Below are 57,671 nucleotides of genomic sequence, written 5' to 3' on the forward strand. Positions count from 1 at the left end.
GACGTACCGCCTGAACGCTGGCCGGGGTCGGAATCCCCCAATCGGCGAACGCCATCGCCACTGCACGGTCGGCGGCATCGCGGGCGCGCTCGCCCTCCACCGCGGCCCAACTGGTGCCGCCGGCGCCGGCGACATCGATCACCGCCACGCCCGCGTCGACGAGCGCACAGGCCACCGGAGCGGACAGCCCCGACCCCACTTCCTTGGCCACGATCGGCACGCCCACGCCGCGCGCGGCGCGAGCAATCTGCGCCAGGACGCCGCGCCAGTCCCGGTCGCCCTCCGGCTGTACCGCTTCCTGCAGCGGATTGAGATGAACGATGAGTCCATCGGCCTCCAGCGCATCCACCGCCCGGCGCGCCAGGTCCAGGCCGTCGGCCTCGCGCAGTTGCGCGGCGCCGATATTGGCCAGCAAGGGAATGTCTGGGGCCAGGCGGCGCAGCGCGCGCGTCAGTCCCTGGGAGTTGCGGGATTGCAGGCTCACGCGCTGCGAACCGACGCACATGGCGATCCCCAAGGCTTGCGCTGCCTCGCTCAGATGCCGGTTGATGGCCTCGGCGCGTGGCATGCCGCCGGTCATGGAGCTGATCAGCAGCGGCGCGCGCATGGTCTTGCCTAGCAGCGAGGCGCGCAGGTCGATCTCCGTCAGGTCCAACTCGGGCAATGCGCAGTGTTCGAAACGGATGTACTCCCAGCCGGCGGCGACCGTGGCCGGCGCCGTTCGCTGATCCAACACGATGTCCAGATGGTCGTCCTTGCGCCGGCTCAGGGCGGTGTCGCTCATGCTCGCTCTCTCCGTGGCATCGGGCGACGGCGTTGCGTTGGATCGGACCGACGGCAGCGCGCGCACGCCGCCGCCTCCCGCGCGTTCAGGCCGGCGCACGCTGGCCTCCCCCCGCAGCGTCGCTGCGGTAGCGGCTGGTCGAGGTCTGGTAGTACTGCGCGCGGATGGCCGCCATGGCCTCGATCAACGGTCCCCACGGCGCGGGAAAGCGTTCTTCCGCCATCACCCGGTGCAGCATGCGCGTATGGCCGGCCAGCTCGTCGTTGAGGAACTCCACCACAGGCATAGCCGGATAGCGCTGCAGCAGCAGGATGGCCGCGTTGTCGGCCTCGCCGGCCGACCTATCCTTTTCGCGTCCATGCAGATCGTTCTGCAGGCGCCCTATCGCGGAGATGAGCCGCAGGACCTGGCGAAACGCCGGACGCGCGCGCAAGGTCGCCATTTGCAGCCCCCACAGCAACGACAGGCAACAGAACACGTTCGTGTAGGCGATCGAATCGATGCCGTTGTGCAGGTACTCGGCGTAGGACCAGCGTTCCGCCCCTGCCGCCTGCGCGTGTCCGGCGCGCAGCGCCGCGCAGTAGCACCGGGTATCGTCGAGAAGCTGAGCATAGTCGCGACGGTCGTAGGCGAGCGCGGCCAGCGAAGCGCGCAGCACGGCGCAGCCCTCGAATCCGGGGAGCGCGCACGGCACGCCCTCCCCCAGCGCCTGCTCCACCGCGGCGAGCTGCTCCGGCGCGATCAGGCCAAGGTCGTTGCAATCGTCGAGCCAGAACAGCAGCGCCAGTTCGCGATAGAACGCCACGATCAGCGTTTCGTCCTGCGGATCGCGGCCGGTGCGGGCGCTGGTGTCGCGCAGGCTCGGGTGGATGCGCTGTAGGATGTACTGGCCGCCCCTGACCGCTTCCACGGCATGCTCGTCGGCGAACCCGGTCAGGGAACGCCCCCACTCCAGCACCTGCTGCAGCGCGCGTTCGGTCTGGATCATGGCGCCGCTCCTGCTCCCTCGGCCGAGACGCGCCGCCCCCAACGAAGCGCCAGCCACAACCCGGCGAGTTCGGCCACGCGCACCACCCGGGTGGGGCAATACAGTTCCTTGCCGATCCACAGCGGCGTCTGCGGCAATGCATGCGCCGCGTGGCGGGCGAGCATCCACTCCAGCGCACGCGCCACCGCCTGGGCGATGCGCCGGCGCCCTGTCGGCTCTTCGCTCGCGTCCATCACGTGCAACGCGAACAGCGCATAGGCGGTTTCCTCGAATGTGGACGCGCGACCGGCGCCCCAGCCGCCGTCGTCGCGCTGCGCCTGCAGCAGCGCCGCCAGCGCGCGCTCGTCGCGCCACTGGGGCTTGCCTTGCGCCAGCGCAGCGACCGCATGCGCGGTGGGATACAGCCACGAAACGTGCCATTTCTCGTTGTCCCATAGACCATGCGGGTTGCGATTGGCCTCGACGTAGGCGCTGGTGCCGTCGGCGGGCTTTCCCAACATTCGCAACGCATGCAGGGCGTGGATGTTGGTCGACACCGAGGCATTGCGCTCGCCGGGGAAGGTGACGAACAGCTCGCCGATTTCGAAATGGCGCAACGCATCGACCGCCGTGGCGCGGCCTGCGAAGCGCAGGACGCACATCGCAACGGCGGTGTCGTCCGCATCGGCCGCGAAGTGCAAGGCCGGGCCCAGACCGCGCACGCCTAGGCGGGCGTCGAGCTGCGCGACGATCACTTGCACCGCCTCGGCGAGCGCGGGATGCGCGAACAGCCCGGCCAGATGCAGGGTGTACAGCGACCAGCACGGCTCGAACACATTGATCGGCCAGACGTTGGGAACGACACCTTCGATGCCGCTGCGCGTCGCCCGCGATGCCGCCTGCAGATACGCGTCGGCGCGCCCGACCTGCGGCGTGCTCCCCTGTGTCACGGCGTGCGCACGCCACGCGGCGGTGGCCGCCGGACTGATGCCGATGCTGCCGTCGTCATCCGGGCATGCGGTGGTCGGCGATGTCCCCCAGGCTTCCCAGGAGTGCAGCAACGGATGGCCGCTCGGCAATGTCGCCACCGCCCCCAGCTTGACCAGGCACGCTTGCCGCAACGGCAACAGCGCCGGGTGGCGCGGGCCGCCCAGCAAGGGTGCGGCCTCGCCGCACAACTGCGGCAGGAGCAGCTCCGCGCCGAGCGGCGCGTCTTCCGGCACCGCATGCGCGTAGGGATCGGGCTGGCGCTCGAGGAACCGGGTTGCAGCCTGGACTGCGTCGGCAGCGCCGGGAAGAGGATCGGCACGCTGCAATGCCAGCAACGCCGCCCACGTGGGCGCATGGCGGAACAGCGGGAAGTCCGCACTTCCCCATCCGCCATCGGCCTGTTGCTGCGCGATGAGCCACGCGTATGCGTCCTGCCGACCGGTGACGTTGCCGTGGAACTGCAGAGCTCGCGCCGTGTCGTAGACGGACGGACCGACGCTGCCGCCGTCGCTCATCTCGCTCAGCAGGTGGCGCAATTCGGAAAGGATCTGTTCGGACAGCGCGTTCACGCGGGATGTTCCTTCTGCAGACGGTTGACGAGAACCAGGGTCGGCAAACGCCGCGCACATCGCCGCGGACTTGGGCACAGTGCAGCATGCACCGCTGCCGCCGGCCGATCGCACCGGCACAGGGGCGACTCCATGTGGACGGGCGTGCTCATGCGCATGGCGCGTGCTTGAACAGATGCGCGTTGGCCCGCTGCAGTATCTGCGCCAATCGTTCCGCACGCGGCCCCAGCGGGGCGATGGCTTCCCCGGCGTCGCGCAACAAATCCAGCGCGAACTGGCGCGCTGCCTGCAGCCCCATGATCGACGCGCAGGTCGGCTTCTGCGCCGCCGCGTCCTTGCCGGGGGTCTTGCCCAGCGTCGCAGTATCCGCTGTCGCGTCGAGAATGTCGTCGACCACCTGCAACGCCAGGCCGAAACAGGCGGTGTAGCGATCGAGCGCACAGTACAGCGCAGCGTGCGCGGCATCCTCCGCGATGGAGCATAGCGCGCCCATGCGAACGGACGCGCGCACTAACGCTCCGCTCTTCATCCGGTGCATCGCCAGGATCCTGTCCAGCTCGGCGTGCTTTCCGACCAGCGACAGATCCATGGCCTGCCCGCCTGCGGCACCCTCGGCGGACACGGCCTGCGCCAGTTCGCGCACGAGCGCGATACGGTTGTCGCCGGGCGCATCCAGGCTCGCCAGGGTCAGGAAGGCGTGCGCCTGCAGCGCATCGCCGACCAGGATCGCAGTGGCTTCGCCGAACTTGACGTGCACGGTCGGAAGGCCGCGGCGAAGCACGTCGTCGTCCATCGCGGGCAAGTCGTCGTGGACCAGGGTACAGGCGTGCATCATCTCGATGGCGGCGCCGACGTCGTCGAGCATGTGCGCCGGCGTGTCGGCCAGTGCGCCGGCCGCCAGACAGAGCAAGGCGCGGGTGCGCTTCCCGCCATGCAAGGTGGCGTAGCGCATCGCCACCATCAGCTCGGTCTCACCGTCGTCTTCGGCGCAGAGAAGACGCGCCAGCGTCTGTTCGACCCGCTTTGCGCCGTCCTGCATCCAGATCTCAGGCAGCAGCCTGCCGGATGCGCCGCGCGCCTGCGCGCCCAATCCGCCGAGCGCGGAAACGCCAGTTCGGTCGTCGTGTAGCGTGGAACCGGTCTGCATGTTTTTCATGTCCTTGTACCTGACACGAGATGACCACAGCGAGCGCCAAGCCGCAGCGGTGTTGCCGGCGTCGCACCGAGCGCGCGCGCTGAGTGCAGCAATGCCGCGCCTCGCCGGCGCCGCTGCCTCGCCACACGGGGCATGCGATGCCAGCTCATGAGAAGCCTATGCGGATTGCGATGGACGGATGTGCGGTCGGGTAATACCGCCGGCCTTTTTCGACGCCGCTCAGCAACCGCGGCCGCACCCCGGCCTTGTGCATGATCAGCGCCAAGGCGATGCAGAACTGCACCATTTCCAGCCATACCAGGTGGTAGCCGATGCAGACGTGTGGGCCGGTACCGAACTGCAGCATGTCCACCGGCCGGATCGGCTCCGTGCGTTGCAGCCACCGCGCCAGGCGGAACTGATCAGGCGCCTCGTGCAGCAGCGCCGAGGTCGAGAAATGCAGCAGCGGGATGCACAGATGGGTGCCCGCGGGAATGCGCCGTTGGCCGAGTTGCAATTCCTGCAGGGCGCGACGCGGCAGGAGCGTGGTCGCCGGATGCAGGCGCAGCGTCTCGCGGAACAGCGCCTCGGCGACCGGACACTGCGCCAGGTCCGCGTGACGGGTCGGCACCGCGCCCACGCGTTGCGCCTCCTCGACCAGGGCGTCCCACATCACAGGCTGCCGCGCCAGCTCGATCACCATCCAGGCCATCGTCGAGGCAGTGGTGTCGTGACCGGCAAGCAGCAGCAAGCGGATATTGGCGACCAGGACGTCATCGGAAAGCGCATCGTCGCTGCGGTCGAAGGCGCTCACCATGTCGTTGATCAACCCGGTGCGCGCGGCATGCGCGCGCGCGTCGCGGACGAACTGGCGCAACTGCGCGTCGATCCAGTCTCGGGCGGCGCGGCCGCGGCGCAAGGGCAGTCCCGGCAGGTCGACCGGGGGCGCGACGATCAACTGCAGCAGTTGCCGGTACTTGCGATGCCATCCCGGCAGGTCCTGCGCGGGGATTCCCATCAGGCTGAAGATGAGCTTGAGCATCAGGTCGCCGGTTTCGCGCAGGATGGTTACGTCGCCGCGCTCGCGCCACGCCTGCACCCGCGCCCAGATGACGGGCGCGAACAGGTCGCCGATGCCGGCCTGGGTCAGCCCCTTGGGCAGGAACGCCGCCTTGATCGCATCGCGCGCTTGCCGGTGCGCGCGGCCGTCCTGGGCAACCAACGTTCCGCCAAGCAATTCGGGCGCGATCTCTTCGATCAGCGCCGAGGACACGTCCTTGTGCCGGAGCAGTGCGAACGCATCCGGATGCACGCAGGTCATCAGGTGTCCGGCAGGGCCGAAATCCAGCCAGAAGTGGCTGCCCAGCGTCCGTTCCGCGCGCCGCAGCAGGCGCGGCAGGTCGCAGACGATGGCGGGAAGATGCCCGACCAGGGGGAAAGCGCCTGGCATGACCGGGATGTCGTACCGCAGCCTGTGCCGACGGTTGAGCGGGTTGAGCAGCATGTCCATCAGCAGCGCGACGCCGCGGCCGCTTCGGCGGTGTCGCCGGCAGGCCGCGCGGCGCAGCTGTTGCCACCGTCGGCGTACGTCGGCACATGCGCCAGCATGCCGCCGTCGATGCACACGACCTGGCCGGTGATGAACGCAGCATCGTCGGAGAGCAGGAACGCCACGAGCGCGGCCACGTCCTCGGGGCGGCCGACGCGCTGCAGGAGCTGGTGCCGGCGCAGATGCCGTTGCATGCACTCGTCCAGCTTGGCGAGGAGACGCTCGGTCATGACGAGACCCGGCGCAACGGCGTTGCAGCGGATCTGCGCATGGCCGTACTGGGTGGCGAGCGAGGCCGAGAGCATGTTCATCGCCGCCTTCGACGCGGCGTACGACGTCTGCGCGGTGTCACCGCTGAGCCCCTGGCACGACGACATGTTGACGATGGCGCCACCGCCGCGGGCGATCATCCGTGGGATGGCCTGCCGGCAGCAGAGCAGCGTGCCGCGCAGATTGGTCGCCATGGTTTGATCCCAGACCGCCAGGTCCAGCTCGAGGATCGCGCGGTCGCGTGAGGTCAGATGCATGGCGCTCGCATTGTTCACTAGCAGGTCGACCCCACCGAAGTGCCGCTCCGCCGTCTCGAACAGCGCTGCCACCGCCTGCTCATCGGCGATGTCCATGGCCAGGGCCAGCGCGTGGCCCGCTTCAGCCGCGATCTGCGCGGTGCAGGCGATGGCCGCCGAGCCATCAATGTCGGCCACCACCACTCTGCCGCCCCCGCGCGCGATGGCGAGGGCGCATGCCTTGCCGATGCCGGCGCCGGCGCCGGTCACCACGGCCACCTTGCCTTCAAACCGTCCCATCGTGTCTCCTGGATTGCGTTGGTCTTTCGCGGCATGCCGCTTGGCCTGCGCCGGAGAAGGCGCAGGGTCGGCGCTGGCGCGCTCGTCATCGCCAGCGTCGCTTTCGATGACCCGAATGGCGGCGACCGGGCACTGGCTGGCCGCGAGCCGCACGGCGGCGTGCAGCGCCTGCGGGACCGTCGCCACGCACACTTCGGCCACGCCGTCCGGTTCGCGCTGGTGAAAGGTGCCCGGCAGCGTCAGCACGCACTGCCCGGTGGTTCCGCACAGATCCTGATCGACCAGGACGCGCATCTCAGCCCCCGTGCCCATGCAGCCGCACCGGCAGCGCGCGGAACGTCCTAAGGAACGCGGAGGGCTCCCGGGTCGGCTGCTCGGCCAATGCCAGCGTGGGGAAGCGCGCCTGGATCCGCGGCAGGCTCTCGGCCAACTGCACCCGGGCCAGTTGCGCACCGAGGCAGAAGTGGATGCCGTGGCCGAAGCTCAGCATGATCTTCCCGTCGATCGACATGCCAGGACTGGTGCCGTAGAACCGCACGGGATCGAAGCGGTCGGGATCGGCGAAGGCGTCCGGGTCGCGATTGCCGGCCGCGATCAGCACGCGCACGTCCGCGTTCTTCGGGATCACCACGCCGCCCAGTTCGATGTCGCGCTGGGCGATACGCGGAATGGAGCTGAACATGGCGGGCGCGTCGTAGCGCAGGACTTCTTCGACGAATGCCTTCACCCCCACGGCATCTCCCTGCAGCCAGTGCCGCTGTTCGGGATACGCCAGCATCGCCAGGACCGCATGGTCGATGGCCGCAGCAGTGGTGGCGAAGCCGCCCAGCAGCATGCCCCAGAGCATGCTGATCAATTCCGCATCCGACAGCATCTCGGCATCGTCGTCGTGTGCGCCGACCAGCATTGACACGATGTCGTGGCGGGAATCGGTGCGCTTGCGCTGTATGAGGTCGCCGAAGTAGGCCTGCACCCTGGCGCTGGCCGCGTCCGCCGCGGCGAGCTGGGGATCGCTGGCGTGCGGGCTCAGGCCTTCCAGAATGGCGCTGATGCCGGCGACGAGCCCGAACATGTCGTCCTGGGGCATGCCGAACAGTTCGCCGAAAACCAGCATGGGCAAGGCCAGCGCGAATTCCCGATGCAGGTCCACCGCCTCCCCGCGCTCCAGCGCGGGCGCCATGCCGTCCAGGCGCGCTGCGACGATGCGAGCGATGGTCGGCCTCAGGTTGTCGATCTGGCCCATGGTGAAATCGCGCGAGATCAGCCGGCGCAGACGCGTATGAGTCGGTGGTTCCTTCATCGCTAGCGTGGACGCCAGCAGACTGAGTGACAGGCTGGTCGCCGCCCGCGGGAAATAGCGCGCCAGTTCGCCCGGCGCCGGTCCCCGAAAAGCATCGCCCGTGGCCTTGAGCGCCCAGTAGATGTCGGCGTGGCGGCTCAACAGAAAGAGGCCCGACGCCGCGCGATGCACCGGATCGTGCTCGCGCAACCACCGCATGAATGGATACGGGTCGTGGATGCAGGCTGGCGACGCCAGTTCGGCGAAGGCGTCCCGGCATGTTGCCGTGGTTTCTTGCACGTCCATATTGGTTACCTGTTGGCTGGCTGATCTGACCGGCGCGCCAGGCGCGCCGGCAAATTGCGGAGAAGATCGCGATTCCCGGCGGCGTCCGCGCATCACCAGAGCACCGGGAACTCCTCGAAGCCGCCAGTGATGATCTCCTTGCGCAACTTCAGTTCTTCGGGCGCCACGGCCAGGCGCAGCGCGGGAAAGCGCTGGAAGATCGAACCGAACACCACCTTGAGTTCCAGCCTGGCCAGCGCCGCGCCGATGCAGTAGTGCGGCCCGTAGGAGAACGCCAGGTGCGGGTTTTCGTCGCGTCCGATGTCGAAGATTTCCGGGTCGTCGAAATGGCGCGCATCGAACGACGTCGCCGGCAGGCCGACCAGCACCTTGCTCTCCGCGGGAATATGCACGCCCGCGATGGTCACGTCGGTGCTCGGATAGCGCATGATGCCGTCCCAACCCGCGCCCGGCGGGTACATGCGCAGGATTTCCTCCACCGCCTTATCCACCAGAGATGGATCGCCGACCAGGCGTTCGCGCTGTTGCGGATGGCGGAACATGGCCAGCAGGCCGAATTCGATCTGCGCGACGGTGCTCTCGTGCCCCGCCACCAGCATTCCCGCCGCCAAGCCGATCGCCTCTTCCTCGGTCGCCTTGCCCTGGTCGACCGCCGCGAGCAGATCCGTCAGCAGGTTGTCGCCCGGATCCTGGCGCTTGTCCCGCATCTTGCCGCGAATGTAGGCGCGCAGTTCTTCCCAGGCCAGGCGCGACGCGCTGCGCGGGCCGCTTTCATGCTGGTGCGTCATCACCTCGTCGGACAGCCCGGCGAAAAAGGCGTGATCCTCGTAGAGCACGCCCATCAGCGCGCTGATGACCATGGCCGGAAGCGGAAAGGAGAGGTGGCGCCGCAGGTCGGCGGGCTGGGGCTGGGCCGCCAGTGTCTCGAACGACTGCGCGGCGATCGCCTCGACCTGCTGCTCGAGCAGCTTCACCCTGCGGTTGCTGAAGGCCGGCGCCACGATCGTGCGTAACCGGGCATGCTCGCCCCCCTCGTGCGAGACCAGCCACCCCGGCGATCCGAGAATCACCGAATCCGGGGTGAATGCCGCCGGCGGCATTCCCGAGGGCCGGAACGCCGCGTCGGACAACACCGCCTTGGCCTCGTCATAGCCTGTGACCCACCAGCCTTCGTGCCCGGACGGGAAGCGCACGTGGTGGATCGGACCGTTGGCGCGTAGCGCCAACATCTCGGGCGAGGGCTCAATGTGATCGACGCGCCACATCGGCAGCGTCGGCAAAGGTTGTTCGGACATGGTGGCACTTCACTCTATAGCGATGGAAGGGCGGAAGGTGACCGGCGGGCGCTGCGGCAGCGAAGACCTAAGACGGCTGTAGACGACGTCGTCCGAAGGCAGACCGATTATCAAGATCGGCTAACGCGTACCTGTCTAGGCACATCGCGCGGCGAGATGCAGAACGTTATCCTGCACCTTCGAGGTCAGGATAAAGTCGGTGTGGTGGGCCTTTGACTCGCCGCCGGCCAAGATTTCCTGCGCAAGGGTCGACAAGGGCGGCGAGCTGTTGGGTAAGGGCGGTTTCGCCGAGGACCCCCTGTCCATAGACGCTATCCGACGCGGATTTGACATTTTGCTTTTCTTTCTTCGTTCCATCGATCGCGGTGCCATCCACGAAATGAAGGTCGGTCGGCGGCTCCCGGCCCGCAACGAAGGAGCTTCAAAACTCGTGCCAATTTGGCCGGCCCAGCAGAAGAAAAAAATTGTGATTGCTTTTCAGTGGTTAGCCTGAGGCCAGACAAGAGCTCGGCGAAATAGGCCGGCGTCGCGGACCAACAAAGGCGACAGAACAGTGTCGGATAGTACGCGCTGGGCGACCTTTCGGTCGGGCTTGCGGCATTCTGGTCCAGTTTCGAACATAAGGGGCGGCAAACAGACACGATTGGGGAATTCGATCCTCACGGAGTCAGGGCGCTTGCTCGAGAGCGCGCGTTCATGGTTGCTGCGACAGGCGCATGTTCGCGAAAGCCGAGCCTGCGCACGCAAGAACACGTTTGCGGCAAACGCTATGAAATCGCTGCAGTGCCCGCCGGTGTGAGGTAGGGCATCGGCTCGGCTTTCGGTTCGTCTTTGTCCAGCCGGTGCGGAAGCAGCCGCATATCCGCACCATACAGCACCCTTGTCGAGCGTGCTGACGAGGCGGTTATAGGGCGCGCCCGGTCTTGAAGACACGGTCCTTCCAAGAAAAAGGATCGCTCCAAAAGCATCTCTATTTGAAATGGCACGCCGCTTGCTGCTCCTGGTCAGAGCCCATCAAAACACGATGAAAGCGACTTGCGCCATGCCCGACACGCGAAGCTCTAGACCGTGGCCTGAGGAGACGGTGCCTGTTCCCGCTGAACATCGGTACATCATCTCCTCCGGAGGTCCCTCCTCGGCAGCCGCTTTGCGCATGGCTGGTCCGATGCCGGCACGCCAACACATGGCGCTCGCGCAATTGCCGTTTACCGGTTCTGATCAGCATGTGAGTGCCCAAGAGCCCCATCAAAGAGCCACCGAAGCCAAGGTCGGCGGGTCACTGGCAAACTTCGACAATACGCCGAACCAGCTCAGTAACGCGGGTCTCTTGCGTGAAGTCCCATTTGAGGCCTCCACACGCGTTCGATATTGGCTACTTCGGGCCCGCTATCACTTTGTCCCGGGCACGAGCGCAAGCGATGGATGCCGCTTCCGGCGCCATAGCCGTGGAAAGATTGCCCCAGCGGCTCGACAGCCTCCACTTGCTCAGATCGATGGCGTTCGAGTGACGAAGACCAGCAGCCAAGACGTTCCCCTACATCGGGATGGAAAAAGGAGGGTGCGAGCCGCGAGGGCCTCATTTCATGCCCGGCATACGAGCCTTTGCTCGGTATTGCGCCAGCCTCTGCCAGAATCCGGCGCGCCAGTTTTTTCCTGAGGAGCAAGTTGATGACCGTTCAAAAGAAGGTTCCCTTCGTCACCTTTCTCACGCGTGTTCGCGATGAGTCAGTCCAGGGCCCAAATCCATATCGCTGGGAAGAAAAGACATCTGACGACTACTTTGCCGGCAAGCGGGTCATCCTGTTCTCGCTGCCTGGCGCCTTCACGCCGACCTGCTCGACCTACCAATTGCCCCAGTTCGAAGAGCTCTATGATGAGTTTGAGAAGGAGGGAATTGACGCGATTTACTGCCTCTCAGTCAACGACGCCTTTGTCATGAATGCGTGGGGGAAGTCCTTGGGTCTGAAGCAGGTCGAGCTCATCCCCGATGGCTCAGGCGAGTTCACACGCAAAATGGGCATGCTGGTCGCCAAGGACAATCTCGGCTTCGGGATGCGCTCCTGGCGCTACGCCGCCCTGATCAACAATGGCGTGGTGGAGCATTGGTTCGAGGAGGAAGGTTTCTCCGACAACTGCGAGGCCGACCCCTATGGCGTCTCGTCCCCGCAAAACGTTCTCGAAACGCTGAAAGCCGCCGCATGACCTAGAATACGTCTCAGTGGTGCCATTGCCGGCCCCAAGAGGCTCCTCGACAGGATTTTCGCGCTCACCATGCAATCCTCAGCAAGCCTGCTTCAGCGCCAGAAGCAATCCATGGTCGCATCGCCTCAACTCATTGAGTCGATTCGCCTGCTGCAACTGGCGCATACTGAACTGCATCAGTTCGTGGAGCGGGAAATCGAGAAGAACCCGCTTTTGGAATCTGCATCAAGCGATGGCGGGCCTTTTGACGACGTCTCGATTTCGGGAGCGGATCAGCCTGTCGGCCCTGGCGCAAACGCCGTTGAAGGACCGACCGGGGCAGGGTCGGCTGAACGGCTCGGGCAATGGAAATCACTCGGCAACACGACCAACAACCCGCCGGGCAATGGCCCTTCCCTCGACGAGTTTGCCACCCTCGCCGAAACATTGCACGACCATGTCGCTCGTCAGATCGCCCTCACTGCGTTCACACCACAGGAGCGGCTGATCGCTGGCCAGCTTGCCGCCGATCTGGAAGACACTGGCTATCTTCGGGCAAACCTTTTGGAGCTGGCCGAGAGCCTGAATGTCCATGAGGCTGTTGTGGAACGGGTTCTCGGAACCTTGCAGCAATTTGATCCACCGGGAGTTTTTGCGCGAAGTCTCAGAGAATGCCTCGAGATTCAGTTGCGCCAGCGAAATCGGCTCGACCCGGCAATGGCAGCTTTGGTTGCCAATCTTGAAATGCTTGCGCGACGCGATTTTGAGGCACTGAAGCAGCATTGCGGCGTCGATGAAGAAGACCTTCTCGACATGATGCATGAGATTCGGGCGCTCGATCCCAAGCCTGGGAACCGATTCCAATCCGGTGCGTCTGAATCAATCATACCCGACGTCTGGGTCACGCCCTCGCCGCAAGGCGGGTGGCAGATCGAACTTGATCCCGCCACACTGCCAAAGCTGCTGATCAACCAAAGCTACTATGCCGAAGTGTCGCGTCAAACTCCCCAAAATTCGAAAGATAAAGCATTTCTCGACGAATGCTTGCAAAACGCGACCTGGCTGATCCGCAGCCTCGATCAGCGCGCCAAGACCATTGTTAAGGTTGCGGCTGAAATCGTGCGTCAGCAGGATGCCTTTTTGGAACATGGCGTCGCCCACCTGCGGCCTCTCAATCTCAGAACCGTCGCTGACGCGATCGGCGTGCACGAGTCGACGGTAAGCCGGGTGACCTCGAACAAGTACATGCTTACCCCGCGCGGAGTCTTTGAACTGAAGTATTTTTTCACCGTCGCGATCGCGTCCTGCCAAGGCGGCGATGCGCACTCCGCCGAAGCTGTCCGGCATCGGATCAAAGCGATCATTGCCGCAGAATCTCCCGGCGACGTGCTTTCCGATGAGGACATCGCTGTCCGGCTGAAGGAAACCGGCATCGATGTTGCGCGCCGCACCGTCACAAAATATCGCGAAGCAATGAACATCCCCTCCTCCGTGCAACGCCGCCGGGAAATGCGCTTGTGTTTTTAGATTTGGGTCAAGGCAGCCAACATCACGTTGCATTGCATCAAAGTGGAGACTTCGTTCATGACCCAATCCGCAGCAGGCGTCATGGACGCTGTTCTGCACGACCCAGAAAAGCCCGTCCCACCGTCTGGTCCCGCATGGGGTGCGGTCATTTCGCTTTCCTTGGGCACCTTCGGGCTGGTCACGGCAGAGTTTCTGCCTGTCAGCCTGCTCACGCCCCTCGCGCATGATCTCGGTATCAGCGAGGGAGCGGCTGGACAGGCGATGACGGCAACAGCTATCGTCGGGGCGATCTCGGCGCCGACGGTGGCCATCATCACAAAGCGCCTGGACCGCAGGACCGTCATGTGGACCATGACGCTGCTGCTGATCCTGTCGGACGTTCTGGCGGCCGGCGCGTGGTCGCTGGCGGCTCTCCTGACTGCACGCGTCGTGCTCGGCATAGCGCTCGGAGGCTTCTGGTCGATGTCGGCAGCACTGGCGATGCGGCTCGTTCCAAGCCACTTCCTGCCGCGCGCCATGTCGATCATCCTCACCGGCGTTTCCGTAGCTACCGTCTGCGCAGCTCCAATCGGCGCTTATGTCGGCGATATCTGGGGATGGCGAAGCGCCTTCGTGCTCGCCGCAGCCGGCGGCGCCGCTACACTGCTCGTGCAACTCATAACTATTCCGAGACTGCCTCCGATTGGAGTGGCTAGCTTCCGCAGCCTGCTGGATGTGGCCAAGATTCCGATGGTCAAAATTGCGCTTTTGGTCATCCTGCTGGTCGCTTCCGGCCACTTCGCCGGAATCACCTATATCCGCGCCTTCCTCGAGAAGATTCCCGCGCTGGATGTCGAAACGATCTCGCTTGTGTTGCTTGCTTTTGGCATCGGCGGATTCTTCGGCAATTTGGCCGGCGGGCTTCTGGCCGAGTACAGTCTCAAGGCAGTCGCTGCCCTTGCACCGCTGCTCATAGCGATAGCCGCTGTTTCGCTGCTGACGGCGGGAGCATCGGCCTCGGCCTCGGCGATTGCGGTTGCCGCGTGGGGCTTTGCTTTCGGCGCGGTGCCGGTGGGATTGCAGACGTGGATGGTGCGGCGCGCCGCTCCCGAGCAGGCCGAAAGCGCCGGTGTGCTGATGGTCGTAGCGTTCCAAGTGGCAATCGCAGCCGGCGCGATTTTCGGCGGACTATTGGTGGACAATGCCGGGATTACCAGTGCCATTGCCTACAGTGCTGTTGCCACGTTCCTCGCCGCCCTGACAGTGTTCCTGCTCGGCCCGAAGCGGGAAACCTAGACCGCCTGACAGAAGAGGCCTCAGCAGCGCAGCGGGACGAGAGATACAATCGCATGCCCGGCGCGGCGCGATCCTCCGCATGATTACGCATGGACCAGCGCAAGCGCCTCGCCGGCTTCACCTCCGGGCCACGCGACCGACACCGGTTGTCGACAAAGCACCTCGGTGCGCGGCATCTGCCGCACCGTTAAAGCCAACGTACAGCGACCTTAGAGGCTCGCGCATACGCATCTGAGACACTCAAGGGTAGAGATGTCCCAAAATGCAAGACGATAAGAAAGCCTCTCGGTTTGGCGTTGATCGTTGACACAAGTGCTATATCAGCGGTCTGCGTCACTGAGCTCCACGTCAGGAACATACTGTCGGATGCCAGACTATCCGAATCGACGGACGATGCAGTGTTCATCGAACTGCGCAGCAGACTGATTGAATCTACGGCGTGATATACGCTGAATTCGAGCAATCGTACAAAATTGGCCGCACTGAGCTGGCGCAAACATCGATGTCGTACGTAACGCGATACGATCTCAAGCAGGTTCGCGGAGGAAAACGAGTTCGTCACAGCTCTGCGCGCCGGCGAGTAAGGACTGATTGCACGATTGCGAAGCATGAGGGACCATTACTACCGACTTGAGCATCGTTTGGAGGACTGCGATATCCCCACATGAGAGATTGGGTTCGGCACCGAAAGCAGCAATGCCGATCCATCGCGACCCTGAGCTTTAGCCTCCGGACGTTCGGCGCTTGCTTGCCAATCAACCAGTGCCGTCGGGCCAGCGGATCTCGAATCCGCCGGTTCCAATGGGCCAGGCCAGGCCAAAGCCGTTGTCAAACGCCAGACTTAGATCGTTCTTGCTCGTCACCTTCGCACCGACGAGAATTACCTGTCGGCCAGTCCACCGCTGATGCTGGCGGTAGTCGAGCAACTGGCCGATCGCGGCGCGAATCGCGAAGCGCATCGTAGCCGCATCAGCAGGCTTGATCTCGACCATCACTTCCGGCATTGCGTCAACCGCAACCGAAGGTCGTCGCGAAAACAAGCGGGAAAATCAATCCGCGGATATCGCTCGCTGAGAAACGCTACGAACTGTTTGTGCAGACTGTCATGCTGAGGATGGACATTGATCTCGTACTTCCGCACATACCGTTTGTAGACGTCGGACGCTGCCGCTCCAGCCGGTCGGCCACGACCTCCATCATGATCGGGCGAGGCCCCGACGGGAGCGACTGGCTCGCCTTCGATAAATGCCTTTACTCTCTTGACGAATGCTCTGGCGGATCGATCTGTCGTATCGTTCGCATACCACCAATTTGCCTGGCCACTCCACCCTTTGCCACGGTGCCTATCCTCCGGGGGCAGCACGAATGCATTTTCGGCGAGTGTCCTAGCCCTGAACGACCTGATCTTATCCTTGTAGTGCTGGGCGGAAGGGTTACGCCCCTTGAAGTGCTGGCGGTGGCGATACAGTCGCGCACCGCGATACCACCCGACCACCACGCGCGGATCTTTGCCTTCCTCCGGAGCCGTCCAAACGATGTCGATCCCGTCGACAAATTCGTCGTGCTTGCCTGAACCCAGATTCTGGATGCGCACCTGCCGATCCAATTCGCCCTTAATCGTCTCGAAGCGCCGTAAACGTACCCGTCATCGGCTGCAACAAAGTTGCATTCTTCCGCGCAATAACCCTGCTTACTCGGAAATGCCCCGCCACCGAGAGGCGGGTCATCCGCGCTCCGCCCGGCGTAGTCGTTCATCCACGCAACATTGCAGAACAAAATAGGCATTTCTCAACCTCTATGGGACGTCATGACGGATTCGATCGAAAGTTCCTATATCAGACGAGTTGGTTAGTTGAACCGTTTTGAGGCGAATTCTAATCGAGCCTAATCCAGCTGGTGAATGGTAGATTGTGGCACAACAGCCTTGGCGATTTCACATAGGTGCTTGTGGTGCGTGAGATAGATGACCTGACCTGTGTTCGCCATCTCCCCAAACAATCTGAAAACCTCCTCCGAGAATATGGTCAAAGGTTTCCATGATGTCGTCGGCGATGAAGGGAACCGAGGGCCGGAATTGCGCGAACTCGTAATAACCGGCGAGCCTCAGTGCCAGGTAGAGCTGAAAGCGCGCGCCCTTCGAAAGCGCGTCAGCGAGCTTGGATTGCCCGTCGCGCTGCACCGCGATGAGAACCTCCCCGCTTTTCACGGGCTGGGTTGTAAGGCCTGAATACTGCCCACGGGTCATTAGCTTGAATGCGTCTGATGCACGCGCCATCATCCCCGAACGGTGGTTCTCACGGTAGATCCGCAAAGCATTTCCAGCCGACATGATGCCGAGCTTCAGCTCGATGTAACGAACGGCCTTCTCCTCGATTTCCAACAGGGTTGTGCGCCGTTCGGCATCCAGGTGTGCAACCGCGCTGTCGCCGCCGATGGCGTCCAGCTTATCGGCCGCGCGTGTCTGCCGGATCAGCTGTTGCTGGATCATCTCATCGAACTGGCGAAGCCGCTGCTCGCCCTCAGCCTTCTCGACCGTGAGGCTGTCGAAATCGATCGCGTCCAGGATCGAGCGTGCCTCCTCGAATCCGTCGACTGCAAGTTCCGCCACTACCCCTTCCTCAAGGTCAGCGACGGCAGCGCGCAATCCATCCCGCTCGCGCAGCAGCTCATCGCGTTCGACTACTTCGGACAGAGTGGCGACGCCAAAAACGCCCAGCACTTCGTTCTTGCGGCGTTCGTGCGCCGAAATCTCATTGTCGAGGATGTCGCGCGCCTCCTTCAGGCGCTTCAGGTCGTGGCCGAGGCTTGCCTTCGTTTCCCGTGTCCGCTGGGCGCGCTCCAGGCGCTCGGCAAGGCGGATGGCCAACTGCTCCGGCTCGCTATCCTTCGTCGGCTCGTCGGCTTCAACCGCTACGGCGATGACCTCGACCAGAAAATTAGCCCTGTCGGCCGCCATCTTGTCGATACGCAGCTGCAGATCGTCCCGTTCCTGCAGGCTTCTTGACAGTTCGGCCAATTGATCGAGCACAGTGCCGACGCCGGATGCTGAGAGCCCGCTTTCGAGCCAAGTTCCCTTGAGTGCTTCGACAATGCCGGCCAGCCATTCCTCCTCGCGACGCTCCGCCACGCCTACGGCAACCCGTCGGGCCGCTAGATCCTCTTCTTTGGAGCTCACCATTCTGAGCGCCTCGGCATACTCTGCGTCCACCTTGCGCTGCCGATCCAGAAACAGCTCAGCGATGGCCATGATTGCTTCGAGGGTGTCGCCCGGCTCTGATACTATGCCGACGCTTTCCAGCGCTGCTCTCATTTCCAAGCGTATCTGCTCGCCGGCGTCAGCGGCTCGCTCCGCCTTCCTGCGGAGAAGTTCGATCTGCTCCCAGGCAGCGAGCGCATCGCTGCGCGCCTCGATCTGATCCTCGATCCTTTCGATCAGGCGCTCAGACGAAGGTTCCACGGCGTCTCCGAGCAGGTCTCTGGCGACCGCGCGGATTTCCAACAATTGGGTATCCACATCCTTGCCGAGCTGTGTGCGTTGGATGCCGTTGCGTGACAGGTTGGCCGCGACCTCGGCCAGTTCGCGAGTCGTTGCCCGGATCTCGGCAAGATCCGCCGCGCCGGCCAGCCGGCCCGCGCTGGCAATGTCATCGCGCGCCAGTGCCACGGCGAAATCGTCAGCGGTGTCACCGGTCAGCGCTGCGCGGTGCGTTGCCCACGCATCATCGCGGACACGGCGGATCGCGGCAGCCCCATCATCGTCGACAACGTCGACCGAGGCACGAAGGGCATCCAATCCAGCCTTGAGCATGGCATGGTTGCCCTCGTATTCGGCGAGGCGTTCGGCAAGTACGGCGGTGTTTCTTGCCAGTTCTGACGCTACTGTCTTCCAGGCGGCAATGTGCCCGGCGCTCGGAACCGCGACGTTGGCGAGAGCAAGGGCATCTCCTCTCCATGGACGCAAGCGCGCGAGCGACACCTCCCATCGAATTGTTCCCGCATCTTCTGCCTCGCGAGCCGTCCTGATCTCCGCCAGGTGTCCGCTTGCTCGCGCTTTCGACAAAGCCGAGCCCAGCCTTGCCCTGGCAGGTTCGGGCACTGCCCTTTCCTCGCCGACCCGCTGCCTTGCCGCCTGCAGCGCATCGAGTGCTGCCGCCGCCTCGTCGCGGGCGGCGCGCACCCCGGTAGCAATCCCGGACCTCTGCTCGACCATAGCGCGAACGACGCCAACGGTGACGGCAGGCAGAAGCAGCGCGGCAGGATCCGGCTCGGAAGATCGACCCAAGGCGGCTAGGCAGCTTGCCACGGTGTTGTTGAGGATTTGCAGCCCCATCCTGCGAGTGGGCAAGTCAAAGCCAGCCGCGGTATGGCGCACTTTGCTCTCCGCAAGCCCGCGGATTCGTTCGGAAATCGACAGGATCGATTCATCCTCATCGACCGCAGTGACTTTTGCCGCCAAGCGCTGGACCTCGTCGATGTTTGCGGACAGCCGCGTTCTGAGGCTGGCATCGTCATCGATGAGTCCGGTGACACTACCCGTCCACGTGCGAGCTGGGGAGGCGATGTCCGGCAGCTCATTCAGCCGGGCAATCTTGCGCCGGATATCCGCCCGCATCGGCGCAGCACGCACGTAACGAGCAATGGTATCCAGCCTGGCCACCAGCACCGCTCGGTCACTGATGGTCCGGTCGTATTGCTGCGCTGCATCGAGACGTTCGGCCTCCAGGCCCTCGTAGGTTGATGCAAGGGTATCGATCGCATCCCTGCGCGACTTCACGTCAACAAGGCGCTTCTTCAGGAGCGCCAGTTCGGTGCCATGCGCCTGCTTCCGATACAGAGCGTCTGCTTCGGCCTCGAGGGTGTTCAACGTATCACTTGCGTTCCCAAGACCGGCGCTTGCCGTGAAGAGGAGCTTGCCGAGGTCGCCCCGCGACTCCAGAATCGACTTCCCGCCCGCTTCCAGCGTCTCGTCATCGAGTGAGAACATCGTCGTGTAAGCGTCACGCGACAGTCCGGCGAGATGCGCCGTGATCGCCACGTCGCTCACCGGTTGGCCCGTCGCGTTCAATAGCGAATTAGTACGCTGTTTCGTACGCGTGAACGTGTGCTCGGAGCCGGCCAGTTCCAGCACGCCGCCAATGCGCATGGCGCTGTACTCGTGCAGGAAGTTGTAGCGGCTCCGTTCCTCGATGCCGAACAGCAAGTCTAAGTAGGCGGAAAGCGCGGTCGATTTGCCGGCCTCATTCAGGCCGAACACGATATGCAGGTCAGGTCCGGATTCCGGTTTGGGTCCGAAGTCGATCGTACTATTGGTGAACTTTCCATAGCGAATGAGGTCAAGTCGCCGCAACCTCATGACGATCCACCGGACTTAAGGCGGGCAGTGACCAAGTCCGCACCCTTGGAAAGCACCTGATCGAGGAACTGCTCCAGCCCGGCTTCGTCCTTCCCAGCAAAATCCCGTCCGTCGACCGGAAGGTCGGCGACCATCTTTTGGACGAACGCCCTCGCCTCAGCGCGGAAGGCCTCCGAGGTGGCATCGGCACGCATTGATTGCCCGAGTTCGAAAATCGGATCAGCAATATCCTCGGCGGTCTCCGTCCGAGGCGGCGCGAGGTCAAGCTCGAGCTTCTCCACCCACATATGGCCCAGCTGTTCCGCAGCCTGTTCGGCTTCGGCAAGAAGGAGGTCCCTGTCGCGGATCAGCGCCCATAACAATGGTGACGTCCCTCTCAGGCCAACGCGGGCCACAGCATGACGCGATCGGACGGTGGCCCGCATCTCTTCGAGCGCGAAACGAATACGCGCGACGGCCTCGGGCCACTCCACCGCCCCGGTAAGGTCGACGCTCACCCGTTCGAAATGCGCAACGCTGGTCAGCCGTTCCTCGATCTCCACCGAACGGTCGTCGCGCACCGTCACCAGGGTGACTGATTTCTCACCCGCCTCGTTAATATCCCTCCCCTGAGGTATTCCCGGCATCACCACGGTGCTTGCGCCGGAATAGACTTGACGAACATGAATGTGGCCGAGGGCCCAATAGTCGAAACCGTGGGCGTGCAGGTCAGCGATGCTGCAGGGCGCGTAAACGTCGTGACCGGGCGATCCAGCCAGACTGGTATGCATGATGCCTATGTTGACGGCCCCTTCACGAGCAGCCGGATATTTGGTCAGCAGGCTGTCCGGGGCCTTTGGGTTCGCAAAGCTCAAACCGTGGAAAACGATGTCCAGACCGCCGGCTGTCTGCAATACCGACTGAGCACGACCGCCGAAGATGGTAACGGTGTCGGGAAACACCAGCTGTTTGGAAATCCGCGACAAGGCGTCATGATTGCCGCGGATCTTGAAAACCCTGATGCCGGTCTGGTGCAGGCGTGTCATTTGCGATGCCAGAAACCGCGCAGTTTTCATCGAGGTCTGCTCGCCATCGTATAGGTCGCCAGCAATGACCAACGCGTCGACTCGTTCCTCAAGGCAGAGATCCACTATCGAAACGAATGCCTGGCGGCTGGCGTCGCCCACGAGCCCGGCAAGATCGGGATTTCGCATCGCCAGCGAACGAAGCGGCGAGTCGAGATGAATATCGGCCGTGTGTACGAATCGAAATGCCATTCGGCCTTCGCCAGGGAAAGAGGTGTTCTGAGCTCGACTGAAATTGCAGCGAGGTCGCTGCAACGCCCCATTACACTTCGGCTAATTTCTCGCTCGTGGAGTCGCCGACCACCAACAAGCCGTCTTGGGACCGTAACAATCCCTTGGCAACTGAATCGGCGACCGCGGCCGAAATCAGCTGCTTCAATTGTGCGCTTGTGGCTTTGAAGCCCAGCATCCTCGCAACGCCTGTGGCAATTTCTTCCTCTGTCGCACCGAGATTGGATTTCACGACTTCCATAGCGCCTTGGGCGACCTCGTCCTGCGCAATCATTTCGGGCTTGCGCAATCCAGCGGACACGACCCCACTGCGATCCCTGAGACGAACAGGAGCACTTGGCTTGAAGCAGAAGTTGCCTCGACGGGCTACTGCACCACCTCTCTGTGCTATGCTTATCCCCCGCTCGATTGCATCCTGAATCCTGCCACCGGCCCGCTGCAGACCCCAGGCGTCCCGAATACGCGAAACTATTTCGTCGACATGGATTGGCGTTTCTGTAGCCACGACCTGCTCGACCAGTCCGGCCATGATTCCGCTGGGCGTCTCGTGGAGTTCGAACGATCCCGGTCGCTTTAGTTCGGCCTCTTCGTAGGCTCGATTGGGTGTCTCGGATCCGTTTGTGCTTTCGAGACCGATTTCCGTCACGTTGCCTCTGTCAACCGCAACAACCTGCACGGCTACAGCTCGATTTCTCTGGACCCCCAATTCGGCCCGCTCATCGAGTTCCTTTCTGGCAGCCTCAATCGCTATTATGGTTCGCTCCAGCTGCTCACGAGGTCGTTGGAACCAGTCAGCGCTCCAGATCCGATGAATAATCCAACCATGGTCTTCCAGAACAGATTGCCGTAGCCGGTCACGATCTCTGGCAGAGCGAGATGAATGATATTCCGCGCCATCGCATTCGATGCCAAGAATATAGCGGCCTGGCCTCTCTGGATCCGCAACAGCGAGGTCGATGAAGAAGCCGGCAATGCCTACCTGAGCATGAACCTGATAACCCTTTTCGATCAGGGCGTTGGCTACCTGTTCTTCAAAGATTGAATCCATTTCGCGAACCGTGGCTTGGGCAAGCGAAATTCGCCCTGTTCTCGCGTAGTGCAAGAAGAGCTTGAAGGCGAAGATGCCTTTCCCTTTGCCACGCTCCAGGTCGATGTCCTCGTCTGTGATGGACGCGAATACTTCGCAGCTGCGCTTGGCGCGGCTTATGAGGACGTTGAGCCGACGCTCGCCGCCTTCCGCGCCAAGAGGGCCGAAACGCATGGCCATGTATCCCTGCGCATTCTTGGCATACCCCACCGAGATCATGATCACGTCGCGCTCATCGCCTTGAACATTTTCGAGGTTCTTGACGAAGAATGGCTCGCTTGGATGAGCGTGAAAGAATTCCTCGGTGTCGGGATTTAGTCGCCGCAGCGCTTCGAGTTCATCTTGGATCGCGCGGCGTTGGCTAACCGAAAATGTTGCAACGCCTAGAGTCTCTTGCGGGTTCACCTTCGCATGACGGATGATCGCTTCGGCTACAGCTCTCGCCTCTACCGGATTGGTTCCTGTGCCACCGGAATCGAAGACCCCCTCCGGCACATGATGAAACCGCAATCCCATACCTGCCTCTTGGGTATAAGGGCTTGGCACGATGAAAAGCCGGTTCTCGTAGAACTGGCTGTTCGATACTGCGATTAGAGATTGGTGACGGCTACGGTAGTGCCAGCGGAGCATACGCTGCGGCAAGCCGCGGGCCGTGAACAGGCCGAGGATGCTTTCAATGTCGGCGACCTGCGCGCCCTCACCCTCGTCATCGTCAGACTGCGAGCCTGTCATCTTCGCGAAGAAGGTCGTGGGTGGAAGTTGGCGTTCGTCGCCAACAACGACCACCTGATTGGCCCTGGCGATCGAGCCAAGCGCGTCCACGGGTTGTATCTGAGACGCCTCGTCCATCACGAGCAGATCGAAGGACATCCGGCCGGCCGACAGGAATTGCGCCACCGAAAGCGGGCTCATCATGAACACTGGCTTCAGTGCCTGGATGGCAGGGCCTGCCTTCTGCATCAATTGCCGGATGGGCATGTGGCCTCGTCTGCGCGCCATCTCAGAACGAAGCAGTCCGACAGGTCCAGCTCCGCCGTCTCTTGAAGGAATTTTCCGGTGATGAGCCGTTACAACTTCGATGGCGCCGGCCTTGATGCGCCGGCGGTCCAGATCTGCGAAGTCACGTACAGCCCTCGAATGCAGTTCTCCGTCGAACCTTGCCAGCTCCGGCTCATCGGTCGCCATCGCTAGAAACATTCGCTCGTAGTAGGCCATATCAAAAACTGATCGCGCCGATCCTGTTGTGATCTCGCCGTTGGCCAGGCCGTCTATCAACTGTCCCAGTCCGGCCTTGCGCGCTGTTTCAGACCGCTCTTCATAGGCAACCCATTTCGAGAGCTGCTCCTGATGATCGAGCCAACCCTCAAGTCGAGAAACGACCTCGCCTATCGCGACGTCCGGAAAATCGTCTACTCCAAACAACGAGGAAGCATCGGCTTTCAAATTGCTTGAAAGCGCCTTCAATTCCTGCGCTGCCGCTTGGGTCGCTTCACGTGCTGAACGAGCCGAGTTTGCGATCGCGATTCTTTCAGGCAACCGCGCAGCCAGATGTCGGATCGAGCCATTTTCTTTCAGCCAAAGCTCGGCTTGCGTGAGAGCGGCCCAATCGGATCCTCGACCCTGCCACGACGAGCCGAATGCGAACTTGCCAAGGCTTTCCCCGGCATCGATCTCTTGAGCAAGCGCTTGTAGTCTGCCTAGTCGGCGCAGTAGCTCCACCCGCTCAGTGATCAGATCCGGAGCGTCAGTCAGAACCTGTCGTGACGCATCATCGGCTTGAGCTACAGTGCTCGCCTTCGCTTCCATCAGTTGCAGCGAGGCCCGCTCGGCGGAAGCCACGTCGCCTAGCATGGATGACGCGAGGTGCCCGAGATCGTTCCAGAAACCCTCGATAATCGGCCGACCGATTTCGATGACCTTGCGAACTCGCGCTGCACGCGCGCCGGCCTCGGTGCGTTCCGCCATCCGGCCGGCGATAATCCGAGGTTCGGAGCCCAGCCCCCGTAAAGTGCGCATCCATTCCACTAGCGCCAGCAGTGGCACAGATGGCGATCGCTCCCCACGCCAATCTGCCCCGAAGGCGGAACGGCCAAAAGCGTCGCCTTCGCGGACTCTTGCTGCGGCAGCCTGACCCTTCATCAACAGGTCGAGGAGACCAACTATCTGCGTCGCAGGCGCGCTGGGGTCGACCACAATAGTCCGCACAAGTGCAGTGGCGCGACGGTAGTCGCCGTTCAATGCTTTCAATATCCCGGTGTGTGTGGCGAGCGCTTGCCGCGCCGCGGCCACGTCGGTACTCCACGCGGCATCAACAACCTTGCCCTGAAGCTCGGCTCTGGCAGTCTCTAGCGTCGCTACGCTATCGGCAAGGTCGCCTGCCTGTTCCAGCCCAGAGTCCCAAACGGTGGCTGCGAATGCCTCAGGGCTCGCATCGGGGGCTGCCGCAACTCTCTCGCCAGTCACCACTAACCTGAGAAGTCCTGCAAGCGTGTCCGGTAGGACCGTAGACCCCAGTTCTTGATTTAGCCGCTCAGCTTCTTCCTGCAAGCGTGGCAGCAACACGGTTAGTTGGCGCGCACGATGGAAACCATCTTTCGGAAATTCCGAGGGAAGCTTTGCAAGCTCTGTCTCGAGACCTTCAATTGGCGTGTCGATAGCCATCGTCGCCAACTGCTCTGAAAGTTCCTCGGACTTGCGGGCGAAATCCGTTCCTGACCAGAGAAGCGATGAAGTGTCTTTCGGACGCTCATCCCATACCGGCGAGACGAGCGCCTCGGCAGGAAGCCCAGGCGCAGACGCAAGAAGTTCAGCGCGATCTTCTATCTCACCGCTGTCGCTGAGAATTTGCGGAGGCTTCGCCTCGATCCGCTCAGCAATATCGACCAGTTTGGCGTGCAGCGCCTTGGCTTGATCCAGCAACGCCGCGATGCGTGGGACGAGCCTCTCAATGGTCGTTGGAAGAACGACATCCAGGCCAACTCCCCTCCATGGGTGGTGGATGGGCAAGCCGATCTCGTTGATCCGTTGAGAGACCTCATCGAGCAATTTGCGACGTTGCGAAACGCCATCATTTGTCCAGCTTGTGGCGTCCGTAAGTTCGATGTCCACGGGTTTCTGACCGGCCTGCCTTAGGCGGGTCAGCTGACCTAGAACCTGATAAGCGGTGAGTTCGGAGGCTCCATACGGAACATGCATCCTTGTAGCATGTGCATTGAGTTTATCCCTAGCCTCCAGCAGGCGTTCAGTAAGAGAAGAAGCCAGCTGTCCGCGAGGCGATCCGAGTTGCCAGGTGCGCCGCAACTCCTCCAGCATCATGCGCTTGTTTGCCTTGTTGCTATGGAGCTCGAGGCAGGCGTCGCCCACCCCCGCAGTGTCAAGCCGTCGCTTCACGACCTCAAGTGCGGCCATTTTTTCCGCAACGAACAGCACGGTCTTTCCGTCGGCAACGGCCGACCCGATAATGTTCGCGATCGTCTGCGATTTTCCTGTCCCGGGAGGACCTTGGATAACGAGGTCGCGACCCTTTCTTGCATCATGGATCGCCAGCGTCTGAGAACTGTCACTGTCGACGATATGCAACATTTCGGCAGGCGCAATATGCGGATCAATCGCAATGTCGTCCGACATCAGCGGTTCGCGTGTTTCGAAACCATCTGAAAGAAGCGAGCGGATCTTCGGTTGTTCGATAATCTTTGCGCCATCCGGCCAGAGATCCGGATCCAGGTCACGGTACATCAAGAACTTAGCGAACGAGAAGAAGCCGAGCACCATATCATCGGCAAGCACCTGCCAACCCTCTTTGGTCGACACTGCTTCGGCAACGGCATCGAGATAGGCCGAGACGTCGAAGTCGTCTCCTACTTCAAAACGCGGCAGGGCGAGCTTGTGGATACGGTCGAGATAGAGTTCCAAGGAGAGGTTTGCGGTAAGATCTTCCGGACGAGCTCGCAGCCGAAACTTTTCTCCAGCGGCCCCTCGCTCAAGCCGTACCGGCACCAAAATGAGAGGAGCCTGACGGTTGTTTTCTTTGTTGTTCGGGTCAATCCACTTCAGCATGCCAAGGGCCAGAAAGAGGATATTGACGCCCTGCTCTTCCTCAAGTGTGCGGGCATCGTGGTAGAGATCAAGGAGCCGGCGCTGCAGCCCCGTTGGGGTCATCCTCGTCTGAAGCTTGGTGTCAGAATGTCGCGCAGATACCCCTCTATCGTCGAATCCTTCGTCCTCAGGCTGAGCAAGAGCAACGGGGGAATAGTCGATTTCCTCGTCTGGAGGGCTGCTTTCAACCTGGCCTGCCTTCGGCCGATCCGGCTTGCCGGCCAGGAAGGTAAAAGCCTTTCCTTCGCTCACCAGCAATCGATAGATCTCAGACGACCTCTCGTCGACAATATCGATCGTCTTCGCGCTCTTTGAAAACCGTGGCACATTCAAAAGTCGGTTGCGAGCAGAAAGGTCGAGCAATTCCATCCTGGCTCGCTCGAGCTTTTCCTTTAAAGGCAGATCGCTTTGGAAGACCGATTTTTCAACTTCCGACACTCACACCCCCCTGATAGGCTGGACACATAGAGCCTACACAAGGGCTGTTCGCAACATAAAATGCTCGTTTTTCAACTTCGAATGGCTGCCACCAACACTTCAATCGTTTTAGTATTGTGAGCACCGCGGCTTAGTGGAAAAATTGCGGATGTTTGTTTAATGTTCCGGACACTTCGCATCCCCACCTTGATCTCGAGGTTCCCTTTCGGACAAAATGCCATCATACCTCTGGACGAGGTGTTGGCAGCTCTGGCATCTGCCTCGCCGGCCACGACCAACTGGCGCACAAGCCGACTTCTTTTTCAATCGGCCCTCCTAATTGCATTCCGAGAAAACTTGTAGGCTCCAGCGCGGAAAGATGGTCGTGTTCACGAAAAGGGGCAACTACAAAGTCGTGACTTCGGGCTGATCTGCGAAGGCACCATGGTGTTCAAAGCGCCGAACTACAAGGCAAACCAGCGCCAGCGAAAAAGGCGCCTACGAAGCGTGCAGAGGCACGTTAGAAATCATGCAGCCTGCGTTTCGCAAAGGATCGGAAATTGAATAACAATCGCTATTCTCATCGTCGCCGCGCGCGACCAAGGCGCGGCGCGGAACCAATCGTCCGCAGACGTTTCTTTCCAGATGTGCCCTTGCCTCTGATCCTAGTGATCGTGGTGGCCTTGGCTGCTTACGCCACCCACTATTTTACAGGGCCGGGCGACCAGTTACGTGGTCTGGATATAGCAAACTCGACCGGGTCGAGACCGGCGCCGATTGTCGGCATAGCATCGGTGGTTGATGGAGACACGATAGAGATCCACGGGCAGCGCGTCCGCTTCAACGGCATCGATGCACCCGAAAGCCGCCAATACTGCAATGACGCGAGCGGACATCAATACCCCTGCGGGCGCCAGGCGGCCGAAGCACTGGCGAATTTCCTTGCGGCTTCGCGGCCTGTCCAATGCACATTTGTTTCATGGGATCGGTACCGTCGCCTTCGTCGGTGATTGCCGTCGCGCGGACGGTGTCAGCGTCGCGTCCTGGATGGTTGAACATGGTCGAGCCTTGGACTGGCCCCGCTACAGCCACGGGGCCTATGCGCAACAGCAAACTAAGGCTGAAACCGCTAAGGTCGGAATCTGGATTGGAACTTTTGACAAGCCTTGGGATTGGCGCGAACAACATTCGGAAGCTACGAACCCAACCAAAAGCCCACTTGGGCTCATCAGCCGTCGCCAAGTAGCACAGAGCTACTCATGCCAACCTCGCCGCTTTTGCAGGCAGATTTCATCTTGCGAAGAAGCGCGTTGGTATCTCGCCAACTGCTCATGGGGGAGCAAGTTGGATCGAGATGGCGATGGGATTCCATGCGAAGGCGTTTGCTGACCTGGCCATGCTTTGAGCCATCGCCACTATCAGTCCCTTGAGTGCGCGTTCAGCGTTATGGATTGGCGGTCGGAGCTTCGATGCAATTGCGCGAGTGCCGATAGAGCCTGGCAAAAGGGCTGGCTGACGTTTGTCTTGGAAAATTCCACCAGCTCGTTAAGTCCGGACGGGCTAGAAAACCGCAACGCTTCGTAGCGGCAGACAGGGATCTGCCGATTGTCTTTGAAACGCTTGTCGGGCCCGCCGTTTTTGTTTGGGTGAGCCCAAGTGTAGCTCACGATCTCCGCATCAGATGGAACTTTGCCGGTCTCGATAAAATTACTCGGGGCGAATTGGGTCTGCAGATCGGCATATCCGACTGCGCCGTATCGGTTTCCGTCCTTCACCAGCACTAGGTCAGGCATGAAGAAGAGCACCTGCCGACCCACATGGATTGAAGGCGGAGTAACGTTGCTGCGCACAACCTTCGGCAAGGAGCTTTCAAGTGTCGTGGGCTTTTTATCGACCAGCATGCTGGCCCCGGCATTTCGCTTCCAAGCCGTCAGATCCTCTATCTTGCCGCCGGCAGCGACATGCCATCTCCCGCCGCAGCCGGTGAGAGTTTCGAACGCGCCGACAAGTCGCCCGTAGGCGGCCTCCGCGTCTTTTTCCAAATCGTAATAGAGCACGCTTACCCGACGGTAGCTGTCAAACCATTTGCCAATGAGCATACCCGGCACAAAGGCACCGATGCCCAGCACCGGTGCGGCACCTCCGAGCTTGGTCCCCACAAGGAAACCTGCAATCCCGAACAGAACCGCGAGTGCTACGGACAGCCGCGTCTGCGATTGCCTAGCATTGATTTCATCGAGTACATTGGCAAATGTCTCGTCACGCATCTCCACCACATCGCGGGACTCGATTTCCCTCATTACGACGCCGTCAGAGACGTACTCCGGGGGCGAGGATTGTGGACGGGGTTGCGGCGCAGATCGGGTTTGAGAGAGCTGTACTACCTTCTTGGCGCTAGCCTTGCCTAAAGTGCCACGATAGTAGAGCCCACCGACGCCGGCGTGGATGTAGTGACCTCGTGGCCCAGTGCCGATGCGGAGGCCCTTCACGCCAACGGAAGCGCCAACCCCGCCGGACGAAAAGTTAAAGCGGAATGGTCCCGCACTGATCGATTTTCGAACGTAAAACCCCATAGCCCAATCCCCCAACTCAACTGCCGTACCGGCTAAGGCGCCAGTCTCTCGTCCCCATTCATGGCTTGGCGCCACCAACCGGCGCCAATTTTGATCGCTGCCTCACCCTAATCTCGATGCGCCTTCGAGCCCGCACATCGCCCATCTGCGCTCCGTCGGTGAGATGATCGCCGGGCAGGATGAGCTGACCACCTGACATCGGCAAAATCGTAAACCCCTTTAATGCGGGCATGTCACTGAGCACACTCGTGACTGAAATCGCGCGCGCCAGACCAAGGCCGGCATTGTCGGCGGGATGGAGTGAGCCGATTTCCACTGTCCCTGACAAAACCGGTTGGAGCCCTTTGTCCATGTTGGAGGATTCGCCCGCCATTGCCTGTTCGTCCGTGTGTCCAATCACCTCAATCACGTCGACACCGTAAGAGGTCGCAGTGCCGGCGATTGTCTTCGCAAGATCGCGCAACTTTGTTTTGAACGGATCCGAAAGCTCTGCGCTTCCGGTATCGAAATTATAGCCATCCAGTTCGCTGAGACTAATGATCGGCGGCCAATCGTGAGGTTTTGCTGCTTGCGTCGGCTCTGCAGCCTTTTTGAGCACATCAGCCAGATCCTGCAGCCCTTTGTCGGTGCCGATGTAACCAAATTCTTTCAAGACCTTCGCCGCATCTATCATGGCCTTGGCCTGATCAACGCTTATGTCGTTGTCCGCAAGGACCTTCGCGACAGGGGCATTTCGCACGACCTCCTCCAGGGAAATACCTGCTTCCTTGACCGACTTAACAGCATCCTTGGCCAGGACCAGCTCGCGCCATTCTTCGTCGGGAACGGTTCCTCCGCTCGCGGGCTGAAACACCGCTTTTATCTGAGCCAGAAGCCGCTTGTTTTCGGCTTCGAGCCTCTGCACGTTTTCCTTGTTTGATTGAGCGGCTCGCAGCGCCTCATCGGTCTCTTTCTGCTTTTTCGTGATGATAGCACCGGCTGCTAGCAGCAGGCAGAACACCAAAAGCAGCATCGTCTCGGCCATGGTCAGGCCCAGTATCAAACCGCGGCCGTAACCCTTGCGCTCGAAGGCGACCGAAGTTCCGCCAGCGTCACTCACCTGCCCCACCAACTGGTTCGCTTAGGCGGTTCCGTTCGTTCGGCGGGAGGCTCGCTTCCCAGAGTTTGGAAAGCGTCTGGTTGGGGCTCAGGCTCGACCCTAATCGGTGCGCTCTCGACGGTGTCATTTGCGGCCAGATCTGCCAGTGGCTGTTCGATCGCGATAGGAGCGTTGAGAGGGGGAACAGGCCTCGGCGCGTGGAGGCTTCTTCCTGCCAAGGTTGCGACAAGGTCTCCGGTGTCCTTGCTTTGCTTTTGCACCACTGCAGCAAGCGCCTGGGTCAAGCGCTGTTGCGCTTGGACACTCTCCGCTGTTTGCTCTGCGGCTGCCACAGCCCTTTCCACACCTGCGGCCACTTTAGCCACAGCATCAACGATGCCCGCCATGCGGGCTTGCTGTTCCTGCGAAGCCGTCTCTGTTTTGACAGCATATTGGGCGACCGCGCTGCCAAGGAGTTTCACCATCGGCGCCAGATCGTTCTTAAGGACCTCATCAGGGACGACAACCTTCTCTAACTTGGTGGCTACGCTGTCGGCCTGTTCACCCAGTCTGCCAACTGAAGAGGACATTGAGCTGTTGGCCTTGTCGAGCAGATCGGCTGCCGCCTCGACGCGCTGTGCGATCGACGAGAACTGACTTTCGATCTGCCCAAAATTATCGCTCAAAGCATTGCTGAGCTTTCCCGAGGCCTCTTGAACCGGTTTGATCGATTCCATCGCGATTTTATCTAGCGCCGATCTTATGTGCTCTCCGTTCCGCTCCGCTTGAACGGCAATTTCGGCAAAACCCTCCTCCAACATCTGATTGCTGACGCGGCGAAAGTCCAGCGAATTCCCTGGTTACACTTTCCATCTCAGCTCTTACACGACGCGTCATATCGGCGAGTTCGTGCCTGGCCGTCCGTTCGATGTCGGCAGGATCGCGGCGCATCTGATTGTAAAAGATCCGCAGAGCAATGCCCGTGATCGTCGACGTCACCGCGATACCAAAGTTCCTCACGATTGTGTCGGTGGATCCTTCGGAACCAAACTGAAACAGCGATACGCCGAGACTCGTCAACGTAAACAGGAAACCCATGTAGTAGAGATTGTCGCCAGTCTGCTCATCGTGGAGCCGCAGCTTGCCGGTGAAGACGGACGCGGCAAGATAGATGAGCATCAGGCATACCGGTGCGCTCGCCGCCATTATCGGGTCTACGCCCGACAGCTTGGCTATTGCGATGAACACACAGCCGCCCAGGGTTAGTGTCGCAAAGACGACAAGGGGCAGGCTCGGATGTCCCAAGAAAGACTCCCCTCGCTTCTTGGCCATCAGTTTAACCCCTCCAACCCTACCAGCTTCTCAAACTCGCCATGATGAGCTTGAACCCACCGGGTCCAGAACTCTGCATGTCCGAAAGAGCCAAATGGCTTCTTCGCCCTATCGACATAGAGTATCGTAACCCCCACGCCATCAAGCGATGTCCCGTAGGTCCTGTCGGCCGAACTATCAAGGTACTTCTGGTAATCGAGACCCGAACGATATTGTGAGTACAGCGCCGTATGTTCAATCATATCCGACACGACTATTATTCGCTTTGCGGTCTTCTCTTTCGCCAAACCGCTATCGAATAATGACAGTTTGATTTTTTGCATTCCGGCCATGATTGGAGATTGGCTAGCGGATTCTCCATTGGGAATCTGGTCGGGAAGCTTCGTCAGAGGATCCTCGAATGCATCTTCCCATTTCTTCTGCCGCCGGGACGGATTGTTCGTCCAGCTGTCGACCGTCGAGCCATCGCCCGGGTTGCATCCATCAAACATCACAGTCAGGTCGCCGGGGGTCGGGCCCAGCGTCAATATCCTCAGATAGCCGCCGGGCTCGACGCGCCCAATGGTCTTACGGAATTCATTCTTCAAATCGGCCATGGTTATTGGCGAAATCGGGTCGGTGGCGTCGATCAAGACCGCCGTCAGGCTTACAGGACCGGCCAACGGGCAATTCGTGCTGGCGTCGATTTGGTCCTTCCCGGATCTCGACCACATCCAAACAAAACCGGCCAGCATCGCAGCCGACAGCACGGCCAATCCAACTGCTGCCACAATGGTGCCGCCACTGCCATTCTTTCTTCTGCGGCCCCGCCTAGCCATTCACGCTGTCCGTATGAAGCTTGTCGAGATCTCGGTACTGTTCGATCCCCCGCTCGCATTCCAGCCCGATGAGCCGCACCTGAGCGTTGAGTTCTTCCTGCGCGTCACGAATTGAGGCGCCCAGGTCCTTCTCGCTCCATTCATCGTCGGACGATATCAGGGGTTTTATGCGCTCGAGTCTGTAGGGCGTGGCAAAATGTTTTGGCGCTGGCTCTGTGCGGGCCTGGATATTGGCCTCCCTGTACTTTGCGAGAAGCTGGTTGCAGGCTCGCTCCAGCTGGTCTTGATGCTGCACAAAGAGCGTCAGCAGCCTCGACCGATGATCGATGATCGCCCGATGCTCCCTGCGTCTGCTCCCCAGCCGCTTGACGATGTCCTCCACCTTCTCGTTGTGCTCATCGCGCACCTCTTGCAGAGCCTCGATGAGCTCGCTCTTGCGCTCGATGTAGTCTTCCCTGCGAGCGACCAATCTGTTTTCGACACCCGCATAGCCTGGGTATGGGTCGAGAACGAACCAGCCGTCGATAAATGCAAAAATCGAAAACATGAGACCGATGCCGAACAGAAGCCAGGATTTCACATCCATAAGGCCGGCCGGATTGGCGAGCATGCTGCGCACAACCTCGACACCGGCTCCGTTCACAAAGGACCCGCTGACCTCGCGGTAATGTGCAAGCGCTAGGTTTATGGTCAATGCCAAGCCGATGTATGCCACTATCGACAACGCGCCGATCACCTTCACGAAAAACGATCTGTGAGTCACCAGGCGTGCACAAAATATTGCGAAAAGCAGAGCGGCGCCGATGTTCAAAAACGAGAACGCGGCGGCTTCGAGGAGTCCGCCAAAAAATCCCTGTTCATTTCCCTTGGCAAGGAAATTTCCGTTCATCGCCGTTTCAATCAGAAACAGGAAAATCAGCAAGGAAATTCGGAAAACGTAGGCTGCTCCGTGCTGAATCCTAACGGCGCGGACAAGCCCGTGCTTCTGTTTGAACCAGGCGTGCTCCTTCTCCGCGTCGTTGAGCGATTTTCGCAATCCGTGAAGTTCGTCCAGGCCTACCGCGATCGAGGCCTTGAAATCAGAAACACTGGCGGCGTTCGCCTGACGGATCAGACCAAATTGCTCTTCAAAGTCGAGGCCCGCCAAACGTCCGGAGAGAAGCTGCAGGCTATCCTCGAGGGTGTGGTGTGCCGCCTTTTTTTCGTCCTCGACCCTCTCGATGACTGCATGCTCAACGTCGTCGAAATTCTTGGCCGCCTTCGGAGGTTGGTTCGCCTCGCCCCGCTGCTTTCCGCGATCTCCAAGATCCATTTCGCGATCAATTTTCGCGACATCCAAGCTATTGAACAATTGGGTGCTGGCGCGGAAATCGTGATTTGCCTCTAGCAGTGACTCTCGGAGTTTATTTAGCTTTTCGAATTTTATTCCCACAGCACCGCACCCAGATTTTGTACCTCTGCCCGCACAAATGGCTTCTATGCACAGTAGAAGCAAAGGGCAACTGCGTCTTCGCAACTCTGCGGTCCACTGCTCACGAGACGATCGTCTGATGTAAAAATGACCACGATAGCTGCCGTGGCAAGCGGGCTTGGGCGAATGAATAGGCCAGGCAGCATACTCTTCTCCGCCGGGCTTTGTGGCGAAGGAACTGAAGATCACGCCAACGAGCTGATAAAATCGACTCCAGAGGCGTTTGCGCAGTAGCAGAAGCGCGCGCCCTATTTGGCTGGGACTAGACTGCCGACCCCAATGTCCGCCGTCCTGTGAAACCGGCTACGACCTCGATTGCTTCGTCGGCGACGTTGATTCGTTTGAGGCCAACAGAATTAGTCTTGAGCTTGATCGCCAACTTTTCTGCATCCTTCAACCGGGCCAACTGCTGCTCCAACTGGGCTTGCAGCTTTGCAATTTCCGGTTCAGGTCGAAAGTCGCCTTCTCTTCGAGCGCCTTTCTTATCGGCCCGCTGAAAATCGGTCGAAGTCTGGCGTTACCAGGTATAATGCTGACGTCAACAATGGACGCTTCGATATACCCGTCCACGTGGCCAGTTCCGTTCGTTCTTGCCGACTGGTTCTGCTGGGCGCAGTTATTTATGGCGCCTTGCTTGCCGCAGGGGCCATTCGCAGGTCGCGGCCAGTCATCTTGCCCAGGAGGCCGAAAAGAGGGCTATCGCTGCCGAAATGGCCGTCTCAACGATGGCGTCCGTCGAGATTTGACAACAGACATATGGCGCGGCGCGAGCGCTGACGCTGTACGACTGACGCAAGCGGCTCTCAATCCTAGGCGTTGTCCTTGGTCCGTGTGAGGCGGCTTTCGCCTTCATCCGGGCCGAAGCAGCTTTCGAAATCATTGCAGTCCCGGCAACTGGGGGCGCTGCACAGCGAAAAACCTTCGGCCTCGCAGAGCTTTCGGTAAAAGTATTTTTTCCATTTCATGTTTTGGGTGTTGCCGGCCGCCAGCGTCGGAAAATGCGAGGCGAGCAGGCGGCCGAGGTCGGTTCGATTAAAAAGGCCAAGGTCCTGCCAGAGGTGGTCATTGCGCATCGCACGCCGGGCGATGATCTTGGCGAAGCGGGCGCTCGCCGGGTCGCCATGTCGGGCATGCGCCAGCAGCAGTCCATGCAGAAGTTCTTCTTCCAGATCCGGCTCGGGCTCGCTCACCTCTTTCAAGGCAAACGCGTTGATAGGAAAAGCAGGGAAACAGCGGACCAGGACATCGCGCAACTCGGCGCGCGAAAGTCCGGTTGCCTCCGTCGCCGTCGCCTCGCCGGCCTCGATCTCCTCGAGCGCACGTGAAAGCACACAGGCAAGCACATGCTGGTCGAACCTCCTCTCCAGCTCGATGTGCGGCCATTGGCCGGTGCTGAGCCGGGCATAATGTTGGGCAAATATGGTGCGTTCTCCTGGTTTCGTCCTATCAAATCATGCAGAGACCCGGCCTGCCGCAACATGGGTCGGGCAGTTCTTCGGTATGGCACTCCGGGTCGCCTCGCGTCGAGTAGTTCGGCAATTCTCGTCTGGTCCGTCGGCTCTGACGCAAATTCTGTGATTGGAAGAGGTGTTCGCGAACCCCTGCCCTGCCGTTTGCGCCTCACGGGGAACACTGGCGCTGGAAATGCCCCTGCAGAGTTGGACGTGAACCGTGCGGGACAGAGGTCGCGTGCTGAGTGCGGCCACATGGTTCAAGCCCGCCAGACTCTCGGTTGAATGAGTCCTCAAAGCGCGCAGCGGGTGAGTTCCAGCGCACGTTCAGGACAGGATCGCGCGCCCCGCGATGCAGGCAGTTCCTCCCCTTCCGCAACTTCAATGTCACCGGGCAGGATGTAGCCCTCGTCATCAAGCTTGAAGATGTCCGGCGCTTGCGCCGCGCATCGCGCGTGACCCTGGCATTTGGCCTTTTGGACGATGATGCGCATTGCGCTGCCTCCATTGTCTGTGCCCCGGGTCGGGGCGGGCCTAAGACCAGTCCAGGATCAAATTTTCGATCCCGAACACATGGCCGCCAGAAGTTATCGGTGCCGTACCCTGCTTGATCCTGAAAGCCGGGATGCGCGCCAACCACTCCTCCAGGCCAATGACAATCTCCCGCCGGGCAAGGTGTGAGCCAAGGCAACGGTGGGGACCATAGCCAAACGCTGCGTGGCGGTTGTCCTCCCGCTCCAAATCGATTGTGTTGGGGCATTCGAATTCCGCCGGGTCACGATTGGCAATCATCGTGGCGCAGGAAACATAGTCCCCCTTCCGGATCGGCGCGCCTTCGAAGTCGATATCTTTCGTAGCCACGCGGATCAACTGAATGGGCGGATAGGCCCGCAGCAATTCTTCGGTTGCGAGCGGGATGCGGTCCGGTTCGCTCCGCAGCAATTGCTGATCTTTGAGGTTGCGCGCGAGGTACGCCAAGTCAAAGCCTATAGCTGCTGCGACCGTGTCGAGCCCAGCGACGAAGACAAGCACGCCGATGCCGCGGACTTGGGTGTCCGTCAGCCGGCGGCCCTCGACCCGTGCCTGCACGATAAAGCTCATGAAATCGTCAACCGCCTCCTGGCGGCGCATGGCTGCAAGTTCGTCGATGAATGCCACGATCGTCCGGGCAGCCACAGGTCGTTCCTTATCGTCGCCGTGGAGCAGATCTTTCCCCCAGCCGACGAATGTATCGAGTCGGTCATCGGGCAACCCCAGAAAGCGAAGAAAGGTGCTCACCGCGAAAGGAAAGGCAAAATCCTTCATCACGTCGCAGCTTGTGCCCGACGCGGCGATCCTTTCGATCAGCTCGACCGCCCGTTCGCGGACAGCCGGTTCCAAAGCCAACACCCGCTTTGGCGAAAGCAGCGGATTGAGCAGTGAGCGAAAGACGCCATGGGCCGGTGGATCGAGCTCAAGCGGGATCGTCGGCCAGTTTTCACCCAGTATGGAGGAGAAGATGCTGCGATGGCTGGAAAAAGTCTCTGCGTCCTGCAGCACCTTCCGCTGGTCCGCGGCACGGGTGATGACCCAGGTACCCCGGCCATCTTGCGTGTTGTAGCGGGAGTAAAAGATCGGAGGCCCGTCATGTACGCAAGCGACAGCTGCGTGTGGATCCCCGTTGGGTGTTGGTGGCATCCCTGGCGATGTAAACAGGCTGAAGTCCCTCACCATTTCGGGCGGGACATGATCTGGAACGGGGTTGGTCGCCATTTTGTTTTCTCTACATTGGCGTTCATGGCTCGATTGAGATTGCACCGCTGTTCATAAAGTCGATTTCCAGCATGGGCACGTCTCTTGTCGGGCGCCTTCTAGATTCTGTCGCCTGATACAGCCCACCTGCACCAGCGCGGATGAGATCGGTTGCGAAGTCGATCAGAAGGGGCATCTCCGCCGCGCTGCGGGCATGAAGCAAAGCCGCCGCTTATCCCCGTTAGGGTTGAGAGGCTGGTCAATCACCTCTGAGCTCCGTGACGCACTGCTGATGCCCTGCTGATCAAATTGTCGAAGCAAGTCGCGTGCCGGATAGGCGTACCCATGGCGCTGCACCAAGCAATGCCAGCCTGCACTAGGCCCGCCGCTGATGATCACCTGTCCATCATTCTTAGGACAACGTCCGACAACCGACATCCGTGGTCGGTTTTGTCGAGTCCGCGACATCGGGCTGTTCGGCTTGGCTGCTGCTGCACAGCCTTCCGGTCGACGAGCGAGGAGATCGCTCGCACGGCCCGGATTGAGCAACGACGCGATCCAGCGCAAGGTTCGGGTGCGGTCCGACAAGACCCGGCCGCGCTTCCGCTTCGGTTCGGCGCTGATGGCATTGTTGTAGCCGCTGCAAGGATTTCCGGTCAGACGAGCGATGCACTCGTGCGCAGCGATCCGGCCGGCGACGAGCCTGACTGTATCGATGCGGTCAATTCCGGCGTGCACACCTGACCGTGCGTATGCGCTAACACGGCAAGCTCTATCGCACATGGACCTATATTTCCTCGCGAGCCGCTGTCGGAACGTGGCGCCGAGCCCTATGGCGGCCGGTTCAATCCTACGGGCCTGCCGGCTCTACACATCCCTGTCGGTCGGACCGGGAACGCGTGGCAGACTCTCGGCCAGAAACCGCCAGTCGCTGCGCTCGCGTTCGCCTTCCTTGCGCGTGCCGAAGAACTGGATGATCATCTTGCCGTCGGCGCCATAGGCTTCAACGGACGTGACGTGACCGTCCCTCGTCGGCTTGCGCACGGCCCAGACCTCGCGGATGTGATGGGTCCTAAGATGCAGATGGAAGGTCTCGTCTAGCACATTGATCCGCGGCCCGATCTGCTTGACCGACTTGATCGGGCCGGAATGGATCTGGATGCAACCACGATTGCCGACAAAGCACATGATCGGCATCTCGTCTTCGGCCGCCTGTTGGAACAGGGCGCCAACGGCATCATTGTCGAGCAGCCAGGCGTAATCCTCGTCGGCCATACGCATCGCCTGGCAGCGGCTGAGCTTCAGTGTTTTCAACATATGGTAGAACTGATGCACGTCGCTCAGCCGGCTCCAGTGCTCGCGTAGGTCGTCGACCGTGGCGGTTTGGTCTGGACTCACTGCGTTATCGCGCGCCCCGCTCGCCTCGACCGATATGATCGGCTCCTGGTCGGAGGATACGAGCTCTGCCGCCAGATTCTGATAGGCGTGCAGGTTCGAGGCGGGCCTGAGATGTATTTTGTGCATCGCCTCGCCGGTGGCATCAAAGAATTGCAGGCTGCGGCGGATCTCGGCTCCCTCGCGCTTCTCGACGGCGAAGCCATACGCCCACGCTTTCGGGAAGATGCGCAGGTCGATCTCGTCGCCGAGCACCATGGCATGCGGGTTGCCGGTGACCACTTTGTCGTAGACGCCGATCTTTTGGTGCACGGCACTTTGGTTGCGAGTGACCGCCATCACCTCGCCGACCGCTTCGAGGCCGGTCAGCAGATCATCGACGCGCGGCTCGATGCGCACCGCGCCGTGACCACAATGCGCCGCGACCAATTCGGCTTCCGAAATGCCCAATCGAGCGGCGAGATCATGCTCCCGGATTTTCGGATTGTCTTCGCACGCCCGCCGGATTTCGTCCGGCGACGGTTTCTCGCGCTGGTCCATGTCTTACCCCTGCTTCCACCTACGTGTGAGGATCAGCTGCCCTGCCGGTGAATCTTCAGCCGATAGGGCGCGCCGTAATGCTCGACCCTGATCTGCTGCTGGCCCGTGAACAAAGTGTCGCTGGACAGCGTGCGCACGTCGTCGCACCCGCGCGAAAACCGGGGGTGCTATCGGAGCGGCGAGACCCGAGTGACACGAGCAGGCACATGCCGATGGAATCCCATCGAGCCGGTCGGCGGCCACTGGGCGGTGGTGAGCGATTATGGGTGTTGTCGCAATCGGCCAATCGGGCATTCGGATGCCACGGGCGGCGCTGCTTTGCCAAACAAAGCGTATCTGACCCAGTCCTGACATGTTGCTCCCTTGCTTCGCCCCATCGATCGCGAGGGCACCCACGACACGATTGTGGATCGGCAGTCTCTTGCCGCCTCGCCAGTGGAGCTTCAAAAACCGTGCCAATTGCGCCGAAGCAAGCTCACAAGAAGTCTTCTGTAATGGTCATTGGTTCAATGTGAGTTCAGCCAACAACTCAGGCCCAACATCCCGCGTGGCGGACCCGACAAACCCGACAGTACGTGTCGGTTGGCCGACACCTTCGTAGCAATGGACTCACAAGAACCACCGCAGTGTCAGAGATGCCGCGCTGTGTTGAAACATTTTTTCGCTTTGGCACGGTGCATGCAACGTGATGCGCAAGCAGGTCCCGGACTGAGGAGAATGGAGCCATGATTACGCTCACCGACAACGCTGTTGCCGCCATCAAGACTGCTCTTTCCCGCGCCAGCGAGCCGGCGGAAGGCTTTCGCATCATGGTCCAGGCCGGCGGCTGCGCCGGCTTCAAATACTTAATGGGCCTGGAGAGCGTGTCGCGCGAGGGCGACGCGATCACCGAGACAGATGGGATCAAGCTGTTCGTGGACGCGGGCTCCCAACCGCATGTCGCCGGCATGACCGTCGACTTCCTCACCGGGCTCGAATCTTCCGGCTTTGTCTTCGATAACCCCAACGCGCGCGAGAAGTGCGGCTGCGGCAACTCCTTCAGTTGATCGCCCGAAGCGCCTGTGCGGGTCCATGAAGCGATTGCCGCCGACGGACTCATTTGCGGCAGAGGAGGCTTATATGGCCGGCACAACAGATGTCCCTGTCCTCAAGAACAAGGCAAGGTCGAAGCCGATCTTGGGACCGGCAATCGCTTCAGGTAGGATGCAAAGAACGTCGCCTCCCGAAACAGTTCGGTTCCTGGCACCCAAGCTGCTGGCGGCCAAATCGCGCCGCTGCGCCAAATTCGGCTTATCGATAACGTTGTCGTGTTCGGGTGTCCTTACCTGCGGGCTGACGGCGGCGACTGCGGACTTGCCCATGTCGACGCCGATCCGGTCTACGTCAAACTCTCGGGCGTCTGCGCCGGCGGCCAGTTCGGGCCCATCATCATCAACGGCATACGCCAGAGGCTCAATGAGGCGGTCGCGCGCTCGCGTCATTCCGGTCAACTGAGGATCGCACATGAAACCTGTCTACCTCGACAACAACGCAACCACACGGGTCGATCCTGAGGTCGTGCAAGCGATGTTGCCGTTCTTTAGGGATCAATTCGGCAACCCTTCGTCGGCGCACGCTCTTGGCGCCTCAGTCAGTGCGGCGGTGAGAAAGGCGCGGAGGCAGTTGCAAGCTCTGATCGGCGCGGAGTTCGACGATGAGATCACCTTCACCTCGGGTGGGACAGAAAGCGACAATGCAGCGCTTCTTTCGGCGCTCGAGGCGGCGCCCAACCGAACCGAGATCGTTACGTCCGCGGTCGAGCATCCCGCCGTGCTGACGCTCTGCGCGCATCTTGAGAAGACCCGCCGCGTCAAGGTGCACAGGATCCCGGTGGATTGCCGTGGCCGGCTCGACCTCGACGCCTATATGGCCGCCCTCACCCCACAGGTGGCAATCGTCTCGATAATGTGGGCGAACAATGAGACTGGTGTGATCTTCCCCGTCGCCAGGCTTGCCGAGTTGGCCAAGGAAGTGGGCGCCCTTTTCCATACCGATGCTGTGCAGGCGGTCGGCAAGCTTCCGATGGACCTGAAGTCGACCGCAATCGACATGCTGTCGCTCTCCGGCCACAAGCTGCACGGGCCGAAAGGGATCGGCGCGCTTTTCGTAAAACGTGGCGTCAATTTCCACTCGCTGATCAAGGGGGGCCACCAAGAACACAACCGGCGTGCTGGCACCGAGAATACGCCCGGCATAGTCGGGCTCGGCATGGCGGCCGAACTCGCCTTGAAATTCATGGACGACGAGACCACACGGGTAAAGTCGCTCCGCGACCGTTTAGAGGACGGAATTCTCCAGCGCATCCCAAGCACCTGTGTCACTGGTGATCCCCTGGAACGGTTGCCCAACACCGCAAACATCTCCTTCGAACATGTCGAAAGTGATGGAATTCCACTCCTCCTCAGCCGCGTGGGCATCGCGTGTTCCTCCGGCTCCGCCTGCACCTCCGGCTCTCTGGAACCGAGCCATGTCCTGAGCGCGATGAAAACGCCACACGCGGCAGTCCGCTTCTCCTTGGCGCGGGACAACGGCGAAACGGACGTCGACCGGGTGCTCGCGGTCATGCCGGCAATCGTGGAGAAGCTGCGTGGCTTTCCCAGTTCTGGGCCGGGTAAGCGAAGCTCCGAAGACGTTCAATCCGGTCTATGCCTGAGCGGCAGCAGAACAGGCTACCGTTCATGACCCGTCATGTCTTTCTCAACGATACGACCTTGCGCGATGGCGAGCAGGCGCCCGGCGTCGCCTTTACCACGACGGAAAAGCTGGAGATCGCCGAGTCTCTTGCGGCGGCCGGCGTCACAGAGATCGAGATCGGCACGCCGGTCATGGGCGCCGACGAGATCGAAACAATTCGCGCCGTGGTCGCGCGGTGTCTCCCGGTTCGGCTCATGGCCTGGTGCCGGATGACGTCGCTGGATCTCGATGCAGCGATCGAGAGCGGCGTCCACGCCGTCAATCTATCGCTGCCTGCGTCGGACATCCAACTTGCCGCCAAGCTCGGCCTCGATAAGGCGGGAGCGCTCCAGGTCATCGAACATATGGTGAGGCGCGCAGCCGCCGCCGGCTTCTTCGTCGCGGTGGGCTGCGAGGATGCCTCGCGGGCCAATCGGGATCATCTCGCCCGCGTCATCGAGACGGCTGCACGCGCCGGCGCAAGCCGCGTCAGGCTAGCCGACACAGTCGGCGTTCTCGACCCGTTTTCGACCTTCGAACTTGTCGCCCAGCTTGTGGCGCAGTCTCCAATCGACCTTGAATTTCATGCGCACAACGATCTCGGACTTGCTGCCGCCAACACGCTGGCCGCTATCCGCGCAGGCGCGCGCCATGCCTCCGTCACCGTCCTGGGGCTCGGCGAGCGTGCGGGCAATGCCGCACTGGAAGAGGTGGCCGCCGCGACGGCGGTCCTCGATGGCGCGGATACCGGCATCGAGCTGACCGCATTGCCCGACCTCGCCGCTCAGGTGGCTTGGGCCGCCCGCCGGCAGACCGCGGCCATTAAGCCGGTCGTCGGCGCCGATGTTTTCACGCACGAATCCGGCATTCACGTCGCAGGGCTGCTGAAGGACTCGCGTACTTATCAGGGGCTCGATCCGGCTCTCGTGGGCCGCTGCCGGCGTATCGTCATCGGCAAGCATTCCGGCGCCACTGCGATTGCCCATGTGCTGAGCGAAAGCGGTCGCGATCTCGACGCTGATCTGGCAGCCGCGATGGTGGCCCGCGTCCGGCGCGAGGCGGCCGAGACCAAATCGACCGTCACTGCAACTCAACTGGTCGAGCTCTACGATGGAATGTGCAGCGAGGCATCCGTCGCGGAGCTGTGCGGGTCCAGGTCAGCCGTGCGTGAGCGCACCGACACCACAGTTTTCCGACCAGGGAGAATGCAATGAATTGTTCCGCTGACAGCCGCCCCATCGACGTCACCGACATCCTCGCACGACTGAAGCGCCTGTCGGCTGCGGAGGAGTTCTTTGCAGTCCTTGGCGTCTCCTATGACCCGAAAGTGCTGAATGTCTCGCGGCTCCACATCATGAAGCGCGTGGGCCAATACCTTGCCGAAGAAGATTTCTCCGGTCTGCCCGACCAGGTGATTGCCGCGCGGGTGCGGGCGACGCTCGAAGGCGCTTACGAGGACTTCGCGATTTCCTCGCCGCTCACGCATCGGGTCTTCAAGGTGCTCAAAGACCACGATCCGAACAAACCTGCCACGCCGGGCCGCACCTTTGTCCCGTTCGACTCCGTACTGAAGCGGTTCGGACAGGAATGACCGCGACACGGGTTGCGACGCGACAATGTCGAGAAGCCGACAAATCCGGTCATCACCACGGCGCCCTCAGAAGCAACCAATCGCAGAGGGGGCACGCAAAACAGTTGGCACGAATGATGCAAACCAAGGAGATGAACCGCCAAGCCCGCATCCGGACAGGAGCCTGGAGAAACCGCCAATGCACATCGTAATCTGCATCAAGCAGGTGCCGGACTCGGCACAGATAAGGGTCCATCCGGTGACGAACACGATCATGCGCCAGGGTGTTCCGACTATCATCAACCCTTACGACCTGTTCGCCCTCGAAGAAGCCCTCAGACTGCGCGACTCCTATGGTGGCGAAGTCACCGTGCTCACTATGGGTCCGCCCATGGCAGAGGACGCGCTGCGCAAGGCGCTCGGTTACGGCGCCGACCGAGCGGTGCTCTTGACCGACCGCTATTTTGCCGGCTCCGACACGCTCGCGACCTCGTTCGCCCTTTCCCAGGCAATCGCGAAGGTTGGCGAGACGTTCGGCACGCCAGACCTCGTCTTCACCGGCAAGCAGACGATCGATGGCGACACCGCCCAGGTCGGGCCCGGCATCGCCAAGCGCCTCGGACTCCTGCAGTTGACCTATGTCGCGAAGATCGCCTCTATCGACCTTGCTGCGCGCGAGATCAAGGTTGAGCGCCGCTCCGAAGGCGGCACACAGATGCTGAAGAGCAGGCTACCTTGCCTGATCACCATGCTGGAAGGCACAAACGAGATCCGCCGGGGCTCGATCCAGGACGCCCTGTGCGCCGCGCGCAGCCAGGTCTTGAAATGGAGTGCGGCCGACGCCGGCATTGAGGATCTCACCAAATGCGGCCTGCGCGGTTCACCGACGGTCGTCAAGCGCGTTTTCGCCCCTCCTGCGCGGGCGGAAAAGGCGGCAAAAATCGACACCGCCGAGATGGCTTTGCGCGATGTCGCTGACGAACTCATCACGGCAATCTTCACCCGCCAGCCGGCATTGGAACATGAGCTCGCCTTCAACGGCGGCGCGTGAGAGGGCAAGGATCAGACGATGTCGAACGCGAACCGAGAAACCCCTCGCCCTGCCGCCGGCCGTGCCGGAATAAAGAAGGAGCTGCCCGCGCATTTCAAGGACTACCGGCACGTTTGGGTTTTCATCGAGCTCGAACGCGGTCAGGTCCATCCCGTATCATTCGAACTGCTCGGCGAAGGCCGCAAGTTAGCAGACAAGCTTCAGGTCCAGCTTGCGGGCGTCGTGCTTGGACCGCCGGGAGAGGCCATCGGGAACGCCGTTGCCGAAGCCTTCGCTTATGGTGCCGATCTGGTCTACATCGTCGAGGAGCCGCTGCTCGCCGACTACAGGAACGAGCCTTTCACCAAGGCGATGACGGATCTGGTCGATACCCACAAACCCGAGATCCTTCTTCTCGGTGCCACCACACTCGGCAGGGATCTTGCCGGCTCCGTGGCGACGACCTTGCAGACAGGGCTCACGGCCGACTGCACCGAACTCGATGTGGATACCGACGGTTCGCTCGCCGCCACCCGTCCGACTTTCGGCGGTTCCTTGTTGTGCACGATCTATACGCTCAATTTCCGCCCCCAGATGGCGACAGTGCGACCGAGGGTCATGCCCATGCCGCAGCGGGCGGATAAACCGGTTGGGCGTGTCATCCGGCACAAGCTCTCGGTAGCCGAGGACGAGATCGTTACCAAAATCCTCGGCTTCCTGCCGGATAGTCAGTCGGCAAAGGCAAATCTTGCCTATGCCGACGTCGTGGTTGCGGGAGGCCTCGGTCTAGGCGCGGCGGAGAACCTGCAGCTTGTGAAGAATCTCGCGCGGGCAATCGGCGCCGAGCATGGCTGTTCGCGCCCGTTGGTCCAGAAGAGCTGGATGCCAGCTGATCGGCAGATCGGCCAAACTGGCAAGACCATCCGGCCGAAGCTTTACATAGCGGCCGGGATTTCCGGCGCCGTCCAGCATCGGGTTGGCGTCGAGGGGGCGGATCTCATCGTGGCCATCAACACCGACCCGAACGCGCCGATTTTCGATTTCGCTCACCTCGGGATCGTCACCGACGCGATCCGCTTCCTGCCCGCACTGACGGAAGCCTTCACCCGGCGGCTGTCGCCCCACAGTCGCGATAAGCTTGCGAGCTAAGGGATGGACATGATTGAGGAACAATTCGACGCCATTGTTATTGGGGCCGGCATGTCCGGAAACGCAGCTGCTTACACCATGGCCAGCCACGGCCTGAAGGTGCTGCAGTTGGAGCGGGGTGAATATCCGGGCTCCAAGAATGTCCAGGGTGCCATCATGTACGCGAACATGCTGGAGAAGATCATCCCGGATTTCCGGGACGATGCGCCTCTCGAGCGGCATTTGGTTGAACAGCGGCTTTGGGTGATGGACGACACATCCCATACCGGGATTCACTATCGGTCGGACGACTTCAATGAGGCGAAGCCCAACCGCTACACGATCATCCGTGCCCAGTTCGATAAATGGTTTTCGCGTAAGGTGCGCGAGGCCGGCGCGACGGTTCTGTGCGAGACGACCGTGACGGAACTCATCCGTGACGCCAAGCACAGGGTGATCGGCGTCCGCACAGACCGGGCCGGCGGAGCCATCTACGCGGACGTGGTCGTCCTCGCAGAAGGTGTATGCGGACTGCTTGGCACGCGGGCCGGCCTGCGCGAGATGCCGAAGCCGCAAACCGTGGCGCTCGCCGTCAAGGAAATGCATTTCCTGCCCGAAGAGGTCATTGAGCAGCGGTTCGGCCTCAAAGGCGATGAAGGCTGCGTGATCGAGGCGGTGGGCACGACCTCCCGCAGCATGGCCGGGCTCGGCTTCCTCTACACCAACAAGGAGTCGATCTCACTGGGCATTGGCTGCCTCGTCTCCGATTTCGCCGCGATGGTCGAGAGCCCTTACGTCCTCCTCGACGCCTTAAAAACCCATCCTTCGATCCGGCCGCTGATCGCCGGCTCGGAAGTGAAAGAATATTCCGCGCATCTCATTCCCGAAGGCGGCTACAAGGCTATTCCGCAGCTCTTTGGCGACGGTTGGGTCGTGGTCGGCGATGCCGCGCAACTGAACAACGCCATTCACCGCGAGGGTTCGAACCTCGCCATGACCTCCGGCCGCATCGCGGCTGAGGCAATCATCGAGGTCAAGAGCCGCAACGATCCTATGACCAAACGGAATCTCGCCCTTTACAAAGCCATGCTGGACAAGTCCTTCGTGGTCAAGGACCTAAGGAAATACAAAGACATGCCGGCCTTGCTCCACACCAATTCCTGCAATTACTTCACGGCTTATCCGCGGTTGATGTCGCAAGCCGCGCAGAACTTCATGCGTGTCGACGGCACGCCGAAGATCGAGAAGGAAAAGGCGACCACGGCGGCCTTCATCAAGGCGCGCTCGCGCTGGGGGTTGGTCAGCGACGCGGTCCGCCTTGCATTGGCGTGGCGCTGAGGGGAGACGAAATGACGATCGCAGTGACGAAGTCACGTGTCGAGGACAAGCTTTACCAGAACCGCTACTTGGTGGATTCCGGCCGTCCGCATATCAAAGTGCGACCGCACGAGAGGCCAAGCGCGAACTTGCTCGCGCTGACCCACGTCTGCCCCGCGAAATGTTATGAGTTGAACGACAAAGGTCAGGTGGAGATCACTGCCGACGGCTGCATGGAGTGCGGCACCTGCCGGATTTTGTGCGAGACCAGTGGCGAGATCGAGTGGAACTATCCACGCGGCGGCTTCGGAGTCCTCTTCAAATTCGGATGAGGACGCACGCACCGTATCAAGCGGGTCAATCTTGGTACACCTGAGGTCGCGACCAACGCCAAGTCTATCTTTGCTTGAATTGCCGCGCCACGAAGAGAAGCTCGTCAATACTGTGCTTTCACAATTCAGACTCAGACACAAAAGGAGGAGCACTCTGGACGACAACCGCTGAGGTGTTTCCATGGCTCACGTACCGCAAGATCGGGTCGACGAGGTAGCACCTCGGGATACCCGCCCTGAACCGCCCATCAAAAGCATGCCCCAAGCAGATATCGCGCTCAGGGGACTCTACGAGATATCGAAGGTGCTGACCGCCCCCAGCGAGCTGGAGATTACGCTCGCCAATGTCGTGAACATCCTGCCTTCGTTTCTGCAGATGCGTCACGGAGCAATCGTCGTCCTGGACGCTGAAGGAGAGCCGGAGATTGCCGCAACTGCCGGCAATACCCACGCACCTCAATCAGGCACTCGCCGCGTCATACCACAGGCCATAACAGATCAAATCGTCGCTACGGGGACGCCGCTCTTCATACCGGACGTCCGCAAGTCCCAACTATTTCAGGCTGACCTTCAAACATCTTCGAGCAGCGGCACCATCCCAATTGCCTTTATCGGTATCCCGCTAAAGGCTGATCATAAAATCCTTGGGACATTGTCGATCGACCGCGCCGGAGACGGCGCCACCGACTTTCGCGACGACGAGGACACATACTTCCTGACGATGGTCGCCAACCTTGTCGGCCGGACGATCCGTCTCCATCGCATCCTGAGTACAGATCGTCAGCGGTCTGTCCATGAGCAATGCAGACCGGAGAAATCGCCCAACGAGGGGAGGACCTACGACCCTGCCCGGCATGCGGATGTCAAAATCGACGGGATCATCGGGGAAAGCCCCGCACTCAAGCAGGTGCTCGAAACCGTCTCGGTCGTAGCAGGGACCAATTCCACCGTGCTACTGCGGGGTGAAAGCGGCACCGGCAAGGAATTCTTTGCGCAAGCCATCCATAAGCTCTCACGTCGGAGGAAGAAGTCTTTCGTCAAATTGAACTGCGCCGCACTGTCTGAAAGCGTTCTGGAGTCAGAACTGTTTGGGCATGAAAAGGGCGCTTTCACGGGTGCTATCTCCCAGCGCGCCGGTCGTTTTGAATTGGCAAATGAGGGAACGCTGCTACTTGATGAAATCGGCGAGATTTCGCCGGCCTTTCAAGCCAAGCTGTTGCGTGTCTTGCAGGAAGGCGAGTTGGAGCGAGTCGGCGGCACCAAAACGCTACAGGTCGACGTGCGCCTCATATGCGCCACCAACAAGGACCTCGAGACGGCCGTCATAAAAGGGGAGTTCAGGGCCGACCTTTATTACCGCATCAATGTGGTGCCAATTATCCTGCCTCCGCTCAGAGAGCGACCCGGCGATATTCCACGCCTTGCGAACGCCTTCCTCAATCGATTCAACAAGGAGAACGATCGCGCACTCGCCTTCGCGCCGTCGGCGCTTGACCTGATCTCGCAATGCTACTTCCCTGGTAACGTCCGCGAGCTGGAGAACTGCGTCCAAAGGACGGCCACACTTGCGCGTTCAAGGACGATCACGCCATCCGATTTCGCCTGTAAGAAGAGCCAGTGCCTTTCCTGGCTCCTCTGGAAGCGAGCCGACCGCTCGAATGGCGGCAATACCATCGACGATCTCGCACGGGTCAACGCAGTGCCGGTCGGATTGCGGCTGCCGGCCAGTCGCATCGGTGCCTCCGCAGGCAACGTTTCTCCCCTTGCGGCCGGCGATCCAAACGATCCCGCTTGTCCCCCGCGTCTGACGGAACGCGATCGGCTGATCGACGCGATGGACAAGGCCGGTTGGGTTCAGGCCAGGGCGGCTCGTATCCTCGGCCTCACGCCGCGGCAAATCGGCTACGCGCTGCGCCGATATGGCATCGAGGTGAAGAAATTCTAGACGTCGTGATGACGTCAAACGTAAGCCCGAAGTAGTCTCCCTCACACCCTTCGCGCCCAAGGCTGGTAGCCTTCGCGACCCGATGCTTGTCCACTGTCGGAAGCCCGACAAAGGTGTGTCGGAGCAATCCGACGGAATCCGACACGAAAGCCAATTCGTGAACCAAAACCGCTCTTTGAGCTGGCATAGCTCTTGCGGTTTGAACTGCGACATTCACCCAGCAACGGAGCCGTTCGATGTCCGCACCGGCAATTTCGCTTGAGAGCCTCAGCACGACATTCGATGACCAGTTGCTTGCCACCGTGAAAGCCGGTGGCTGCGCGTCTTCGTCCTGCGGCTCGTCGATAAAGCCGGACGACACGGATCCGGCTGTCTGGGACAAGATCAAGGATCACCCCTGCTTTTCAGAAGAGGCGCATCACTATTTCGCGCGCATGCACGTCGCGGTGGCGCCCGGCTGCAATATCCAGTGCAACTACTGCAATCGCAAATATAACTGCGCCAACGAAAGCCGGCCTGGGGTGGTCTCCGAAAAGCTGACGCCCGACCAGGCGCTACGCAAGGTGATCGCGGTCGCCAACGAGGTGCCGCAGCTTTCCGTGCTCGGCATCGCCGGACCTGGCGATGCCTGTTACGACTGGAAAAAGACGAAGGCAACGTTCGAACGAGTCGCCAGGGAAATCGCAGACATCAAGTTTTGCATCTCCACGAATGGGCTCGCGCTGCCGGACCATGTCGATGAGCTTGCCGACATGAATGTCGATCACGTGACGATCACCATCAACATGGTCGACCCTGAGGTCGGTGCAAAGATCTATCCTTGGATCTTTTACGACCATCGCCGCTACGTCGGCATCGAAGCCGCCCGGATCCTGCACGAGCGGCAGATGTTGGGTCTGGAGATGCTGACCGCGCGCGGCATCCTCACCAAAATCAATTCGGTGATGATCCCCGGCGTGAACGATGAGCATCTGATCGAGGTGAATAGATGGGTTAAGGAGCGAGGCGCGTTCCTGCACAACCTCATGCCGCTGATTTCGGACCCGGCGCACGGCACGCACTACGGACTGAGCGGGCAACGCGGCCCAAACGCAATGGAGATGAAGGCTCTTCAGGATCGTGTCGAAGGCGGCGCCCAGTTGATGCGCCACTGCCGGCAGTGCCGGGCAGATGCCGTCGGCCTGCTCGGTGAGGATCGTGGCCAGGAATTCACAGTCGACCGAATTCCCGGCGAGGTCACCTATGATGCCAGCAATCGCAAGGCCTATCGGGAGCTGGTCGCGGAGGAGCGCCGTGATCACGTGGCGGCTAGGAGAGAAGCGATCGGATTGGTCAAGGCAGCGAGCCCCAGCAAGTCCCTTCTCTTCGCAGTGGCGACCAAGGGCGGCCGCCGCGTCAATGAACATTTCGGCCATGCGAAGGAATTCCAGGTTTACGAAGCATCGCCGAGAGGGATCAGCTTTGTCGGGCATCGCAAGGTCGAGCAGTATTGTCTCGGCGGCTGGGGCGGAGAAGCCGCCCTGGATGGCGTCATCGCTGCGCTTGAGGGCATAGATGTCGTGCTGTGCGCCAACATCGGAAACTGCCCGCAGGATCAGCTCGCCGACGCTGGAATCCAAGCCACCGACGCATATGCCCACGACTATATCGAGACCGCAATCAGCGCGATTTACGCGGCCGCGTCTGGGACCCCCGCACTCGCGGCGACGGCCTGAGCGCGTCTCATCCATTCGGACCAGGAGTTAAAATGGCTTTCAAGATCATCGCATCCCAATGCACCCAATGCGGCGCCTGCGAATTCGAGTGTCCCTCCGGCGCGATCAAGTTCAAAGGCGAGAGCTATGTGATCGAGCCGCAAAAGTGCACCGAGTGCGAGGGGGTCTTCGATGCGCAGCAATGTGCCTCGGTATGCCCGGTGCCGAAGACCTGCGTTCCTGCGTGACGAACATTGGGCTGCCGACATGGTCGGGGCTGCCTGCGCAGGACGCCTTGTTCACAATCTGCAGCCTCAAGGGAAATCAGGGAACGGACATGTCGCTCGGACGCGAAGAGGAGGTCGAAATCCGCAGGCCTCCACGATTCATGCAGGGAGAGCGGGTACGTGCCACTCGCCATATAAAAAATGACGGCACCTATCCTGGCAGGGAGATCGGCGAAAATCTCGTGCGGAAGGGCGACGAGGGATATGTGCGCGACATTGGCACCTTTCTCCAGCAGTTCTTCATCTATGCGGTCGAATGGGTCGACCGTGGCACCGTCGTCGGCATGCGAGCGCGTGAACTGATGAGCCTCGACAAGGCCGAGGCGCCCTGCAGTGCTGAAAGCAATACCAATGAAGGGACGGCCAGATGAAAGTCATGATCCGCAGGACCGAGGCTGGCTTGTCGGCGTATGTCCCGAAGAAGGACCTCGAAGAGCCGATCATCAAGCTCGAGAAGGAAGAGTTGTGGGGCGGAACTGTGACGCTCAGGAACGGGTGGCGGCTCCTCCTACCCGATCTTCCACGGGATACGCGTCTGCCGATCACCGTCGAGGCAAGGAAGGTTTCCGAACAGGACTGATGCTGCCCCTTGATAGGTGCGTCGCGAGGAAACGAGCATGAACACGATCCTGACATCGGGCCACCTCGTCATCGTGCGGGACAGTTTTGCCGAAAAGCTGCTTGACCTGGCGAAGGAAGCGCTCGCCGCCGATGAGGTGATCCCCTATCTCGGTCCGGGTCTTCTTGGGTTCAACTGTGCGGAACCGCCTGTGCCGCATACGCCGGAGGTCGTTGCCGCGGCACTCAATGCGCGGGCGCCAGCCCCTTCCAGGATCCGCACCAATATGTGGTCGGTTGCGCAGTTCATCGAACAGCGCCGGCATCGCCGGACGCTGCAAGCTTGGATGACCGACATATTCGCAGCGCCGGTGGCGCCGACCCTCCTCCACGCCTGGCTCGCAAGGCTGCCGCTCTCCCTCATCGTCGACAGCTGGTACGACGGCGCGATGCGCACGGCTCTCGTAGAGACCGGCCGAACGGACGTCGTTGAGATACAGGGCGTCACGCGGGCGAACGAAATCGGTAACATTTGGACGAAAACCTACGATTTGTCCGGGAGGGAACTCGACCCCCGATCGGGGGCCAAGACGGTTCTCTATACGCCTCACGGGAGTATTAGGCCGGCGCAAAACTTTCTCGTCGCAGATTCCGACTATGTCGAAGTTCTGACCGAAATCGATATCCAGACACCGATCCCAGACGTGGTGAAGGAACGGCGCATCACCCGTGGATTTTTCTTCGTTGGCTGCCGCTTCAACGATCAGATGCTGCGCACCTACGCCAGGCAGATCATGAAGCGCTCCCGAGGTCCATATTGCGCGGTAATGGACGCGGAAACGCTGACCAGAAACGAAGCGCGTTTCCTTGCGGCAAGCGGAATCACGGTGATCGACATGCCAGTAAGTGAAGCCGCGGCTCGGCTTATAGGAACGCGCCCTGCTGCAGGTGGTGGACAGGATTAACAATGGCGGGCCCCTTTGATGATTGGTCCTTCGCTTGCCTCGAAGGCGCAAAATGCAGTCGGGAATAGACCCGTGAGCAGTGATGCTATCGGCAGCGCAACGAACGCTCTGAATTCGTTGACCCATGTGGAAGCGGCGCGCTGGGGCCGGGATTTGAGTACGCTGTTGCGCATCACGCGTATGAATTTGCGGCATCCCTGGCAGGTCGCCTTCGCTATGGGCTCGACGGTCCTGGCGGCAATCCTCCAGTTGCTCATTCCCCAGCTTCTCGGCCGGGCCGTCGACCTGACCCAGACAGCCATCGGGGGCGGTGTCGCGGGGACCGCGGCAGGACAAGCGCTCTGGATCCCGGCTCTCCTGCTGCTCGCCGTCAGCGCGCTACGCGGCCTTTTCACGATGGCGCAGAACTATTTTGCCGAAGCCGTCGGGCATCATGTCGCGTACGAACTGCGGCTCGCCTACTACGACAAGATCCAGCGTCTCAGCTTTTCCTTTCACGACCGGGTCCATTCAGGCGATCTGATCACCATCGGAATGCTCGATCTCCAAGGCGTGCGGATGTATTTTTCCACCGCGCTCGTTCGCGTGCTCCTGCTCACCATGCTGATCGGGATCGGCGCCTACATGATGATCTCGACCGATCCCATGCTCGGCCTGGTCGCGCTGAGCTTCGTGCCTTTTGTCGCCTGGCGCTCATCGGCCACACAGCTTAGGCTGCGCGCCACCTGGCTCGACCTGCATGAGCGGCTTTCAGTACTAAGCCGCGTGATGGAGGAAAATCTCGCAGGCATCCGCGTGGTCCGCGCTTTTGCGGCTCAAGCCTATGAGATGCTGAAGTTCGACGGCGCTTCCAAGAACGCGCTCGACCTCGCCCACGACCGAGTTGACATCTACGTGCCCAGCACGTCGGCGATGACCTTGTCCTTCTTTTTCGCAATGGGATTGGTGCTCTGGATCGGTGGCAGCAAGCTCGTCGCTGGCGAGATAAGCGTCGGAACGGTGGCGACCTTCCTGACCTTCATGACAATCCTGCAAATGCCAGTCCGCCAGATCGGCCTCATGGTCAATGCCTTTGCCCGCGCTTCTAGCTGCGGTTCGCGGCTTTTCGGTCTCCTCGACCAGGAGATCACAATCAGGGATGCTCTCGAGGCCAGACCGCTCGAGATAAGCGACGGCACTCTGCGCTTCCACAATGTCTCGTTTGCGTACCCCAGCGCCGAAAACCGCGCCATTCTGAAGAACGTCAGCTTTGAGGCCCGTAGAGGCGAGACGATCGCGATCGTCGGTCCGCCGGGTTCGGGCAAATCGACGATAGCTCATCTGGTCCCCCGCTTTTATGACGTGACCGGTGGCGCCATCACGCTGGACGGCCAGGACATACGCAATGTCACCCTCGCGACGCTTCGCAAGGCGGTCGCCGTCGTACAGCAGGATGCATTCCTATTCACCACTACGATCGAGAACAACATCGCTTATGGCGATCCCTGGGCGAAGAGACAGCGAATCGAACGCGCTGGCGAATTCGCCCAGCTCCACAACTACATCCTCGGGCTCCCAGCGGGCTACGAGACGGTCGTGGGCGAACGCGGCGTCTCTCTCTCTGGCGGCCAGCGCCAGCGTCTCACGATTGCTCGCACCATGATGCTGCGCCCCTCCGTCGTCGTTTTCGACGACTCAACGGCCGCGATCGATGCCGGCACCGAGCAGCGCATCCGCGCTGCGATGCGGCGCTTCGCCAAGGATCGGGTGACGATCATCATCGCGCACCGGCTGAGTGCGCTTGTGCATGCCGATCAGATCCTTTTTGTCGATAACGGCGAAATCGTAGAACGCGGCAGGCACCAAGAGCTTTTGGCGAAGCGGGGACGCTACAGGGCCCTTTACGATCTCCAGACGCGCCCGGGTGATGACAATATGAGCCAGTATGGGGGCGCCCGCTGATGGCGCAGGGCCGCGCCGGCGAAGTCGAAGCCGAACGTGACGACGGTAGACGCCCTCCGCGCGCGGTTGTCGGCTCGCACCGCATCGAGGAGGAGATGTTCGGCCGGGCTTTCGACAAGAGCATCCTCCGGCGCATCTGGGCTTTCGTCCGTCCCTATCGGGCCAGGGTAGTCATCACGATTGCAGCAATGCTGATCTTCACCGGGACGCAGCTTCTCATCCCGTTGATCATCCGCTACGCGCTCGACCAGGGCATGAACCCGGCAAGGACCGATCGCTCAGCCCAGCTCGCGGCCGTCGGCGCGTTCGTTTTGGCGATTTTGGTCAATTTCGCTGCCGGCTACATGCAGGAAACCGTGGTTGGGAAAGTGGCCGAAACTGTCCTGTTCGACATCCGCCGCGCCATGTTTGGCCATCTGCAGAAGGTTTCGCTCTCCTTCATGGACAAGACCGAGGTCGGACGCCTCATGTCGCGCCTGCAAGGCGACGTCAACTCCATACAGGAATTCCTCGAAACCTCGGTATATTCCGTAGGCGATGTTGCGCTTCTCTTCGGCATCGTTTTCGTAATGCTGTGGCTCGACTTCCGCCTCGGCCTCCTGACGCTCTCGGTTCTGCCGGTCCTGGTGATCGTCCGCATTGTCTGGCTGCCGCGGGCCCGCGACGCCTTCATGGCCGCACACGAGACTAATTCCGTCGTCAACGGCGCGCTGGCCGAAGCCATTCACGGCGTGCGCACCGTCCAGTCAATGGACCGCCAGCAGGTGAATTTCATCCTTTTTGACGACAAGGCCCATGCCAACCTCAGGACCCACCTGATCGCTGCCAAATATGCACTGGTCATGGTGCCTATCGTCGATGGCCTCACCGGCCTCGCCATGGCCGCCGTTATTGTGGTCGGCGGCTCGATGGTCATGAATGGCCGCATAGATGTGGGCGTATTGGTTGCCTACCTATTTTACATCCAGCGCTTCTTTGACCCGATCCGCTCACTCACCCTGCAATATTCGGTCATGCAGCGCGCCATGGCCTCAGGCAAGCGCCTGACCGATGTGCTCGACGTCAAGATCGATGTTCAGGACAAACCCAATGCCGAGGTGCTTTCGCCCGAAATGGACGGCTCGGTCGAGTTCAGGGACGTCACCTTCGGCTACAATCCGAACCGTTCGGTGCTGAAAAATGTCTCCTTCCGGGTCAATCCCGGCGAGACGGTCGCACTGGTCGGGCCGAGCGGTTCTGGCAAATCGAGCGCGATGGCCCTGGTCCACCGCTTCTATGATGTTCAGCAGGGCCAAGTGCTGGTCGGCGGACATGATGTGCGCGATCTCACCCAGGAATCGCTCGGCCGCCAGGTCGCCATGGTGCTGCAGGAGCCGTTCCTGTTCACCGGGACGGTCTTCGAGAACATTCGATACCACAAGACGGAAGCCACGCGCGACAAGGTGATCGAGGCCGCCAAGGCGGTCGGCGCCCACGACTTCATAATGACCCTCGCCGACGGGTATGAGACCCAACTTGGCGAACGCGGCGACAACTTATCTCTCGGCCAGCGCCAGCTTATCAGTTTCGCCCGCGCCCTCGTCGCCGACGCCAAGATCCTCGTGCTCGACGAAGCTACCGCCAACATCGACAGCTACACGGAAATGCAGATTCAGAAGGCTCTGATAAAGCTGCTTGAAGGGCGCACTGGCCTCGTCATCGCCCACCGTCTTGCCACGATCCGGGGTGCCGACCGCATCATCGTGCTTCAGAATGGCCAAGTTATTGCGACTGGCAACCACGATCAGCTAATAGCCATGGGGGGCCTGTATTCCAAACTCTACAATCTCAACTACGCCTCCTTTGACGATATTCCAGAACACGATACGACCGTACAAGCCGGCTCCCAGACCTGACGTCTTGGCGGCCTTGTGGTACTGACATTGACTTCGGGCGTGCCGGCGGACACTCAGGCCGCCGCAGACGAGGAAGCAGGCAGCATTCATGCAAAGCACTCGCGCGGATCGTGAAGACCGGCTGCGAACGATTTCCTCCAGCGTCGTTATCCGACCGCGGTGCACGCCGCGACATCGGGCGAACTCGCTCCAGGTGGTGTCGCTCGGCGTAGCAAAGCCGCTCGCGAGCGCGCCCTCAACAGCGCCGTAGCGAGTGACGGCTTTGCTACCGCCGAGCCGCTGATGAAGCTGGATGCGGGAGCCGCCACCGGCGCCGCCCCGGTCGAGAAGAACCTCTTGCGGCGGGCTATGGGCACCGACTAGCGCGAGCGCGACGAGCAGATGCGTGCCGGCATCGTGACGCGCTCGGCCATCATCTCCTTAGGATCGTGCAGTCTCACACCGTGCCCAGATGCCGGCCAACGCACAAACCTGGTAATCTGTGCCGCCGGCTCCTCGTCAGTTTGGCCTCCCTCACGATTTCCCAATCCCCACCACGTGCACGCTCGAGCAATGTGAGGGAGCGCAGTTACAACGATTTACCTTCGGATCAGACCGCGAATTTCATGTCAGCCAAGTCGAGCCATGATTTCGGATTGAATGGTCGTCGCGGTGTATAGGGAAGCATCTAGCGGCAGATTCCCAAATGCCAGTTGACAAAGAAGGTAGTTAGCACCTGCCTCTTCCAACTGACTGAGCAGAGCTTCTCGCACAGACGCTGCTGATCCTACCACGCACAATTCACTCTCGACTGCCGCATCGAAGGTCAGCGGCAGGTTGGGTGGAGTGGGGATAGCGTTAAGCTCGTAAAGGAATTGGAAGCTCTTGAGCCATCGTTCGTAAGCAGGTGCCGCGAGCGAATAGGCATGTGTGTCACAACGCCCAACCACGACCATGCGGAGCAATCCAATAAATGGCGCTCGATCGCCCGCGCCAGTGTTGTCCTCTTGATAGGCGCG

General features: G+C 61.0%; 48 protein-coding genes and 1 pseudogene (1 of these 49 running past the window's edge). 23 read left to right on the forward strand and 26 right to left on the reverse strand.

Translation table 11 applies throughout. From position 1 onward, the window contains the following. The 9 genes and pseudogenes from fni to NKI72_RS21380 form a co-directional block, all read right to left on the reverse strand. A partial coding sequence (fni, locus tag NKI72_RS21340) for a type 2 isopentenyl-diphosphate Delta-isomerase (protein ID WP_352850812.1) occupies nucleotides 1-784 on the reverse strand: 784 nt, incomplete at its 3' end. An 85-nt stretch (nucleotides 785-869) separates the two neighbouring features. Further along, on the reverse strand, nucleotides 870-1,772 hold the full coding sequence (locus tag NKI72_RS21345; protein WP_352753964.1) for a terpene synthase family protein: 903 nt from the start codon (nucleotides 1,770-1,772) through the stop codon (nucleotides 870-872). Next, nucleotides 1,769-3,310: a hypothetical protein gene (locus NKI72_RS21350; RefSeq protein WP_352850814.1), complete on the reverse strand. Its 1,542-nt coding sequence runs from the start codon at nucleotides 3,308-3,310 to the stop codon at nucleotides 1,769-1,771. Before NKI72_RS21350 ends, NKI72_RS21345 begins: the two co-directional genes overlap by 4 nt. Nucleotides 3,311-3,458: 148 nt before the next feature. Then, nucleotides 3,459-4,457, reverse strand: coding sequence for a polyprenyl synthetase family protein (locus NKI72_RS21355; RefSeq protein ID WP_352754047.1), 999 nt, complete (start codon nucleotides 4,455-4,457; stop codon nucleotides 3,459-3,461). Nucleotides 4,458-4,611: 154 nt separating this feature from the next. Further along, nucleotides 4,612-5,955: a cytochrome P450 gene (locus tag NKI72_RS21360; protein ID WP_352850816.1), complete on the reverse strand. Its 1,344-nt coding sequence runs from the start codon at nucleotides 5,953-5,955 to the stop codon at nucleotides 4,612-4,614. After that, nucleotides 5,955-6,800, reverse strand: coding sequence for an SDR family oxidoreductase (locus NKI72_RS21365; RefSeq protein WP_352495018.1), 846 nt, complete (start codon nucleotides 6,798-6,800; stop codon nucleotides 5,955-5,957). The genes NKI72_RS21360 and NKI72_RS21365 overlap by 1 nt, the downstream gene beginning before the upstream one ends. Nucleotides 6,801-6,968: 168 nt before the next feature. Beyond that, a pseudogene (locus NKI72_RS21370) lies at nucleotides 6,969-7,112 on the reverse strand (ferredoxin); the annotation flags it as partial. Then, nucleotides 7,096-8,385, reverse strand: coding sequence for a cytochrome P450 (locus NKI72_RS21375; protein ID WP_352639847.1), 1,290 nt, complete (start codon nucleotides 8,383-8,385; stop codon nucleotides 7,096-7,098). The gene NKI72_RS21375 and the pseudogene NKI72_RS21370, both read right to left, overlap by 17 nt. 92 nt (nucleotides 8,386-8,477) lie before the next feature. Further along, nucleotides 8,478-9,680 (reverse strand): cytochrome P450, encoded by a 1,203-nt coding sequence (locus tag NKI72_RS21380; protein ID WP_352753959.1) that lies wholly within the window; start codon nucleotides 9,678-9,680, stop codon nucleotides 8,478-8,480. A 199-nt stretch (nucleotides 9,681-9,879) separates the two neighbouring features. On the opposite strand from NKI72_RS21380, the gene NKI72_RS21385 reads away from it, so the two are divergent. From NKI72_RS21385 to NKI72_RS21400, 4 genes are all read left to right on the forward strand, one after another. Beyond that, nucleotides 9,880-10,173, forward strand: coding sequence for a hypothetical protein (locus NKI72_RS21385; RefSeq protein WP_352850818.1), 294 nt, complete (start codon nucleotides 9,880-9,882; stop codon nucleotides 10,171-10,173). A gap of 1,175 nt (nucleotides 10,174-11,348) precedes the next feature. Continuing rightward, nucleotides 11,349-11,882, forward strand: coding sequence for a peroxiredoxin (locus tag NKI72_RS21390; RefSeq protein ID WP_352516037.1), 534 nt, complete (start codon nucleotides 11,349-11,351; stop codon nucleotides 11,880-11,882). 69 nt (nucleotides 11,883-11,951) lie between these two features. Then, complete coding sequence (gene rpoN / locus NKI72_RS21395) at nucleotides 11,952-13,388, forward strand: RNA polymerase factor sigma-54 (protein ID WP_352450769.1); 1,437 nt, start codon at nucleotides 11,952-11,954, stop codon at nucleotides 13,386-13,388. 57 nt (nucleotides 13,389-13,445) lie between these two features. After that, a complete protein-coding gene (locus NKI72_RS21400) occupies nucleotides 13,446-14,663 on the forward strand; it encodes an MFS transporter (protein ID WP_352491455.1) in 1,218 nt (405 codons plus the stop codon). Between the two features lie 755 nt (nucleotides 14,664-15,418). Here NKI72_RS21400 and NKI72_RS21405 read toward each other — a convergent pair. The 5 genes from NKI72_RS21405 to NKI72_RS21425 all read right to left on the reverse strand — a co-directional run bounded on the left by NKI72_RS21405 (nucleotide 15,419) and on the right by NKI72_RS21425 (nucleotide 26,931). After that, nucleotides 15,419-15,667, reverse strand: a complete 249-nt coding sequence (locus tag NKI72_RS21405) for a hypothetical protein (protein WP_352753951.1) — start codon at nucleotides 15,665-15,667, stop codon at nucleotides 15,419-15,421. Beyond that, on the reverse strand, nucleotides 15,655-16,257 hold the full coding sequence (locus tag NKI72_RS21410; RefSeq protein WP_352753949.1) for a hypothetical protein: 603 nt from the start codon (nucleotides 16,255-16,257) through the stop codon (nucleotides 15,655-15,657). Before NKI72_RS21410 ends, NKI72_RS21405 begins: the two co-directional genes overlap by 13 nt. A gap of 339 nt (nucleotides 16,258-16,596) precedes the next feature. After that, nucleotides 16,597-20,016: an ATP-binding protein gene (locus NKI72_RS21415; RefSeq protein ID WP_352850821.1), complete on the reverse strand. Its 3,420-nt coding sequence runs from the start codon at nucleotides 20,014-20,016 to the stop codon at nucleotides 16,597-16,599. Continuing rightward, nucleotides 20,013-21,272, reverse strand: coding sequence for a metallophosphoesterase family protein (locus NKI72_RS21420; protein ID WP_352753945.1), 1,260 nt, complete (start codon nucleotides 21,270-21,272; stop codon nucleotides 20,013-20,015). The genes NKI72_RS21415 and NKI72_RS21420 overlap by 4 nt, the downstream gene beginning before the upstream one ends. 70 nt (nucleotides 21,273-21,342) lie before the next feature. Then, nucleotides 21,343-26,931: a DUF3320 domain-containing protein gene (locus NKI72_RS21425; RefSeq protein WP_352850823.1), complete on the reverse strand. Its 5,589-nt coding sequence runs from the start codon at nucleotides 26,929-26,931 to the stop codon at nucleotides 21,343-21,345. A gap of 1,026 nt (nucleotides 26,932-27,957) precedes the next feature. Between NKI72_RS21425 and NKI72_RS21430 the strand changes: the two genes are divergently transcribed. Further along, nucleotides 27,958-28,299, forward strand: coding sequence for an excalibur calcium-binding domain-containing protein (locus NKI72_RS21430; RefSeq protein WP_352850851.1), 342 nt, complete (start codon nucleotides 27,958-27,960; stop codon nucleotides 28,297-28,299). 29 nt (nucleotides 28,300-28,328) lie between these two features. Here NKI72_RS21430 and NKI72_RS21435 read toward each other — a convergent pair whose 3' ends face one another. The 11 genes from NKI72_RS21435 to hemP all read right to left on the reverse strand — a co-directional run bounded on the left by NKI72_RS21435 (nucleotide 28,329) and on the right by hemP (nucleotide 39,436). Then, entirely contained in the window at nucleotides 28,329-29,483 is a 1,155-nt protein-coding gene (locus NKI72_RS21435) for a DUF4236 domain-containing protein (RefSeq protein ID WP_352850825.1), read from the reverse strand. A 58-nt stretch (nucleotides 29,484-29,541) separates the two neighbouring features. After that, the gene (locus NKI72_RS21440) at nucleotides 29,542-30,582 is read right to left on the reverse strand and encodes an OmpA family protein (RefSeq protein WP_352850827.1); all 1,041 of its coding nucleotides are present in this window, start codon (nucleotides 30,580-30,582) and stop codon (nucleotides 29,542-29,544) included. Further along, nucleotides 30,579-31,298, reverse strand: a complete 720-nt coding sequence (locus tag NKI72_RS21445) for a methyl-accepting chemotaxis protein (RefSeq protein ID WP_352850829.1) — start codon at nucleotides 31,296-31,298, stop codon at nucleotides 30,579-30,581. Before NKI72_RS21445 ends, NKI72_RS21440 begins: the two co-directional genes overlap by 4 nt. A gap of 7 nt (nucleotides 31,299-31,305) precedes the next feature. Next, entirely contained in the window at nucleotides 31,306-31,893 is a 588-nt protein-coding gene (locus tag NKI72_RS21450; protein ID WP_352850830.1) for a hypothetical protein, read from the reverse strand. Further along, entirely contained in the window at nucleotides 31,893-32,711 is an 819-nt protein-coding gene (locus NKI72_RS21455) for a hypothetical protein (RefSeq protein WP_352516049.1), read from the reverse strand. The genes NKI72_RS21450 and NKI72_RS21455 overlap by 1 nt, the downstream gene beginning before the upstream one ends. Then, the gene (locus NKI72_RS21460; RefSeq protein ID WP_352850852.1) at nucleotides 32,704-34,137 is read right to left on the reverse strand and encodes a hypothetical protein; all 1,434 of its coding nucleotides are present in this window, start codon (nucleotides 34,135-34,137) and stop codon (nucleotides 32,704-32,706) included. The genes NKI72_RS21455 and NKI72_RS21460 overlap by 8 nt, the downstream gene beginning before the upstream one ends. A gap of 854 nt (nucleotides 34,138-34,991) precedes the next feature. Continuing rightward, nucleotides 34,992-35,603 (reverse strand): nitrogen fixation protein NifQ, encoded by a 612-nt coding sequence (locus NKI72_RS21465; protein WP_352491520.1) that lies wholly within the window; start codon nucleotides 35,601-35,603, stop codon nucleotides 34,992-34,994. Between the two features lie 323 nt (nucleotides 35,604-35,926). Continuing rightward, nucleotides 35,927-36,127, reverse strand: a complete 201-nt coding sequence (locus NKI72_RS21470) for a ferredoxin (RefSeq protein ID WP_352491466.1) — start codon at nucleotides 36,125-36,127, stop codon at nucleotides 35,927-35,929. Between the two features lie 40 nt (nucleotides 36,128-36,167). Further along, nucleotides 36,168-37,385 carry a cytochrome P450 gene (locus NKI72_RS21475; RefSeq protein WP_352480501.1) on the reverse strand — a complete coding sequence of 406 codons (1,218 nt, stop codon included), beginning with the start codon at nucleotides 37,383-37,385 and terminating at the stop codon, nucleotides 36,168-36,170. A gap of 846 nt (nucleotides 37,386-38,231) precedes the next feature. Next, the gene (locus NKI72_RS21480) at nucleotides 38,232-39,299 is read right to left on the reverse strand and encodes a hemin-degrading factor (RefSeq protein WP_352850831.1); all 1,068 of its coding nucleotides are present in this window, start codon (nucleotides 39,297-39,299) and stop codon (nucleotides 38,232-38,234) included. Nucleotides 39,300-39,331: 32 nt separating this feature from the next. Further along, nucleotides 39,332-39,436 carry a hemin uptake protein HemP gene (gene hemP, locus NKI72_RS21485; protein ID WP_023678236.1) on the reverse strand — a complete coding sequence of 35 codons (105 nt, stop codon included), beginning with the start codon at nucleotides 39,434-39,436 and terminating at the stop codon, nucleotides 39,332-39,334. 588 nt (nucleotides 39,437-40,024) lie between these two features. Here hemP and NKI72_RS21490 point away from each other — a divergent pair. From NKI72_RS21490 to NKI72_RS21575, 18 genes are all read left to right on the forward strand, one after another. Continuing rightward, nucleotides 40,025-40,345 (forward strand): HesB/IscA family protein, encoded by a 321-nt coding sequence (locus NKI72_RS21490; protein WP_352850832.1) that lies wholly within the window; start codon nucleotides 40,025-40,027, stop codon nucleotides 40,343-40,345. A gap of 261 nt (nucleotides 40,346-40,606) precedes the next feature. Then, complete coding sequence (locus NKI72_RS21495; RefSeq protein ID WP_352850833.1) at nucleotides 40,607-40,852, forward strand: NifU family protein; 246 nt, start codon at nucleotides 40,607-40,609, stop codon at nucleotides 40,850-40,852. Further along, nucleotides 40,803-42,020, forward strand: coding sequence for a cysteine desulfurase NifS (gene nifS / locus NKI72_RS21500; RefSeq protein ID WP_352850835.1), 1,218 nt, complete (start codon nucleotides 40,803-40,805; stop codon nucleotides 42,018-42,020). Before NKI72_RS21495 ends, nifS begins: the two co-directional genes overlap by 50 nt. Then, entirely contained in the window at nucleotides 42,017-43,225 is a 1,209-nt protein-coding gene (gene nifV / locus NKI72_RS21505) for a homocitrate synthase (RefSeq protein ID WP_352850837.1), read from the forward strand. Before nifS ends, nifV begins: the two co-directional genes overlap by 4 nt. After that, entirely contained in the window at nucleotides 43,222-43,602 is a 381-nt protein-coding gene (gene nifW / locus NKI72_RS21510; RefSeq protein WP_352850838.1) for a nitrogenase stabilizing/protective protein NifW, read from the forward strand. The genes nifV and nifW overlap by 4 nt, the downstream gene beginning before the upstream one ends. A gap of 178 nt (nucleotides 43,603-43,780) precedes the next feature. After that, nucleotides 43,781-44,632 carry an electron transfer flavoprotein subunit beta/FixA family protein gene (locus tag NKI72_RS21515; RefSeq protein ID WP_352548223.1) on the forward strand — a complete coding sequence of 284 codons (852 nt, stop codon included), beginning with the start codon at nucleotides 43,781-43,783 and terminating at the stop codon, nucleotides 44,630-44,632. An 18-nt stretch (nucleotides 44,633-44,650) separates the two neighbouring features. Then, on the forward strand, nucleotides 44,651-45,760 hold the full coding sequence (locus NKI72_RS21520; protein ID WP_352548221.1) for an electron transfer flavoprotein subunit alpha/FixB family protein: 1,110 nt from the start codon (nucleotides 44,651-44,653) through the stop codon (nucleotides 45,758-45,760). A 9-nt stretch (nucleotides 45,761-45,769) separates the two neighbouring features. Beyond that, nucleotides 45,770-47,077 (forward strand): FAD-binding protein, encoded by a 1,308-nt coding sequence (locus NKI72_RS21525; protein ID WP_352548322.1) that lies wholly within the window; start codon nucleotides 45,770-45,772, stop codon nucleotides 47,075-47,077. An 11-nt stretch (nucleotides 47,078-47,088) separates the two neighbouring features. Beyond that, nucleotides 47,089-47,388: a ferredoxin family protein gene (locus NKI72_RS21530; protein WP_023678245.1), complete on the forward strand. Its 300-nt coding sequence runs from the start codon at nucleotides 47,089-47,091 to the stop codon at nucleotides 47,386-47,388. 181 nt (nucleotides 47,389-47,569) lie between these two features. After that, nucleotides 47,570-49,333, forward strand: coding sequence for a nif-specific transcriptional activator NifA (gene nifA, locus NKI72_RS21535; RefSeq protein ID WP_352548219.1), 1,764 nt, complete (start codon nucleotides 47,570-47,572; stop codon nucleotides 49,331-49,333). 236 nt (nucleotides 49,334-49,569) lie between these two features. After that, nucleotides 49,570-51,048 (forward strand): nitrogenase cofactor biosynthesis protein NifB, encoded by a 1,479-nt coding sequence (gene nifB / locus NKI72_RS21540; protein ID WP_352850840.1) that lies wholly within the window; start codon nucleotides 49,570-49,572, stop codon nucleotides 51,046-51,048. A 32-nt stretch (nucleotides 51,049-51,080) separates the two neighbouring features. Beyond that, entirely contained in the window at nucleotides 51,081-51,275 is a 195-nt protein-coding gene (locus tag NKI72_RS21545) for a 4Fe-4S dicluster domain-containing protein (RefSeq protein ID WP_023678248.1), read from the forward strand. Between the two features lie 89 nt (nucleotides 51,276-51,364). Beyond that, nucleotides 51,365-51,685, forward strand: coding sequence for a nitrogen fixation protein NifZ (locus tag NKI72_RS21550; RefSeq protein WP_352833757.1), 321 nt, complete (start codon nucleotides 51,365-51,367; stop codon nucleotides 51,683-51,685). Beyond that, nucleotides 51,682-51,894, forward strand: coding sequence for a putative nitrogen fixation protein NifT (gene nifT / locus NKI72_RS21555; RefSeq protein WP_352542071.1), 213 nt, complete (start codon nucleotides 51,682-51,684; stop codon nucleotides 51,892-51,894). Before NKI72_RS21550 ends, nifT begins: the two co-directional genes overlap by 4 nt. A gap of 37 nt (nucleotides 51,895-51,931) precedes the next feature. Beyond that, nucleotides 51,932-52,837, forward strand: a complete 906-nt coding sequence (locus NKI72_RS21560; protein WP_352772734.1) for an SIR2 family NAD-dependent protein deacylase — start codon at nucleotides 51,932-51,934, stop codon at nucleotides 52,835-52,837. 72 nt (nucleotides 52,838-52,909) lie between these two features. After that, nucleotides 52,910-54,778 (forward strand): ABC transporter ATP-binding protein, encoded by a 1,869-nt coding sequence (locus NKI72_RS21565; protein ID WP_352850841.1) that lies wholly within the window; start codon nucleotides 52,910-52,912, stop codon nucleotides 54,776-54,778. After that, entirely contained in the window at nucleotides 54,778-56,673 is a 1,896-nt protein-coding gene (locus NKI72_RS21570; protein ID WP_352850842.1) for an ABC transporter ATP-binding protein, read from the forward strand. The genes NKI72_RS21565 and NKI72_RS21570 overlap by 1 nt, the downstream gene beginning before the upstream one ends. 159 nt (nucleotides 56,674-56,832) lie before the next feature. Then, nucleotides 56,833-57,036 (forward strand): hypothetical protein, encoded by a 204-nt coding sequence (locus NKI72_RS21575; RefSeq protein ID WP_352850843.1) that lies wholly within the window; start codon nucleotides 56,833-56,835, stop codon nucleotides 57,034-57,036. A gap of 245 nt (nucleotides 57,037-57,281) precedes the next feature. Here NKI72_RS21575 and NKI72_RS21580 read toward each other — a convergent pair whose 3' ends face one another. Next, on the reverse strand, nucleotides 57,282-57,671 hold the final stretch of the coding sequence (locus tag NKI72_RS21580) for an LLM class flavin-dependent oxidoreductase (protein WP_352850845.1). The gene runs 651 nt beyond the window's last position; 390 of the gene's 1,041 nt are visible here — the last part of the coding sequence; its start codon lies beyond the right edge, outside the window — the gene reads right to left on this strand; it ends in the stop codon at nucleotides 57,282-57,284.

It is taken from the genome of Mesorhizobium sp. M0437 (genome assembly GCF_040321335.1).
Classification (GTDB): Bacteria; Pseudomonadota; Alphaproteobacteria; order Rhizobiales; family Rhizobiaceae; genus Mesorhizobium.

What these genes read in the sequence shown, in the direction of transcription:
- NKI72_RS21345 (WP_352753964.1), bottom strand. Translation starts at nt 1,772, where the DNA reads ATGATCCAGACCGAACGCGCGCTGCAGCAGGTGCTGGAGTGGGGGCGT.
- NKI72_RS21355 (WP_352754047.1), bottom strand. Translation starts at nt 4,457, where the DNA reads ATGCAGACCGGTTCCACGCTACACGACGACCGAACTGGCGTTTCCGCG.
- NKI72_RS21360 (WP_352850816.1), bottom strand. Translation starts at nt 5,955, where the DNA reads ATGGACATGCTGCTCAACCCGCTCAACCGTCGGCACAGGCTGCGGTAC.
- NKI72_RS21365 (WP_352495018.1), bottom strand. Translation starts at nt 6,800, where the DNA reads ATGGGACGGTTTGAAGGCAAGGTGGCCGTGGTGACCGGCGCCGGCGCC.
- NKI72_RS21375 (WP_352639847.1), bottom strand. Translation starts at nt 8,385, where the DNA reads ATGGACGTGCAAGAAACCACGGCAACATGCCGGGACGCCTTCGCCGAA.
- NKI72_RS21380 (WP_352753959.1), bottom strand. Translation starts at nt 9,680, where the DNA reads ATGTCCGAACAACCTTTGCCGACGCTGCCGATGTGGCGCGTCGATCAC.
- NKI72_RS21390 (WP_352516037.1), top strand. Translation starts at nt 11,349, where the DNA reads ATGACCGTTCAAAAGAAGGTTCCCTTCGTCACCTTTCTCACGCGTGTT.
- rpoN (WP_352450769.1), top strand. Translation starts at nt 11,952, where the DNA reads ATGCAATCCTCAGCAAGCCTGCTTCAGCGCCAGAAGCAATCCATGGTC.
- NKI72_RS21400 (WP_352491455.1), top strand. Translation starts at nt 13,446, where the DNA reads ATGACCCAATCCGCAGCAGGCGTCATGGACGCTGTTCTGCACGACCCA.
- NKI72_RS21405 (WP_352753951.1), bottom strand. Translation starts at nt 15,667, where the DNA reads ATGCCGGAAGTGATGGTCGAGATCAAGCCTGCTGATGCGGCTACGATG.
- NKI72_RS21415 (WP_352850821.1), bottom strand. Translation starts at nt 20,016, where the DNA reads ATGAGGTTGCGGCGACTTGACCTCATTCGCTATGGAAAGTTCACCAAT.
- NKI72_RS21420 (WP_352753945.1), bottom strand. Translation starts at nt 21,272, where the DNA reads ATGGCATTTCGATTCGTACACACGGCCGATATTCATCTCGACTCGCCG.
- NKI72_RS21430 (WP_352850851.1), top strand. Translation starts at nt 27,958, where the DNA reads ATGGTTGAACATGGTCGAGCCTTGGACTGGCCCCGCTACAGCCACGGG.
- NKI72_RS21435 (WP_352850825.1), bottom strand. Translation starts at nt 29,483, where the DNA reads ATGGGGTTTTACGTTCGAAAATCGATCAGTGCGGGACCATTCCGCTTT.
- NKI72_RS21445 (WP_352850829.1), bottom strand. Translation starts at nt 31,298, where the DNA reads ATGGAATCGATCAAACCGGTTCAAGAGGCCTCGGGAAAGCTCAGCAAT.
- NKI72_RS21450 (WP_352850830.1), bottom strand. Translation starts at nt 31,893, where the DNA reads ATGGCCAAGAAGCGAGGGGAGTCTTTCTTGGGACATCCGAGCCTGCCC.
- NKI72_RS21455 (WP_352516049.1), bottom strand. Translation starts at nt 32,711, where the DNA reads ATGGCTAGGCGGGGCCGCAGAAGAAAGAATGGCAGTGGCGGCACCATT.
- NKI72_RS21470 (WP_352491466.1), bottom strand. Translation starts at nt 36,127, where the DNA reads ATGCGCATCATCGTCCAAAAGGCCAAATGCCAGGGTCACGCGCGATGC.
- NKI72_RS21475 (WP_352480501.1), bottom strand. Translation starts at nt 37,385, where the DNA reads ATGGCGACCAACCCCGTTCCAGATCATGTCCCGCCCGAAATGGTGAGG.
- NKI72_RS21480 (WP_352850831.1), bottom strand. Translation starts at nt 39,299, where the DNA reads ATGGACCAGCGCGAGAAACCGTCGCCGGACGAAATCCGGCGGGCGTGC.
- NKI72_RS21490 (WP_352850832.1), top strand. Translation starts at nt 40,025, where the DNA reads ATGATTACGCTCACCGACAACGCTGTTGCCGCCATCAAGACTGCTCTT.
- nifS (WP_352850835.1), top strand. Translation starts at nt 40,803, where the DNA reads ATGAAACCTGTCTACCTCGACAACAACGCAACCACACGGGTCGATCCT.
- nifV (WP_352850837.1), top strand. Translation starts at nt 42,017, where the DNA reads ATGACCCGTCATGTCTTTCTCAACGATACGACCTTGCGCGATGGCGAG.
- nifW (WP_352850838.1), top strand. Translation starts at nt 43,222, where the DNA reads ATGAATTGTTCCGCTGACAGCCGCCCCATCGACGTCACCGACATCCTC.
- NKI72_RS21515 (WP_352548223.1), top strand. Translation starts at nt 43,781, where the DNA reads ATGCACATCGTAATCTGCATCAAGCAGGTGCCGGACTCGGCACAGATA.
- NKI72_RS21520 (WP_352548221.1), top strand. Translation starts at nt 44,651, where the DNA reads ATGTCGAACGCGAACCGAGAAACCCCTCGCCCTGCCGCCGGCCGTGCC.
- NKI72_RS21525 (WP_352548322.1), top strand. Translation starts at nt 45,770, where the DNA reads ATGATTGAGGAACAATTCGACGCCATTGTTATTGGGGCCGGCATGTCC.
- NKI72_RS21530 (WP_023678245.1), top strand. Translation starts at nt 47,089, where the DNA reads ATGACGATCGCAGTGACGAAGTCACGTGTCGAGGACAAGCTTTACCAG.
- nifA (WP_352548219.1), top strand. Translation starts at nt 47,570, where the DNA reads ATGGCTCACGTACCGCAAGATCGGGTCGACGAGGTAGCACCTCGGGAT.
- nifB (WP_352850840.1), top strand. Translation starts at nt 49,570, where the DNA reads ATGTCCGCACCGGCAATTTCGCTTGAGAGCCTCAGCACGACATTCGAT.
- NKI72_RS21545 (WP_023678248.1), top strand. Translation starts at nt 51,081, where the DNA reads ATGGCTTTCAAGATCATCGCATCCCAATGCACCCAATGCGGCGCCTGC.
- NKI72_RS21550 (WP_352833757.1), top strand. Translation starts at nt 51,365, where the DNA reads ATGTCGCTCGGACGCGAAGAGGAGGTCGAAATCCGCAGGCCTCCACGA.
- nifT (WP_352542071.1), top strand. Translation starts at nt 51,682, where the DNA reads ATGAAAGTCATGATCCGCAGGACCGAGGCTGGCTTGTCGGCGTATGTC.
- NKI72_RS21560 (WP_352772734.1), top strand. Translation starts at nt 51,932, where the DNA reads ATGAACACGATCCTGACATCGGGCCACCTCGTCATCGTGCGGGACAGT.
- NKI72_RS21570 (WP_352850842.1), top strand. Translation starts at nt 54,778, where the DNA reads ATGGCGCAGGGCCGCGCCGGCGAAGTCGAAGCCGAACGTGACGACGGT.